The following is a 57,671-nucleotide window of genomic DNA, read 5'->3' on the forward strand; positions in this document are numbered from 1 at the left end:
ATCAAGATACCCGCTCGGCGCGGGCACCCTGGCGAGCGCGATCAGATGGACCGCGATTCCGGCCAGGGGACCGCACAGCAGGGCCACCACGGTGCGGGTTTCCAGCGGCCACGGCGCCAGCAGCAGCAGGGTCGACGCCAGCGTCGCACTGATCCAGCCGACGGCATACGCCCTGTGCAGCGCCGCGGCGACCGTCGCGGCGCCGGTGAGCGTCAGCACCGCGATCATCACCGCCGCCGCGGTGAACCAGGCCAGCAGCGCGCCGCCCAACTGATAGTCGGGACCGAACGCCGTGCGCAGCAGCCACGGGCCGAGGAGCCCTGCGACCAGGACGGCCGCACCGCCGAGCACCGCCAACGCCGCGACCGGCACCACCAATGACCGCAGGCGCCGGTCGCGCTGGTCGACGAAGTGCGCGATCAGGTTTCCCTGCATCGCGGTCAGGGGCACCAGTAGCGGGGCGCGGGTCAGGGTCACCGCGAGGATGACGACGCCGCCCGCCGCGCCGAGGTCCGCCGACGTGGCCTTCAGCAGCACGGGGAAGCCCATGATGAGGATCGCGCTGGCGCCTGCCGCCGCGATGGAGTGCGACGCACCGCGCAGGAACACCGCCGTCGTGCCTGGGGTGGCGAGCCGGGCCGCGGCCCGGGACGACGGCGAGGCCAGCAGGAGCAGGAGCCACGCGATTGCGCCGGCGACGGTGGCCCACAGGTATCCGACGAGGCCCCAGCCGACGAGGAACGTCGTCGTCGCCACGGTCACCCGCATGGCGGCGTCGCCGACGATGAGCGTCCCGTACTGCGACCAGCGGTCCACCCCGGCCAGCATGCCGAGCAGGGTCGCGTGAATGCAGAACCCTGCCACCCCCGCCGCCAGCAGCGCGACACTCAGCGCCTGCGCCTCGGTGAACACGTGCCAGGACCACAGCGGTGACGTGCCCGCGATCGCCATTGCCGACAGCACGCCGACGACCGCCGCGACGCGCATCGGGCTCGAGCGCGGCTCGGGCACCCGCGCCAGCGTCCTGGCTTGCCGAACCTCGCGGGTGGATTCCTGAAGCAGACCGTTGGCGGCGCCCGCGAAGAGTCCGAACGCCCCCCAGAACACGGCGAACACCGAGAAGCCGGCCGGTTCCAGGTCGCGGGCTGCGAGGTAGAGCACCGCGTACCCGCAGATGGCGCTGACGACGGTGGCCGCGCCGACCCGGACGACGCTGCTTCGGGTGACGGGCCCCTGGGTCGGGACGGCCGCGCCGTCGGTCACAGGTCGGGGACGTCCGTCGAGTAGAGCCACGCCTGCCACAGGGGACGCAGCGATTCGTCGGCGTAGTTGGCGGTCAAACCGGTGAAGTCGTCGGTGACGGCGGTGCTGTGCCGGTGCCGAGTCGTCCAGTCCTGCAACAGCTTGAAGAAGTTCTCGTCACCGATCGTGCCCCGCAGCGCGTGCAGGGTGAGGGCGCCGCGCTTGTAGACCCGGTCGTCGAACATGTCGCGCGGACCGGGGTCGGAGAGCAACAGATCCTGGGGCGAGTGGCGCAGCCGGTGGTGATAGTGGTGCGCGTGCTCGGCGGCGGTGCGTCCGCCGGAGTCCTCGGACCACAGCCACTCGGCGTAGCAGGCGAAGCCCTCGTGCAGCCAGATGTCGCGCCAGCGCCGTGCGGTGACGGAGTTGCCGAACCACTGGTGGGCCAACTCGTGGGCGATCAGCCGCTCCGCACCGCGATCGCCGGCGCAGTGGTTGGCGCCGAAGATCGAAATGCCTTGTGCTTCAAGCGGAATCTCGAGATCGTCGTCGGTGACGACGACGGTGTACCCGTTCGACAACGGGTAGGGCCCGAACAGCTTGACGAAGAGCTTCATCATGTGGGGCTGGCGGCCGAAGTCGTGTTCGAAGTGCTTGCGCAACCGTTGCGGCAGAACGGCATTCATCGGCACCGGATGCTTGGCGATGCGGTGCTGTTCGTACTGGCCGATCTGCAGCGTGACGAGGTAGGTCGAGGTGGGCTCGGGCTGCTCGTAGGTCCACGTCGTCATCGCGGCCCTGGTGCGGCGGGACTCCAACTTGCCGTTGGCCAACGCGTAGTACGGGTTCTCGCACGTGATCGCGATGCGGTAGCTCGCCTTGCTGCTGGGATGGTCGTCGCACGGGAACCAGGACGCCGCCCCGTTGGGCTGGCCCGCGACGAGGGCGCCGCTGGTGAGCTCCTCGAATCCGACGTCGCCCCACAGGGATCGGATGGGTTTGGGGGTGCCGGAGTAGCGCACGGTGATCGACAGCGCCGCCCCGGCGGGCAGGGGCGTGGCCAACGTGACGTTGAGCTTGCCGCGGGTGCGACCGAAGTTCGCGGGCCGGTGGCCGTTGATCGACACCTTCGACACGGCAAGGGCGTCGGACAAGTCGAGGCTGAACGTTCGCAGCGAGGCAAGCGTCACCGCGGTGATCGTGGCGGTCCCTGCGAGCCGGTTGATGTTGACCTTGTACTCGACGTCGAGTTCGTAGCGCGAGACCCGGTAGCCAAAGTTGCCGTTGGTGGGCAGGTAGGGGTCGATGACCGGAGGGGTGCCCTTCTGCGCCTTCTTGAAACCTCGCGTCACGCTGCACTCTTCGCGGACTTGGCGGACGAACCGCCCCGCTTCTTGCGCTTCGGACCCCACGGTGCGATCGGGTTGCCCTGCCACCGCGTCGACGGAGGTACCTCGTCGCCGCGCATCACCAGCGAGGCGGGGCCGACGGTGGCGCCCGCACCGATCTTCGCGGCGGGCAGTGCCACGCAATGCGGCCCGAGCGTCGCGCCCGCCTCGAGGGTGACGGTGTCCAAGCGCATGATCCGGTCGTGGAAGAGGTGGGTCTGCACGACGCAGCCGCGGCTCACCGTCGCACCGTCGCCGACGGTGACGAGGTCGGCCTCCGGCAGCCAGTAGGTCTCACACCAGACGCCGCGACCGATCTTGGCGCCCAAGGCCCGCAGCCACAGGTTCATCACCGGGGTCCCGCTCGCCGCCCTGGCGAACCACGGTGCGGCGACGGTCTCGACGAACGTGTCGGACACCTCGTTGCGCCACACGAACGAGGACCACAGCGGATGTTCCTTGGCCTCGATCCGTCCCACCCACAGCCACTTGGCCAGCACGGCGATGCCGCCGGCCACCGCACCGGTGACGATGAGGACCAGCCCGCAGGCGAGCGACGCCAGCACCCAGCCGAACTCGGTCGCCAGCGCTTGCAGCGCGGCCAGCATGGCGACGCCGATCGCGAACGTGACGACCATCGGCAACAACCGGCAGGTTTCGACCATGCCGCGCATCATCTTCAGCTTGCGGGACGGCTCGAACGTGCGAAGGGCGTCGGCCGCGGTCGGTTGTCTGCGCAGCCGGACCGGGGGACTTCCGAGCCACGACGAGCCGGCCTTGGCCTTGTGCGGTGTCGCGCTGAGGACGGCGACGAGGCCGTCGTCGGGCACGCGCCTGCCCGGTTGGGTGATGCCGGAGTTGCCGAGGAACGCGCGCTTGCCGATGGTCGCGGTGGCGACGTGAATCCACCCGCCGCCGAGTTCGTAGGACGCGACCATGGTGTCGTCGGCCAGGAAGGCGCCATCTTCGACGACGGTGAACTTCGGCGTCATCAGCGTGGTCGAGATCTCGGTGCCCTGGCCAATCTTCGCGCCCAACAAGCGCATCCAGCCCGGCGTCAGCAGGCTCGCATAGATGGGGAAGAGGTAGTTGCGCGCGGCGTCCATGAGCCGTTCGGTGGTCCACAGTTGCCAGCCCACCCTGCTGCGCACGGGGTGATATCCCTCGCGCAGGCCGAGCGACATCAACCGGACGCCAAGCACCGTCAGCACGGCATAGAGGAACACCGCGACGGCGGTCGCGACGGGCGTCCACGCCAGCGCGGGCCAGATCGCGTCGCCCAACGAGGCGGTGTCGCGGATCGCCCACCCCACCACCGCGAGACCCGCGCCGAGCGCGAGCAGCGGGACCGCGCCGAGCAGGATCGACGTCACGCCGAACATCGCCACCCAGAGCGGTGCGCGTGGGGGCCGCTCGTCGGGCCAGGGATGGCGCGCCTTGCCGGACTTCATGGCAGGCGATCCCTTCCAGTACTGGCCGGCCTTGACCTTGCCGACCACCCCGGATCCCGGTGCGACGTCGGCGTTCTTGCCGACCACGGCGCCGGGCAGCAGCGTGGTCCGCGCGCCAACGGTGGCGTCGTTGCCGACGGTGATCTCGCCGACGTGAAAGAGGTCGCCGTCGATCCAGTGCCCGGTGAGATCCACCTCCGGCTCGATGGAGCACCGGTGGCCGAGGGTCAGCATGCCGGTGACGGGCGGGGCCGAGTGCAGGTCGACGCCCTTGCCGACCCTGTTGCCGAGCGCACGGGCGTAGTACACCAACCACGGTGCGCCCGCGAGGTTTTCGGCACCGCTCGCTTCACCGAGTCGTTCGGCGAGCCACACTCTCAGATGCACCGAACCGCCGCGGCGGTAGGTGCCCGGCGCCAGGCTGCCGATCAGGATGCGTGCGCCGATCACCGCGATGGCCATCCGGCCAATCGGGGTGACGAAGAGGATGAAACCCGCCAGCAGCAGCCACCAGTCGACCGGCACCGCCCACGACGACAACTGCCATCTGGCCGCAATGTCGTTCAGCAGCGCCAGCCACACCACCCACTGCATGCCGGCCAGCGTGGACAGCGGCACCGACGCCGCGATCTGTGCCAACTCCGTCGCCCTGGAAACCGGTTTCACGACGCGGGTTTCGACGGCGACCGAGGGGTCGAGCTCGTCGAGGTAGCCTGCCAGCGAGCCGAGTCGGGGATGGTCGTAGAGGTCGGCGACCGTCACCTCCGGGTACCGCGCGCGCAGCGCGGCCACCAGTTGCGCCGCCGACAGCGAACCGCCGCCGAGGGCGAAGAAGTCCTCCTCCGGCCCGGCCACCGGGGCCGCGAGCACCTCGCGCCACAGGCCCGCCACCCAGCCGGTGGTGCCGGCGAGATCGGGGTTGACGGCGTCGTCGGCGGAGTCGTCGAGGGGCCAGGGGAGGGCGTTGCGGTCGACCTTGCCCGACGTCCTCGTCGGAAGTTCTTCGAGCAGAACGAGTCTGGGCACCAGCGCCGCCGGCAGCGACTCGGCCAGCGCGACGCGGGCCGCCGCCAGGTCGAAGTTGGGGTCGGCGCTGGCGACGTAACCGACCAACAGCGGGGTACCGCTCGCGGTCTTCCGCACTGCCGCCGCACCGCCGCTGACGCCGGGCAGGTTCATCAGCGCCGAGTCGACCTCTCCGAGCTCGATGCGCCGCCCGCCGACCTTCACCTGGTCGTCGGCGCGGCCCTGGAAGTACAGCCCGTCGGACTCCAGCCGCACCAGGTCACCGCTGCGATAGGCCCGCGACCACCCGAGGGTCGGCATCGGCGCGTACTTCTCGGCGTCCTTGTCGGGATCGAGGTAGCGGGCCAGCCCGACGCCACCGATCACCAGCTCGCCGATCTCGCCGAGGGGGACGGGGTTGCCGCCGGAGTCGACGACGGCCAGATCCCAGCCCACCAGGGGAAGTCCGATGCTGACGGGGCCCGTGCCCTCGAGCTTCGCCAGGCACGCCACGACGGTCGCCTCGGTGGGGCCGTAGGTGTTCCACACCTCGCGGCCTTCGACGGCCAGTCGGTCGGCGAGTTCGGGAGGGCAGGCCTCGCCGCCGAAGATCAGCAGCCGCACCGCTTCGAGGGCCTCGGCGGGCCACAGCGCTGCCAGCGTCGGCACCGTGGAGACGACGGTGATGTCGCGCGACACCAGCCACGGACCAAGATCCATTCCGCTTCGGACCAGGGACCGGGGGGCGGGCACCAGGCACGCGCCGTATCGCCACGCCAGCCACATCTCCTCGCAGGAGGCGTCGAACGCGACGGACAGCCCCGCGAGGACACGGTCGCCGGGGCCGATCGGGTTGTCCTGAACGAAGGCCTCCGCCTCGGCGTCGACGAACGCGGCGGCGTTGCGGTGGGTCACCGCGACGCCCTTGGGGGTACCGGTGGAACCGGAGGTGAAGATGATCCACGCGTCGTCGCGGGGCATGGGGTGTCCGGCGCGCCACCCGCGCGACGAGCCGGGGCCGCGAACCAGCCCGAGGTCGGTGATGATGGCGACGACGCCGGCCTCGCCGAACACCAGGTCGGCCCGCTCCTGCGGATCGTCGGCGTCGACCGGTACGTAGGCCGCGCCGGTGGCCAGGGCCGACAGGATGGCGACGTAGAGCGCGTAGCTGCCCGACGGCATCCGGATGCCGATGCGGTCGCCGCGACCGATACCCCGCGCGGCCAGCCACGCCACGCTCTCCTCGACGTCGGCGATCAGCTCGGCGTACGTCAGCTGCACCTCGCCGTCGTCCAGTGCGGGTGCGTCGGGATGGCGGGCGGCGGTCGCTTGCAAGACGTCGATCAGCGTCCGCGGTTCCGGTGCCCGCTCCGACAACAGGTATTGCGCGGGGATGTCCGGCCGAGCGTCCGTTGTCACGGGTACAAACTACTAAGCCCGACCCCGTCTTCCACGCCGCGCCACGTCATCGCACTCGATACCGATGGATTCCGCGTGATTGCAACCATCGCCCGTCGTCGACGGCACGTCTAACCTCGCGGAGGTGCGGCTATTCGTGGTAGACGGGGCTGAAGACAACTGGAGTGAATTGACGGCCGGTGGTGACCCCACCGTGCGGTTGGCGGCTTCCGACCTGCAGCGGGCCCAACGTGGCCGCGCGCGGATCCGGTCCGACCGCGGCGAGGTGGAGGTGATCCTCGACGTCACGGTCGCCGTGGCACCCGACTTCCGCTCCGTGCGTGAGCTGGCGATAGTCGACGACGGAACCCTGCGCTACGCGGGCACCGTCGACGGGTTGGCCGGTTTGATCCACGACATCGAGGTGGCAGGCGTCGCCGACGGCGTCACCCTCATCGCGGCATCGCCGCGCGTCGACCTGCGGGAGTTGGGTCGTGACGTGTTGCAGCGGCTGGCCGTCTGGGGCCGTAAGTCGGCCTGACGCCCCGCTACCGCTAATGCAATACCAGCATTAGTCGGTGCGACATCGGTCTTGGACATGAATCGATCCTGGACCTAGCGTTGGAGGCGTGACACACACGGCTGAGCACACCCTCCAGGGACAGATGATCATCGCCGGCGAACTCGTCGCAGGCGGCGGCACCGAAATCCGCGCCTTCGACCCCAACGCCGGTAGCGAGATCGAACCCGCCTATCACTACGGCAACGACAGCCACGTCGAGCGGGCTTGCGCGGCCGCCGCCGCCGCCTTCGGCGAATACCGCGCCACCACCTCCGCGCGCCGCGCCGCCTTCCTCGAGCGGATCGCCGAGAACATCGAAGCGCTGCGCGACGCGTTGGTCGCCAGGGCGACCGCCGAGACCGGCCTGCCGACGGCGCGCCTCACCGGCGAGGTTGGCCGCACCACCGGTCAGCTCCGGCTGTTCGCCGAAGTGTTGCGCGAGGGCAGCTGGAACGGCGCCCGCATCGATCCCGCCCTGCCTGATCGTGCCCCGCTGCCGCGCCCCGACATCCGCCAGCGCGCAATACCGCTCGGCCCCGTCGCCGTGTTCGGTGCCAGCAACTTCCCGCTCGCCTTCTCGGTCGCCGGCGGCGACACCGCGTCGGCGCTGGCGGCGGGTTGCCCCGTCGTCGTCAAGGCGCACGACGCCCATCCCGGCACCTCCGAACTGGTCGGCCGCGCCATCGCCGACGCCGTCGCGGACTCCGGTCTGCCCGCAGGCACCTTCTCGATGCTGTTCGGGTCCGGCCCCGGACTCGGCACTGCGCTCGTCACCGATCCGAGGATCAAGGCGGTCGGTTTCACCGGATCCCGTTTCGCGGGAATGGCTCTCGTCGCCGCAGCGGCCGGACGCCAAGAGCCCATCCCGGTCTACGCAGAGATGAGCTCGATCAACCCGGTCTTCCTTCTCGACGGCGCCTTGGCCAATCGCGCAGCCGAGCTCGGCGGTGCATTCGTCGCCTCGCTGACGATGGGATCGGGCCAGTTCTGCACGAACCCCGGTCTGGTCATCGCAGTCGACGGACCCGATCTCGACACCTTCGTCGCGGCCGCCAAGGACGCGGTGGGACAAGCGCAGGCGACGCCGATGCTGACGCCGAACATCGCCGCCAACTACGCGAAGGGCGTCGCCGCCCTCGACGCCGACGCCGACCTCGTCGTGCGCGGAGCTGCCGGCGACGATCGCACGACCTGCCAGGCCGCGCTGTTCAGCACCGACGCCACCACCTTCCGAGACTCCGAAGCGCTCCAAGCCGAGGTGTTCGGTGCCTCCAGCGTCGTCGTGCGGTGCGCCGACGTCGCCGAAATGGCTTCCGTCATCAACGGTCTCGAGGGTCAGCTGACGGCGACGCTGCACGTCGACGACTCCGACCACGACCAGGCCGCCGAGCTAATCCCGCTGCTGGAACTCAAGGTCGGACGCATCCTGTTCAACGGCTGGCCGACGGGTGTCGAGGTCTGCCACGCCATGGTCCACGGTGGACCGTCACCTGCCACCTCCGACTCCCGCACCACCTCCGTCGGAGGCCGCGCAATCGAGCGGTTCCTGCGACCGGTGTGCTACCAGAACGTCCCGAAGGCTTTGCTGCCCAGTGCCATTGCCGACGGAAACCCCGACGGACTGTGGCGCCGCATCGACGGCCAACTCACCCAAGACTGACCGAATCACCCTGCGACCAAGGAGTCACGACATGCTGGACGGCGTTCTGTTCTTTCCCGTCACCCCCTTCGACGACAACGGCGAGGTCGACCTGACGCGGCTCGCCGAGCACGTCGCCAAGGGCGTCGACGCCGGTCCCGGTGGAGTCTTCATCGCTTGTGGCACAGGCGAATTCCACGCACTCGAAGCCGTCGAGTTCGCCGGCATCGTGCGCACCGCGGTCGAGGCGACCGGTGGGCGGGTGCCGGTCTATGCGGGCGCCGGCGGCTCGGTGGCCCAGGCCAAGATCTTCGCGAAGGCGGCCGCCGAGGCGGGCGCCGACGGCCTGCTGTTGCTGCCGCCGTACCTGGTCACCATGCCCCAGCGCGGGCTGGTCGACTACACCCGCGAGGTCGCGGGCGCCACCGTCCTTCCGGTGATCGTCTACAACCGCGGCAACGCGCGCTACTCGGAGGCATCGGCCATCGAGGTCGCCCACTTCCCGAACGTGGTCGGTTTCAAGGACGGAACGGGTGACGTCGACATGGTCGCCCGCATCGTGCGCGCCGTCACCGACGCACTCGAACCCACCGGCAAGCCGTTCCAGTTCTTCAACGGTCTGCCCACCGCGGAGGTGTCACAGCAGGCCTACCGCGCGATCGGTGTCACGCTGTACTCGTCGGCCACCTTTGCGTTCGCACCGGAACTCGCGCTGGCGTTCTACGAGGCGCTCGAGCGCGACGACGAGGCGCTGATCGCGGCGCTGCTGCGCGACTTCTTCCATCCCCTCGTTCGGTTGCGCGACACCGTGCCCGGCTACGCGGTGTCGCTGATCAAGGCGGGCGTGAGCATGGAAGGCGTTGCGGCAGGACCGGTTCGGCCGCCACTGATCATGCCGTCGCCCGAGGATCGTGACACGCTGGCCGACATCATCGCGGCCGGGCGCGCAGTGATCGCCGGCGAACTCGCGGTCGTCAGCTGATGGCCCTGATCACCGGCGCCCGCATTACGCCGGTGGCCTTCGCCGACCCGCCGCTGCTCAACACCGTCGGCGTCCACCAGCCGTTTGCGCTGCGCGCGATCATCCAGCTGGACACCGATGCCGGCCTCGTCGGCCTGGGGGAGACCTACGCCGACACCAGGCACCTGGCCCGCCTCGAGGCCGCGGCCGAGGCCATCGTCGGTCTGGACGTGTTCGCGCTCAACGTCATTCGTGCCACCATTGCGCGGCGGTTGGCCGGCGACGACGCCGCGGTCGGCACGGCGGGCATGATCACCTCGGCGAGCGCCGTCGACCAGGTGTTCTCGCCGTTCGAGGTGGCCTGCCTGGACGTTCAGGGCCACCTCACCGGCAGGCCGGTCTCGGATTTGCTCGGCGGCAAGATCCGTGACGAGGTTCCGTTCAGCGCCTACCTCTTCTACAAGTGGGCGGCCCATCCTGGCGGGGAACCCGACGCCTGGGGCGAGGCCATCGACCCGGCCGGAATCGTCGCCCAGGCCACCCGCATGATCGACGAATACGGCTTCACCGCAATCAAACTCAAGGGTGGCGTGTTTCCTCCCGACGAGGAGATGAAGGCCGTCGAGGCGCTCCGCGAGGCATTCCCCGACCACCCGCTGCGGCTCGACCCCAATGCCGCGTGGACGCCCCAGACGTCGGTCAAGGTGGCTGCGGGCCTGGCCGGCGTCCTCGAGTATCTCGAGGATCCGACGCCAGGCCTTGACGGGATGGCAGAGGTCGCGGCGCAGTCGCCGATGCCGTTGGCCACCAACATGTGCGTGGTCGCGTTCGACCAACTCGCACCGTCGGTCGCGAAGGACTCCGTGAAGGTGGTGCTGTCCGACCACCACTACTGGGGCGGGCTGCACCGATCGCGACTATTGGCCGGCATTTGCGACACCTTCGGGCTCGGTCTGTCGATGCACTCCAATTCTCATCTGGGCATCAGCTTGGCGGCGATGGTGCACCTCGCCGGCGCCACCCCGAATCTGAGCTACGCCTGCGACACCCACTGGCCGTGGAAGACCGAGGAGGTCGTGAAGGCCGGTGTGCTCGAGTTCCGAGACGGTGCGGTGGCAGTGCCGACCACCCCGGGCCTCGGCGTGGAGATCGACGACGACGCCCTCGGTGCGCTGCACGAGCAGTACCTGCGGTGCGGGATCCGGGACCGCGACGACACCGGCTACATGCGGAGCATCCACCCCGAATTCGAGAACACCAAGCCGCGCTGGTAGCTACACTCATACCCGAATCGGCGTGCATTCGCCGCGGGTAATACTGAGAGTGCATCGGAGTTCACCCTGTTCTCACTGGCGAGACTGTCCTGCTTCATCGCCGTCGCCGAGGAGCTTCACTTCGGTCGCGCTGCCGAGCGCCTGCACATGACGCAGCCGCCGCTGAGCAGACAGATTCAGCAGCTCGAATCCGAGCTCGGCGTGCAACTCGTCGACCGCACCACCCGGTCGGTGACCCTGACCCCGGCAGGGATCGCGTTCCTTCCCGACGCCCGCCGGATCCTGCAACTGGCCGAGGGCGCCGCGATGACCGTGAAGCGCGTCCCGGCCGGGGACCTCGGCACGGTGGTCGTCGGATTCACCGCCGCCTCGGCGCACGCGGTCCTCCCGCGGCTGCTCGAACGTGCCCGTGACGAACTTCCCGACGTGAAACTCGATCTGCGCGAGATGGTTTCGGCCGTTCAGCTCGAGGCTCTGATGGCCGGCGAGATCGACCTGGGCATGGTCCGGCCACCGGTGAAGCGCCCCGGGATCGTGTCACGGCCGCTGCTCCACGAGCAGCTCGTCGCGGCTCTCCCAGCGCAACACCCGCTGGCCAACCTGCCCCGGCAGCTGACGCTCAACGACCTCGACGGCCAAGACGTCATCATGTACTCACCGGTGCAGGCGCGGTACTTCAACGACCTTCTGATCAGTACGTTCACCATCGCCGGTGCCACGCCGCGCTACGTCCAGTACGTCACGCAGGTCCACACGATGCTGGTGCTGGTCCGCTCGGGCATCGGGATCGCGCTGGTGCCTGCGTCGGCGGCGACGCTGCATCCCGTCGGGGTGGCGTTCCGGTCGATTGGTGCCTTCCGGGAGCGGCCGGTCGAACTCGACGCTGCGTGGCGCGGCGACAGCACCAACCCCGCGCTGCTGCGCCTGCTGCGCGACGTGCTGCCGCAACGGGAGTGGACCACCGACGACCTGGTGGACGAGTTCGCGCACTGAATCGTCGCGCCGCTACGACTTGGGGCGTGACTCGAAGAGCCGGTACTCGAACCAGCCAGCCCGTAGGGCTGCGTCCAGTTGGTCCAAGCGGTAAGCCGGACTACCGGTGAAGACGGCGGGAAGAGTCGAAAGTCGTTTGCGCACCTCGTCTTCGGTGAGCATGCGTCCGACCCGGTACACGCGGTCGTTCCGGTAGTACACGTCGACGACGCGTTCGCCGACGCCGAGCATCGCGCGTACCGTCTCGTCGAGATTCGCGACCGCGAGGACCGCCACGTCGTACGCCTCGAACTGGAACCCGCGGTCATACAGGGACGGATCACGCTCGAGGGAACTACCTGCCAGCACCTGCAGAGCGCGTCCGGTGTCGGCGTTGACGATGACGCCGGCAACGGCCACGGACTGCTTGGCGATGACCGGGAAGTACCAGCCCTGGTCCAGAGTGTGTGACGGGCCCAGCACGGTGGCGCCGACGTCCTCGGCGAGCGCAGCCGTTCCCAGCGCGCGCGCCTCAGCCTCGTCGACCATGCTGCGCAACGATATGGCCAGAGGGGGCCGTCGTCACGGAGACGGCCCGAAATCCCCGGCACGGACCCCGCATCCAGACCGGGTGGGCCCTCGCTCCTGGGATCAGTCGGTGCCTAGACGGACACCGCAGGTTCGACGACGGGCGTCACCAGCCGACCACTACGCAGGAACTCGTCCAGGTTGTCGAGGGTGAGCTGCTCCATCGCGGCCCGGGTTTCGACGGTGCCGCTACCGACGTGCGGCAGCAGGACGACGTTGTCCAACGTCAGCAGTTCGTCGGGGACGTTCGGCTCGTCGGTGAACACGTCGAGGCCCGCGCCCGCGAGGCGGCCGTTGGTCAGGGCGTCGACGAGCGCGGCCTCGTCGACGACGCTGCCGCGGGCGATGTTGACCAGGTAGCCCGACGACCCGAGCGCGTCGATGACCTCGGCGTCGACCAACCGCCGGGTCCCGTCGCCTCCCGCGGCCGCGACGACCAGGACGTCGACGCCGCGCGCGAGTGCGACCGGGGAGTCGACGTAGGCGTACGGAGAGTCGGCCTTCGGGCTCCGGTTGTGGTAGGAGATCGTGCAGCCGAAGGCGTTGAGCCGCTTGGCAATTGCCGATCCGATGCGACCAAGTCCGATGATGCCGACGCGTCGGTTGCTGACCTGGTGGGTCAGCGGGTAATTGCCGTCGGCGGGCCACCGTCCGGCGCGCACGTATCGGTCGGCGGCCGAGAACTGCCGCATCACGTCGATCATCAGCCCGACCGCGGTGTCGGCGACGCAGTCGGTGAGAACGTCGGGGGTGTTGCTCACGCCGACACCCCGTTCGGCGGCCGCGTCGACGTCGGTGGTGTCGTATCCGACGCCGAAGTTCACGACGGCGCCGAGGTGGGGAAGTGCTCGCATCAGGTCCGCGTCGACTCCGGAGCGGCCCGAGGTCACCACCGCGGTCACCTCGCCGCCGTGCGTCGACAGGAACTCTCCTCGTGCGGAGGCTTCGTCGGGCAGCACCAGCGCGCCGTAGTTCTCCGAGAGGGTGCGTTCAAGCGACGGTTTCAGGGAGCCGACCTGCAGCACCGTGTGATTCGGGGGCGTGCGGAGTGATGTGGTCATGATGAATCCACGGTACGACCACCTGCGGATACCCGTCCAACCCCGAAATAGCATGGACTTATGCGGAACCCGCATGGGCAGCGCTTTCGCGGCGCTCGTAGGGTATCGGCCAGTCGCTGCCGCCATCATCAGGCCAGGTCATGGGCACTTTGCGCGTAAGCGGGCGGTGTCCGATCGGCCGTGTCCAACGCCCATTTCGGGCCATTCGGCTGGGTTGACGCTGGAGAAACGACATCCCTACGTTGTGTCTGCGATCACATGTCGCATTCACATACGTGGACGTCACACCAGCAGCCCCTGGAGGACACATGAGTCCCGCTTCACCCATGCCGCGGTCGTCGCGGTCGCGGGCCGCGCTGGCCATCGGCGTCGCGGCGCTGACCGTGGCCGCTACCGGCTGCACCGTCGCCAATTCCGGCCGCGGCGGTTACGACCCCAACACCCTGCGCATCGTCCTGTCCCAGGAGCCACCGACGCTGGAGCCATGCGAAAGCTCGCTGACGTCGACGGGAATCGTGGTGCGCTCCAACATCACCGAGCCACTCATCGAGCGCGACCCGAACTCCGGAGACCTTCAGCCGCTGCTGTCCACGGGGTGGCGCCAGACGTCCCCCACCGAATGGACCTTCGACATCCGCACCGGCGTCACGTTCTCCAACGGTGCCCCCTTCACCGCCGCCGACGCCGCATTCGCCGTCGACCGTGCCGTGAACTCGGACCTGCAGTGCAACGTCGACGGCTACGTCTTCGGTGACGAGAAGCTCAAGCTGGCGACACCCAACGACACCACCCTGACGGTCACCACCGAGAAGCCGGATCCAATTCTGCCGCTGCGCATCTCGTTCGTCGAGATCGTGCCGCGGTCGACGAGCATGACCGAGAAGGTCCGTGAGCCGATCGGCACCGGACCGTATGCCATCGAGAACTGGGACTTCGGGCAGAAGCTCACCCTCGCCCGCAACCCCCGCTACTGGGGTACGGCGCCGGCCTTCGCCCGTGCCGAATACCAATGGCGCAGCGAGGGCAGCGTCCGGGCGGCGATGATCACCAACGACGAAACCGACATCGCCACGTCGCTCGGACCAGAGGACGGGGCAGGCGATCTCGGCGTCCCCTTCCAGAACAACGAGACCACCGCCCTGCGCATCCAGGCCACCGAGGCGCCGCTGAACGACATGCGGGTTCGGCAGGCGATCAACTACGCCATCAACCGGACCGGAATCGTGAAGGCGTTGTTCCGTGGGCTCGGGGACCCGGCCTCACAGCTGATTCCCTCGGGCGTCGTCGGTTACAACGATCAGCTGGCGCTGTGGCCGCACGACTCCGACAAGGCGAAGGCACTCGTCGCCGACGCCAAGGCCGACGGGGTTCCGGTCGACACCCAGATCCGGCTCATCGGTCGCACGGCCCAGTTTCCCAAGATCGCCGAGACCATCGAGGTCATCCAAAGTGAGCTGGCCGAGATCGGCCTCAACGTCAAGATCGAGATGATGGACACGGCGTCCCAGCTGCAGTACCAGCTGCGCCCGTTCCCGGCCGACGCCGGGCCGTACCTGTTGATGATTCAGCACGGAAACCAAGCCGGCGACGCGGCCTTCACCATGGACCAGTACATGTTGAGCGACGGTCCCCAAGCCGATTACGGCACAAAGCAATTCGACGACAAGATTCGTGCCGCGGAAGCCCTCACCGGCCAGGCCCGCCAAGACGCGTTCGCGCGACTGTTCGCCGAGGAACCGCAGGAGATCATGCAGATGGCCTACCTCGCCCACATGAAGGGCATCCTCGGAAAGTCCGCCCGCGTTGACTACACCCCGAATTCCGCGACCGGCGACGAGATGCGGCTGTCAGAGATGACGATGGCCGGGTCCGACCGTACCGACGCCCAGTAGTCAGGAAGGCCACCAGAGTGTTCTCCTTCGTTCGGCGCCGGATGTACACCAGCGCATTGCCTTTGATCATCGTCCTGCTCGGCGTGTTCCTCCTCGCCCGGCTCACCGGCGACCCCACCAGCCTTTACCTCCCCGAGTCGGCGACCGAGGCGCAGCGCGAAGCCTTCGCCCAGAAGAACGGCTTCGACCGGCCGCTCCTGACCCAGCTCGGCGACTACTTCACCGGCGTGCTGCACCTCGACTTCGGAACGTCCCTGCGCACCGGGGAATCCGCGTCGGAGATGGCATTTCGGGCCTTCCCCGCCACCCTCCAGCTGGCGGCGACCACGATGCTGCTGGCCGTCGTCGGCGCCGTCGTGATCGGATGCTGGGCTGCCTATCGACCCAACTCCCTGGCCGACCGGTTCTCCAGCCTGCTGTCGATGACCGGGGCCAGCATCCCGGACTTCTGGTTCGCCATCACCGGCGTCTGGCTCTTCGCGGTCCTGCTCGGGGTCCTGCCGACCTCGGGCACCGACGGACCACTCGCGTGGATCCTCCCGATCGCCACGCTGATGATCAGACCGCTCGGCGTGCTGACCCAAGTGGTCCGCGGTGCAATGGTTTCCGCGCTGTCCGCCCCCTACGTGCGACTGGCCCGCAGCAAGGGCGCTGGGGATCTGAGGGTGGTCACCCACCACGCCCTTCGCAACGCGGCCGCCCCGGCGCTGACGGTGGCGGGCGACCTCGCGGTCGGCCTGATCAACGGCGCCGTCGTCGTCGAGGCGATCTTCGGATGGCCAGGCATCGGCAAGCTCATGATCGACGCGATTCTGCAACGCGACTTCGCGGTGCTGCAGGCGGCGGTACTACTCACCGCGGTCAGCATCTTCGTCCTCAACATCGCCATCGACGCCTGTTACGCGCTGCTCGACGCACGCGTGCGGGAACCGGCCCGAGTGTAAGGGAGGCAGGCACATGAGTAATCAACTCGATCTCGTCCCCGTCAAGCCGACGACGGCGATCGTCGGCGAGGCCAGCCCGCGAAAGTCCGGCCGCGCCGTCTGGTTTCGGCTTCTGGCCAACGACCGGGTCGCCGCCTGCGCCGCGGCCGTCTTGGCGCTGGTCCTGCTCACCGCACTGTTCGGCCCGATGCTCATCGGCAACGTCGCCACCAGCATCGACCTGGACAACTCCAATCAGGCGCCGTTCACGCTGGCGCACGGCTGGGCCAACGTTCTCGGCACCGACCCGCTTGGCCGCAGCATGCTGGCGCGGCTGATCGTCGCGAGCAGGACCACCTTGTCGGTTGCCATTCCCGCGGTGGTGATCTCGGCGGTGATCGGCTCCCTGATCGGCATGTGGGCCGGTTTCTACCGGGGTTGGCGGGAGACGGTCGCCATGCGCGTCGCCGACGTCATCATGAGCTTCCCGTCCCTGCTACTCGCGGTCGTCGTGCTCTACGTGTTCTCCCCGAGCGCCGCCAACATCGTTGCCGTGCTTGCCCTTACCCGCATCCCGGTGTACCTGCGCACGGCACGCGCCGAGTCCGCAGAGCTGCAGAGCCGGCTGTTCGTCGACGCGGCTCGAACCTTCGGCGCCAGCGCACCGTCGATCATCACGCGGCACGTGCTGCCGATCGTCCTTCCCACGCTGTTGACCGTCGCGACGCTGGACTTTTGCTACGTGATGCTGGCGGAGAGCTCACTGAGCTTCCTCGGCATCGGAATCCAGCCCCCCGACGTGAGCTGGGGTCTGATGGTCGCCCAGGGTCGCACCTACCTCAACTCGGCGTGGTGGCTGTCGTTCTTCCCCGGCCTTGCCATCGTGATCACCACGGTGTCGGCCACGATCCTCGCGGCGTGGGCTCGAATCGCCACGGATCCAGGCCAGCGGTGGCGGCTCACCGTTCCGCAGAAACGACTGTCCCGCTTCACCAAGACCGGGAAGGCACTTTGATGACCGCTGTCGCAGAACACTCCGCCGCCGACGTCGTCGACGCCGATCCTGCCCTGCAGGTCGAGGGGCTGACCGTCGACATCCGAACCATCTCCGGCACGGTTCGGGCCGTCAACGAGGTGACCTTCGAGGCCCGCCGCGGCGAGACGTTGGCGCTGCTCGGCGAGTCCGGGTGCGGCAAGTCGATGACGGCGACGGCGCTGGTCGGCCTTCTCGAACCGGTCGCCGAGGTCACCGCGGGATCGGCCATGCTCACCGGGCGCGACGGCGTCGCCGACCTCTTGGCGGTCGACCGCAAGACTCGGCGCCGGCTGGCTGGCACCGAATTGGCCATCGTCTTCCAAGACGCGCTGACCGCGCTCAACCCGCTGTACACGGTGGGAACCCAACTCGCCGAACCGTTTCAGATCCACCACGGAATGAAGTCGAAGGAAGCCAAGGCCAAGGCCGTCGAACTGATGGCGCGCGTGGGCATTCCGCAGCCCGAGACGCGGTTGAACTCCTACCCGCACCAGTTCTCCGGAGGCATGCGGCAGCGCCTGTTGATCGCGATGGCGGTGGCGCTGAACCCCCGGGTGCTGATCGCCGACGAGCCGACCACGGCACTCGACGTGACGGTGCAGGCACAGATCATGGAACTGCTGCGCGGCTTGCGAAGCGAGTACGACATGGCGGTCGTGCTGATCACCCACGACCTGGCGCTGGTGGCGGAGGAAGCCGACCGCGTCGCCGTCATGTACGCGGGCAACATCGTCGAAACCGGTGTGGTGTCAGAGGTTTTCGCCAACCCCCGACACCCGTACACCAAGGGCCTGCTCGACTCGGTGCCCGTCAACGCCGTGCGCGGCGAGGAGCTCAAGTCGATCGGTGGCGCCCCGCCGGACCTGCACTCCATCCCACAGGGCTGCGCCTACCAGGCCCGCTGTCCCTTGGCGCAGGACGTCTGCCGGACCACGAGGCCCACCCTGAACCCCGTTGGCTCGCGACACCAGTCCGCCTGCCACTTCCCCCAGGAGGTCGTCAATGTCTGATCAACTGCTTCGGGTTCGAGACCTCCGCAAGACGTTCCGGGTGCCGGGAAGCAAGACGGGGCTGACGGCCCTCGACGGCATCACCTTGGACGTCGGCCGCGGCGAGACTCTCGGCCTGGTCGGCGAATCCGGTTGTGGCAAGTCGACGTTGGCTCGGACGCTGATGATGCTCGAGCGTCCGGACTCGGGCAGCGTCACGTTCGACGGCATCGATCCGTTCTCGCTGCGAGGCAAGGACCTGCTGAAGTTCCGGCGCCGCGTGCAGATGGTGTTCCAAGATCCCTACGCGTCGCTGAATTCGCGGATGAGCGCGGGCGACCTGATCTCCGAGCCGTGGCGGACTCACAAGACGTTGTACGCCAGCCGATCCGAGCGTGAGACCAGGGTGCGGGAACTGCTCGACCTCGTCGGCCTCGGCGCCAAGGCCGACGACAAGTATCCGCAAGAATTCTCCGGCGGCCAGCGTCAGCGCATCGGCATCGCCCGCGCGCTGGCCCTCAACCCCGACGTCGTCATCTGCGACGAGCCGGTCTCGGCGCTCGACCTCTCGGTTCAGGCGCAGGTGCTCAACCTCCTCAACGATCTGCAGAAGGAGCTCGGCATCGCCTACGTGTTCATCTCCCACGACCTCTCGGTGGTCCGCCACGTGGCCGACCGCGTGGCAGTGATGTACCTCGGGCGCATCATCGAGTCCGGACCAACCGAAGCGGTGTTCCAGTCGCCGAGCCACCCGTACACCGCCGCCCTGATGTCGGCGGCACCCAAGCTCGACGCCGCACACCGCGGCGAGCGAATCCTGTTGAAGGGCGAGGTGCCGTCGCCGCTCAACCCGCCGTCGGGATGTCGATTCCGGACCCGGTGCTGGAAGGCGACCGACATCTGTGCCGCCGAACGGCCGCCGCTGGCCGTCGACCCGCACTCGGCCACCCACGGCGCGGAGTGCCACCACCCCTTGGTGGGTGAGCCCGCGCTGTCGGCCAGCGCGTGAGTGGTGCCGGCTTCGCCGTCGTGGCCGTCGCGATCCTGTTCGCGTCGTGTCTGCAGGCGTCGATCGGATTCGGCATGGGGATGCTGGCCGCGCCGATCGTCGCCATCGTCGACCCAAGCCTGATTCCGGGCACGCTGATCATGCTCGCCGCCGCGCTCACGCTGGTCGTGACCGTGCGGGAGCGCGCCGCGATCGACTTCTCCGGAACCGGGTGGGCTCTGATCGGCAGAGTGCCAGGCACCATCCTCGGCGGTCTGCTTCTTCTCGCGATTCCCGAACGCGCACTGGCGATCCTGATCGGCTGCGTGGTGTTGTTCGGAGTCGCGCTGACCAGCTTCGGGTGGGTGCCGCTGCCTCGGCGGCGCAATCTCATCCTGGCCGGTGCGACGTCGGGGGTGCTCGGGACGGCGACGGCGATCGGAGGTCCACCGATGGCGCTGGTGTGGCAGGGCAATTCGGGTCCAAGCCTGCGCGGCACCATGAGTGGGTTCTTCCTCGTCGGGTCGACGATGTCGATCGGCGTGCTCGCCGCGACCGGAGCCGTCCATGCCGACACGTTCGTGACGTTCGCGGCGCTGATCCCCGCGGTCGTCGGCGGCTACCTGCTGTCCCGTTACGTGAACGGCTGGCTGAACCCCGCGCGGCAGAGGTGGACGGCGATCGTGATGTCGCTCGCCGGCGCCACCGCGTTGATCGCCCATGAGGTGGGAGTCTTGTGACGCAGCGAGATTCGGAGGTCAGCGTGCGCAAGGTCAAGTCGGCCGTCCGCACGGTGGAGCTGCTGGAGTACCTCGCCACTAGGCGGGATCAACCCGCCCGCATCCGGGACGTCAGCGAGGCGCTCGACATGCCCCGCAGCAGCGCGCACGCCCTGTTGCGGACGCTGATGTCACAGGGGTGGGTGCGGTCCGACGAGTCCGGCTCGTTGTACGGCGTCGGCATCCGTGCGTTGCTCGTCGGCACCAGCTATCTGGACGGTGATCCCTACCTGCCGATGATCACGCCATTCCTCGACGACTTGCGTCAGCAGCTCGACGAGACGTTTCATCTCGGCCGGCTGGACGGCCTCGACGTCGTCTATCTCGCCACCAGGCAGTCCGGGCAGTATCGCCGGACGGCGAGCCGGGTGGGGCGACGGCTGCCGGCCCATGCCACCGCGTTGGGAAAGGCGTTGCTGGCGGACCGATTTGGCGCCGAGCGCGATCGACACGTGCCCGAGCGGCTGGAGGCGATCACCTCCCACACCACCACCGATCGCGTGCTCCTCGAGGAGCAGTTGGAGACGACCAGAATCCGTGGTTACGCCACCGACGACCAGGAGAACACCACCGGAGTGCGGTGTTTCGCGGTGGCGCTGGGCTACACGCGGCCCGCGCAGGACGCGATCAGCGCGTCGGTGCCACTGGACCGGTTGACGCCGGAGTGGGAGCGCGCGATCGTCGAGGCGTTGCGCACGGTCGGCGACAAGGTGACGCGGGTGCTGCGGCCCGTCGCGAACGGAGACAAGTGGTTCGCCCAGTAGCCGATGCCGCATTCACTCCGAGCATGAATTCATGCCATAAGAGTGTTGGACGGGCATCAAATGGCATTTGTAGGCTGACGGCATGAGGCCGTCGTCACACCGGACCCCCGTCGTCACTTCCATGCGGGTTGTTCCCATCGCCGGCCGCGACGACATGCTCCTGAACCTGAGCGGGGCGCACGGGCCGTTCTTCACCCGAAACCTGTTGATTTTGACCGACTCCGACGGGAACGTCGGGGTGGGCGAGGTGCCCGGTGGTGAACCCATCCGCCGTACGCTCGACGACGCCAGGCAGATCGTGGAAGGCCGCAGCATCGGCGACCATCACGCGGTCCTCGCCGACATTCGCCGGACGTTCGCCGACCGCGATGCCGCCGGACGCGGCAAGCAGACCTTCGATCTACGCGTCACCGTGCATGCGGTGACGGCGGTCGAGTCGGCGCTCCTCGACCTCCTCGGCCAGCACCTCGAGGTGCCCGTCGCCGCGCTCCTCGGGGAGGGTCAGCAGCGTCAGCGCGTGCAGGCGCTCGGCTACCTCTTCTTCGTCGGCGATCGCACCAAGACGGACCTGGCCTACCGATCCGCCGCCGACGAACCCGCCGACGCCGACGAGTGGCAGCGCATCCGCCACGACGAGGCGATGACACCCGACGCGATCGTCCGACTGGCCGAGGCCGCGCGGGACCGGTACGGGTTCCGCGACTTCAAGCTCAAGGGCGGCGTTCTGCCGGCGCCGGACGAAGCCAAGGCGGTCATCGCGTTGGCCGACCGATTCCCGGACGCGCGAATCACGTTGGATCCCAACGGTGGATGGCTGCTCGCGGACGCCGTGCGGACGTGTCGGGAACTCGACGGCGTGCTGGCCTACGCCGAGGACCCGGTCGGACCCGAGGGCGCGTTCTCCGGCCGTGAGGTGATGGCCGAGTTCAAGCGTGCGACGGGCTTGCGCACCGCCACCAACATGATCGCGACCGACTGGCGCGAGCTCGGTCACGCGATTCGGGCCGGCGCCGTCGACATCCCACTGGCCGACCCGCACTTTTGGACGATGGCCGGCTCGGTCCGCGTCGCGCAGCTCTGTGATGCCTGGGGTCTCACGTGGGGATCGCACTCCAACAACCACTTCGACGTGTCACTGGCGATGTTCACCCACGTCGCCGCCGCCGCGCCAGGTGACGTGACGGCCATCGACACCCACTGGATCTGGCAAGACGGCCAGCGAATCACCAAGCGCCCGTACGAGATCGTCGACGGATACCTCGACGTTCCGGATGCGCCTGGGCTCGGCGTCGAGCTCGACGAGGATGCCGTCGCCGCCGCCCACCAGCTGTATCTCACCGAGGGGCTCGGCGCACGGGACGACGCGGTGGCCATGCAGTACCTGATTCCCGGCTGGGCGTTCGACCCCAAACGGCCCGCGCTGCATCGGAGCTGACGGATGAAGATCCTGGTCGCCGACGCCAACCTTGCCCCGCATCGGGATCGGTTCGACGCCGCATTGCCCGCGGGTGTCGAGGTGGTGTGGCGCGCCGGACAGGACCCGCAGACGTTGGGTGAGGAACTGCGCGACGTCGAGGTCTACGTCGGCAGCAGGTTCACCGCGGCGATGGTGGGCGAGGCGGAGAAGTTGCGCCTCATTCACGTCGCGGGCGCAGGCACCGACAAGGTCGACTTCGCGGCCCTGCCGCCGGACGTGCTGGTGGCCAACGCGTTTCACCACGAAGGTTCGATCGCGGAGTACGTCCTCTCAGCGGCGATCATGTTGCGTCGCAACTTCTTGGCCCAGGACCGCGCGCTTCGCCGCGGTGTGTGGGCGACGCCGGTGTACGACGATGCCATCGGTCAACTGCCCACGCTGCGGGGTGCGCGCGTCGGATTCGTCGGATTCGGCCACATCGGCCAGCGTGCGTGGGAGCTGTTTAGCGCACTCGGATCCCAGGGCGCGGCCGTGACGGGATCCGGTCGCGTCGGCGATTCCGCGCACGGCTTGTCCTGGGTCGGTGACACCTCGAGACTCGACGCCCTACTCTCCGAATCCGACGTCGTGGTGCTCTCCGCGCCCCTGACTCCGGCCACCGAGGGCATGCTCGGGAGTCGCGAGTTGCGGCTGATCGGTCCCGACGGCGTGCTCGTCAACGTCGGCCGCGGCCCCCTGGTCGACGAGAGGGCCCTGTACGAGTCGCTGCGGGAGGGTCATCTGCGCGCAGCCGCGATCGACGTCTGGTATCGCTACCCGTCGCGAGGCGGCGAGTCGGCGCCAAGCGAAATGCCCTTTCACGAGTTGACCAACGTGCTGATGACGCCGCACTCCTCGGGCGTCACCGCGGACACGTTCCAGGGTCGCGTGGCCGACGTCGCCGCCAACGTCGGGAGGCTGGTGCGCGGCGAGCCGTTGGCCAACGTCGTGAACCGTTAGTCCAGCAAACTCTTCGCCTGGGCGTGCGAGGGCCAGTACGGGGCAGCAATTCGTTTGCCGTGCGTAATCCGACGTCGAATGCAGTAGCGGAGTTCGCAAGCTATCCTTTCCGGGTCGAACAACTGGCGAGTCTCGGCAGCCAAGGGCCGAGCGGTAAGGGTGTGAAGATCAGATGTCGCAGGACATGACCAGCGCGACCCCGACTTCAGGCACCCCAGAGCCAGCTCCGGCGCGACCCCTGCGAGCGCGCATCATCGGGCTCGACGGCGTCCGCGGGGTGCTGTGCCTGATGGTCGCCGTCACACACGTCACCGGGCATTACTCGCCGAAGACCGCGGGCACCTGGCACACCAACGTGTTCGGTTTTTCGCTGGTCTACTTCTTCGTGTTGAGCGGATTCCTGATCTCGCTGCCGTTCATTCGCAACCTCGTCAAGGATCGCGCCGCGGCCACCCTGCCGAACGTCACCGACTACACGGTGCACCGACTCGCCAGGATCCTGCCCGCGTACTTGCTGATCTTTCTGTTCGTCAACTTCGTGCTGCAGGCCTCGTACGTCGAGAATCCCGCTCTGCAGCCGATCGGCACCGACGACGGCACCGGGATGATCACCGATCCCGGAATGTTGATCGCGAACCTGACCCTGACGCAGTCCTACTTCCCGGCCTACATTCAGACCGGAATCAACCCGTCGTGGTCGCTGACGCTGGAATACGCGTTCTACGTCTCACTGCCGCTGCTGTTCCTGGTGGCGTTCAGGCTGCGCAAGCGGCTTTCCGTCAATCCCCTGATACTGGCCGCCGCGGTGCCCGTGGTCCTCCTCGTCGTCGGCCTGGTCGGGCGGGCGTTCATGCCGTTGGTCTTCGAGCACGCAGGCACCACCGACTTCTTGCTGCTGAACTGGGGTCCGAATTGGGCCGCGGTGTACACCAAGAGCTACCTCACCAATGCCGACAACTTCGCCCTCGGCATGTTCGCGGCGGTTCTGTTCATCGCTATGGAGCAAGGCGAGCTGCCAGAGCGGTTGAGTCGCCGGATCCGGGCCCTGAGCGCCGTCGCCATCCTGCCGGCGGTCGTGGTCTGCGGAGCGCTGCTGGTGTTCGCCAACCAGTTCGTGACGACCGGCGTGGCCGTCGTGGCCGCGCTGATGATCCTCGTCATCGTGGCGCCGCTGGCCCGTCACAAGAAGTCCCGGCTGGCAACGGCGTTGGACTTTCGGCCGATCCGCTTCGTCGGCGAGATCTCGCTCTCGGCCTATCTGTGGCACTTCCCGATATTGCTGGTGCTGGGCCGAATCGGGTGGATGGCCGGTGACACACTGCCGGGAATGCTGCTCAACATCGTGCTCGTACTGTTCGTGATGATCGCCCTCGGCTCCCTCACCTACTACCTGATCGAGAAGCCCGGGATGAACTACGCCAAGCGCATTCGGGCGAAGAAGAAGCCCGTCCTGGCCTGACGAGACGTCGAGTACGGTTCGGCAATGGCTCGTTTCACGTACTGCGTCATCGGCGGGGGCATCGTCGGTCTTTCGACGGCGCACCACCTCCTCGAGGCCGAGCCCGACGCCACCGTCGTCGTGCTCGAGGCGGCGCCGTCGGTCGCGGCACATCAGACCGGGCACAACAGCGGAGTCATCCACTCGGGCATCTACTACGAGCCCGGCAGCCTGAAGGCGCGATTCTGCAAGGCCGGTGAGCGGGCGACCAAGGAGTTCTGCGCCGACCACGGAATCCCGTTCGACGAATGCGGCAAGCTGATCGTCGCGACCACCGCCGAAGAACTCGCGCGCATGTCGGCGCTGGAGGACAGGGCCGAGGTCAACGGCATCGCCTGCCGACGGGTCGGCGGCGACGAGCTGACCGAAATGGAGCCCAACGTCGTAGGTCTCGGCGCCCTCCATCTCCCGAAGACCGGCATCGTCGACTACACGCTGGTGTCCGAGGCCCTAGCCGACCTGGTCCGCGGTGCCGGTGGCACGGTGCTCACCGGGCAGCGAGTGGTCGCCATCGCCGAAGATGCTCGCGGAGTGTCGGTTTCGACCCGGGCGACTACCGTGACGTGTGACCGGCTGGTGGTGTGCGGGGGTCTGCAAGCGGACCGGCTCGCCGAGATGGCCGGGGTGCCGGTGGACGTGCAGATCATTCCCTTCCGCGGGGAGTACTTTCGATTGCCGTCGGCGCGAGCGGGTTTCGTGCAGCGACTGATCTACCCCGTTCCCGATCCGGACCTGCCGTTCCTTGGCGTGCATCTCAGCCCGACGATCGGCGGCGCCATCACCGTCGGGCCGAGCGCGGTCCTCGGGCTGGCCAGGGAGGGCTATCCCAAGTTCTCGGTCAACCCGCGGGACGTGGCCAGGATGGCGGCGTTCCCCGGCCTGTGGCGAGTGGCGAGGGCCAACCTGCGACTCGGCGTCACCGAGGTGGGCAACTCGTTGTTCAAGCGTCGCTATCTACGTGAATGTCGGAAGTACGCACCGGGATTGGCGGCGGGCGACCTCCTGCCGCACGAGGCAGGCATCCGCGCCCAGGCCGTGCGACGCAACGGCGCGCTGGTCCACGACTTCGTCGTCGAGCGGACCGACCGGATGATCCACGTGCTGAATTCACCGTCGCCTGCTGCGACAGCCGCGCTACCGATCGGGCGGCATCTCGCGGGGATGGCCTCCGGTACGAGTCAAGAAACCGCGTCGTAGATCAACCTCGTGTAGCGGGCGGTGCGCTCAGAACCCTCGACGCCGGGACCCATCTTGTTCATGACGTATGCCGTCGTCATCCGGCGATCGGGATTCATCGTCTCCCACGAGCCACCCCAGCCGCCCCAGAAGCAGACCTTCTCGTCGGGGATGTACGGAATGGTCTCCAGCTGTGGCAGGCCGAACCCCAGGCCCCACCGGATCGGATGCCGGGCGAGAACCAGATCGGGCCCGTCGCAGTGCACGTCGAAGATCCGCTCGACGGTCTCGGGGCGCAACAGCTCGACACCGTTCACGGTGCCGCCCAACGAGATCGCCGAGAGGATGCGGGTGAGTGCTCGGGCGTTGGTGTGGCCGTTCGCCGCGCCGATGTCGGCAGCCCGCCAGGCGGACGTGTTGGCCACCGTAGGGTCGGGCGCCGGCCCGGTGAAGGTCTTCACCATCGGCTCGGGCCACTCGTCGAACGGCGGAAGGCCCTCCATCGGATTGGGGGCAGGCACGATCTCGGCGATGCGGTCCAAATCGCTCACCGCAGCGCCGATTTGGAAGTCTGCGCCCAGTGGTCCGGCGATCTCCTCGGCGACGAACTGCTTGAGGGTCGTGCCCGTGACGCGACGCAGCACCTCGCCGATCAAGTGCCCGTGCGTCAGCGCGTGATAGCCGGACGCGGTGCCCGGCTCCCACCACGGCGCCTGCGCCGCGAGCATGGCGGTCGACTTGTCCCAGTCGTAGAGATCCTCGGTCGTGACCGGCTGGTCCCACCCGGACACCCCTGACGAATGGGTGAGGAAGTGACGAAACTCGACGTGCGCCTTGCCATTCGAGCCGAACTCCGGCCACACCTCGGCGACCCTCGTGGTGGGTTCGATCAGGCCACGGTCGACCAGCATCAGGCCGGCAAGTGCGGTCACCGTCTTGGTCGAGGACCACACGTTGACGATGGTGTCGCCAGTCCACGGCCGAGTTCTCGCCGCATCGGCGTGACCACCCCACACGTCGACGACGGTTTCACCGTCGACGTCTATCGCGATGGCGGCGCCGAGTTCCTCCCCGTCGGCGATCGCTTGGTCGAGCGCGTCGGCGACCCGGTGAAAACGCGGATCACAGTGGCCGTGAATGGTGCTCATCGCACCATCATGCGGCGGTCAGGCGCTGCGCGATCGTGAAATGCGCGACGCGAAACGCGAGCCAGGCGTCGGGGGATTCACGATCGGGCGGCTGGTGGGCGCCGAAGCTGCCTACCAGTTCTGGTAGCCGCCTTCCGGCCCGAGCATGCGCTCCAGCCGCGACCGGTTGATCTTCGCCAGCTCGTTGCGGACGACCTTGCGCTCGGTTTCGACGTCGTTGTGCAGTCGGTCCGTCAACGTGGTCAACACCGCGAGGGCGTCGAGTCCACCGACGTACATCACGAAACCGAATGCGAACTGCGTGGCGTACCCGTGCGCCGACTCCGCCAGCTCGGTCATCACCGCGGCGTCGTCGTGCCACAACGCGCACTGTTCGGCCTGGCTCTTCTCGCTGCGCGGCCGACGACCCAGCTCGGGGCACGCGTCGAGAATCTGGTCGACAGCCGACTCCGGAAGGGCGAACAGCAGGGCGTCGGCCCGGCGGAACAGCGCGTCGTGGTCGGGGTAGCTGCGGCCGTACGCCAGGTGCCTGGCCATCGTCATGCTGTTGCAACACTCGTACAGCGCGTGCACGGCCTTGCGCTCCGGCAACGCGTTGAATGCGTCGAGGCCTATTCCCTGGTGTAAGAGCACGTCCCCAGGATGAGAGCCCGAAGCCACGTACGCGTTACCGAGTGTTACGTCTGCGCTAATTCGTGCCGAGTGTGGACTTTGGCCACGCATTCCCGAGTATGGCGTGACAGAACTCCACGCTCGGCGGCAACTAGTGGGGCTTGAACCGCTCCACCGAACGCTGCAACTCCGCCTCGGCCTCTTCGCGGCCCGCCCAGTCGGCGGCCTTGACGAACTTGCCCGGCTCGAGGTCCTTGTAGTGCACGAAGAAGTGCTTGATCGCCTCGAGTTCGAACGGCGGCACGTCGGCCAAGTCCTGAATGTGGTCCCAGCGCGGGTCCCCGGCGGGCACGCACAGCAGCTTGTCGTCGCCGCCTGCCTCGTCGGTCATCTTGAACATCGCCACCGGCCGCGCCTCGACGACGCACCCGGGGAAGACGGACTCGGGCAGCAGCACCAGCGCGTCCAGCGGATCGCCGTCCTCGCCGAGGGTGTTCTCGAAGAACCCGTAGTCGGCGGGGTAGCCGAACGCCGTGTAGAGGTAACGGTCGAGCTTGACCCGGCCGGTCTCGTGGTCCACCTCGTACTTGTTGCGCGACCCCTTGGGGATCTCGATGACGACGTCGAACTGCACCGCCGGCTCCTTCTCGTCTGCAAAGCGTCAAGAGGTCGTCAGGTGACGACGCGGGTCAACCATAGACGAGCGATACCCTGCACTTGCGGGGTCTGCGCGGCAGCCCCACCGATCAGGAGAGCGATCATCGGACTCATGGCGCCCACGCGGTGGCGACGATCCACCCACGTATGGGTCGGCGTGCTGGTGCTGTTTCTGGTCGCCGCGGTCGTCGTCGCCGCCGCGTTCGTCACCTCAAGCGCCCGCTCACCCGCAGCGCCGAAGGTCGCCGTCGCACCGCAACCCGCGCTGGTGACCGCCGCGCCCGCCGTCACGCCCCTTGCCGACTCGGCACCCGTGCCGACGCCCGCGGGCCTTGCCGCCGTGCTGGGGCCCGTCGTCGCCAACCCCGACCTCGGCGCGTTCACCGGCCGCGTCACCGACGCGATGACCGGCCGGGAACTGTGGGCTCGCGGTGCGTCGGTGCCGATGCAACCGGCGTCCACCAACAAGGTGCTGACCACGGCTGCGGCCCTGCTGACCCTCGACAGGGACGCCCGCTTGACGACGACGGTCGTCGCCCCCGACCAGACCGCGTCGCCGGGGCTCGTCGTGCTCAAGGGCGGTGGCGACCCGACGCTGTCGGCCGCCCCGAAGAACGTCGACACCTGGTATCGCGGCGCGGCGCGCATCTCCGACCTCGCAGACCAGGTCCGCAGCTCCGGCGTCGTGCCGAAGGTCGTCCAGGTCGACGCCAGCGCCTACAGCGGGCCGACGCTGGCGCGGGGTTGGGACCCGCTCGACATCGACGGCGGCGACATCGCCCCGATGGAGGCGGTCATGCTCGACGGCGGCCGCACCCAGCCGGTCAGCGTCGACTCGGCCCGGTCGACCACCCCCGCGCTCGACGCGGGCCGGGCGCTCGCCGTCGCGCTCGGACTGAACCCGGCGGCCGTCACGGTGCGACCGACACCGGTGACGGGCAAGGACGTCGCGTCCGTGCAGTCGCCGCCGCTGATCGAACGGTTGCGCCAGATGATGAGCGAGTCCGACAACGTGATGGCCGAGTCGACGGGTCGGGAAGTCGCCGCCGCAATCGGGAAGCCGCAGAGCTTCGACGGTGGCGTCGCGGCGGTGCTCGGCCAGCTCGGGAAGGCGGGCGTCGACACCGACGGCGCGACGCTGATGGACTCGAGCGGGCTGTCGGTCGACGACCGGCTGACGGCCGAGACGCTTGACGAGGTGGTCAACGCGGCGGCAGGCAACGCGACACTCGACGACCACGACCTGCGCCCGCTGGTCGACCTGCTGCCCATCGCGGGCGGGAGCGGCACGCTCTCCAACCGCTTCCTCGACACCGACGCGGGCCGTGACGCGGTGGGTCTGCTCAGAGCCAAGACGGGATCCCTCACCGGCACGAATGCGCTGGCGGGCTTCGTCACCGACGACAGTGGCAGGGTGTTGACGTTCTCGATGATCTCCAACAATGCGGGCCCGACGGGCCGCACCGCCATCGACGCGGTGGCCGCCGCGCTGCGCACGTGCGGGTGCGGCCGATGAGCGCGGCGTCCCCGGTCACCGTCGGCCACACCGTCGACTGGGACTTCGCCGCCACCGTCGGGTCCAAACTCGTCAGGCCGGCACCGCCGGTCACGGAGTACACCAGGCGGCAGGCGGTCGACCAGCTCGCGACGTCCGCACGCGAGGCGGAAGGCCCGGTGCGCGACGTGACGGGTCTCAACGAGGGCGCCGCAGTCACCGAGGCGCGCATCATCGACAGGGCCGAATGGGTCCGTGCGGCAACCGAATCCATGCGCGTCATGACCGGCGGCGGCCAGGGCGAACCGTCCGGAAGCATCATCACGCGCAGGGTGACCGGCGCGCAGACCGGTGGCGTCCTCGCGTTCGTGTCGTCCGGAATCCTCGGGCAGTACGACCCCTTTGCGGCGAACGGCGGCGAGCTCCTGCTCGTCTACCCCAACGTGATCGCCGTCGAACGACAACTCCGGGTGTCGCCGACGGACTTCCGGCTGTGGGTCTGTCTGCACGAGGTCACCCACCGCGTTCAGTTCCGGGCCAATCCGTGGTTGGCCGACCACATGTCGGCGGCGCTGGCCGTCGTGACCGACGACAAGGGTCAGGAGCTGACCCAGGTGGTCGGCCGGCTCGGCGAGTTCGTCCGCAGCAAGCGCGCGAACGACGCTCAGGCGCAACCGCATTCGGAGGGCATCGTCGGCTTCCTTCGGGCCATCCAGTCGGAGCCGCAGCGCAAGGCGCTCGACCAGCTGCTGGTTCTCGGCACCCTGCTCGAGGGTCACGCCGACCACGTGATGGACGCCGTCGGGCCCAAGGTGGTGCCGTCGGTCGCGGTCATCCGGCGGCGCTTCAACGAACGGCGACAGCGCAAACAGCCACCGCTGCAACGCATTCTGCGCGCGGTGATGGGCGTCGATGCGAAGATGGCCCAGTACACCCGTGGCAAGGCGTTCGTCGACCACGTGGTCGGCGAGGTCGGCATGGCCGCGTTCAACACCGTCTGGACGAGCCCCGAGACACTGCCGTTGCCGGCGGAGGTCGACGACCCACGGCGATGGATCGCCAGAGTCCTGTAGTGATGGATCACCTGTAGCCATGGATCGCCCTGGTCCCATGGCGACGGTTCGCAGGGCGGTCGACGAGTTCGCCCGCCGCTTCTGTGCGACCGACGAGCAATGGTGCGTTGCGCTGTCCGGCGGTGCCGATTCGCTGGCCCTGACCGCTGCCGCCGCCCTGGTGCGCCCGACGGTCGCGCTGATCGTCGACCACGGTCTGCAGGCCGGCTCGGATTCGGTGGCCGCTACGGCCCGAGATCACGCCGTGGCATTGGGATGCGTTGCGGCCCAGGTGATTCGAGTCGACGTCGGCAGTCGGGGCGGGCCGGAGGCGGCGGCCCGCGTCGCCCGCTACGCGGCGCTCGAGGGGGCCCGTGGCGGCGCGCCCGTGCTGATCGCACACACGTTGGACGACCAGGCCGAGACCGTGCTGCTGGGACTGGGCAGGGGTTCGGGCGCACGGTCGATCGCGGGCATGCTGCCGCACGACCCGCCGTGGGGCAGGCCGCTTCTCGGGGTGCGCCGGGTCGTAACCCTGGGTGCGTGCGAGGAACTGGGGCTCACCCCGTGGCACGACCCCCACAACGTCGACCCGAGATTCACCAGGGTGCGCCTGCGCAACGAGGTGCTTCCGCTGCTGGAGAACGTCCTCGGCGGCGGGGTGGCCGAGGCGCTGGCGCGGACCGCCACCGGCCTCCGCGAGGACACCGAGGCCCTGGACGCCATTGCCGCCGACGCGCTCGCCGAGATCCGCTCCGGAAAGGGAGTCCACTCCCGACTCGAGGTCGCGCCGCTGTCGGGGTTGCCCGCCGCGCTGCGACGCCGCGTCATCCGGTCGTGGTTGCTCGGCGGTGGCGGCAGCGACCTGACCGACGGGCAGATCCGTGGGGTCGACCGCCTCGTCGTCGACTGGCGCGGACGCGGTGGCGTCGCGGTGGGTTCGGCACTGCGCAACCAGCGGCTGTTCGCCGAGCGGACGGGCGGCGCGTTGGTCCTTCGCGTCGAGTGCGTGTGACGCCACGGGTCGACGGACTAGTTGGTCGTGGATGCTCTGACGTGGCACGCTGTTGCCGTGCCCGAGCCAACTGCCGCGGACCCGTATCCCGGCGACATCGAATCGGTTTTGCTCTCCGAGCCCGAAGTGCAGAAGCGGGTGTCAGAGCTGGGCGCGATCGTCGGTGCGCACTACCGCGAATCGGTCGCCGAAAACGGGCAAGACCTTCTGCTGGTGACCGTGCTCAAGGGCGCGGTCATGTTCGTCACCGACCTGGCTCGCGCGATCCCGCTGCCCACGCAGCTCGAGTTCATGGCGGTCAGCTCGTACGGCTCGTCGACGTCGTCCTCGGGCGTGGTGCGCATCCTCAAGGACCTCGACCGCGACATCAACGACCGTGACGTGCTCATCGTCGAGGACATCGTCGACTCCGGGCTCACACTCAAGTGGCTGCTACGCAATCTCGCCACCCGACATCCGCGGTCGCTGAAGGTCTGCACGCTGCTGCGCAAACCCGATGCCGTCCGGGTCGACCTGGACATCGACTGGTGCGGCTTCGACATCCCCAACGAGTTCGTCGTCGGCTACGGCCTGGACTATGCGGAGCGATACCGCGACCTGCCGTACATCGGCCTTCTGGATCCGAAGGTCTACGAGACGCCCTAGCGTTCGCGGCGCACAATGCAGGAATGGTCGACACCCGCACCGCGCTGAGGATCTGCCCGTTCTGCGAAGCCACCTGCGGGCTCACCCTGGAGGTCGACGACACCGCGCTTCGGGTGGTCGCCGCCCGCGGTGACCGCGAGGACGTTTTCAGCGCGGGTTTCATCTGCCCCAAGGGGGCGAGTTTCGGCGAACTCGACGGCGATCCGGATCGGTTGACCCGTCCGCTGATTCGCCGGGACGGCGAACTGGTCGAGGTCGGCTGGGACGAGGCCTTCGCGGCGGCCGCGGCGGGACTGGGCGCCGTGCTCGCCGAGCATGGCGGGTCGTCGGTCGCGGTGTACGCAGGCAATCCGAACGCCCACACCATCGCCGGATCGCTGTACGTCCCGCTGATCATCCGAGGTCTCGGCACCCGGCAGGTGTACTCGGCCAGCACCCTCGACCAGATGCCCAAGCACGTCGCGCTCGGGCTGATGTTCGGCAACCCGATGGCGTTCACGGTGCCCGACCTCGACCGCGCCGAGCACCTCGTCGTCATCGGCGCCAACCCGCTGGTGTCCAACGGGAGCCTGGCGACCGCCGCCGACTTCGGCGGCAAGCTCAAGGCCCTGAAGAAGCGTGGCGGCCGGCTGACGGTGATCGACCCGGCGCGGACCCGCACCGCCGAGTTGGCCGACCGGCACGTCGCGCCCCGGCCCGGAACGGACGCGGCGCTGCTGTTCGCCATGGTGCACACCCTGTTCGACGAGGATCTCGTCGACCTCGGGCATCTCGCGGATCTCGTCGACGGCGTCGACGAATTGCAGGCGCTGGCACGGGAATTCGCACCCGAGCACGTCGCCGACCACTGCGGTGTCGCCGCCGAGGAGATTCGGGCGGTCGCCAGGGAGATCGCCGCCGCCCCCGTCGCCGCCGTGTACGGCCGGATGGGCACCTCGACCGTCGAGTTCGGCACCGTCGGAAGCTGGTTGGTCGACGTGCTCAACGTCTTGACGGGCAACCTGGACCGGCCCGGCGGGGTGATGTTCCCCCAGTCACCCGTTGGCGCGGCGCCCCGACCGCCGCGCCCCGGCCGCGGATTTCTGGTGGGACGGTGGCACAGCCGGGTCTCCGGGTTCCCCGAGGTGCTCTCCGAGCTGCCGGTGACGGCGCTGTCGGAGGAGCTGGAGACACCGGGGGAGGGCCAGGTCAAGGCCGTCATCACGGTCGCGGGCAACCCGGTGCTGTCCGCCCCCGACGGAGCCCGGTTGAGCCGCGCGCTCACCGGCGTGGACTTCATGCTCAGCGTCGACCCGTACCTCAACGAGACGACGCGCCACGCCGACGTGATCTTGCCCCCGCCGCCGCCGTCGCGCAGCGCCCACTACGACATCGCCCTCGCCAACGCGGCGGTGCGCAACAACGCCCGCTACTCGCCGCCGGTGCTGCCACTCGCCGACGGCCAACCCGGCGAGCCGGAGATCCTGTCCCGGCTGGCGCTGACGATCGCCGGCCTCGGGCCCGACGCCGACCCGGCGCTGGTCGACGAGCAGGTGATCGCGGCGACGCTCGGCAAGGAGGTCGCCGACCCCACCTCGCCGGTGGCGGGACGCTCGGTCGACGAGCTGACGGCGATGCTGCCGCCGGGACCGGGTTACGAGCGTCGGCTCGACATGATGTTGCGGCTCGGCCCCTACGGCGACGGCTTCGGAGCCAACCCCGACGGTCTGACCCTGCAGGCGCTCAAGGACGCCCCGCACGGCGTCGACCTCGGGCCGCTGCGTCCGCGCCTGGCCGAAGTGCTGCGCACCCCGACGGGCAAGGTCGACCTGGCGCCCGCCCTGCTCGTCGCCGACGCCGGACGGCTCCGTGCGTCGGTGTCGTCGGACCGCGTCGACGGCTACGTGCTGATCGGCCGGCGGCACCTGCGGTCGAACAACAGCTGGATGCACAACCTGCCCGCGTTGGCAGGCGGGACGAACCGCTGCACGCTGCAGATTCATCCCGACGACGCCGACGAGCTCGGCCTCGCCGACCAGGCAAGGGTGAAGGGCTCGGGTGGCGAACTGGTCGTCGCGGTGGAGCTCACCGACCGCATCCGGCGCGGGGTGGTGTCACTTCCGCACGGCTGGGGTCACGACCTCGGCGGCACCGTCCAATCAGTGGCGACCGGGCAACCAGGGGTGAACGTCAACCAGCTCAACGACGGGCTGACCGTCGATCCGCTGTCGGGCACCGCGGTGCTGAACGGCATCCCGGTGCAGATCGCGGCGGTGGTCTGAAGAAGCGGCTCAGCCCAGTTCCCAGACGACCGTGACGGCGAAGCCGACGGTCTGCTGGCCAGGCGACATCGGCGCGGCCTCGGCGGCCACGTCGTAGCGAATGGGCGACGGCGGCGGCGGGGTCACGCCACCGGTCTCCGAGATCGACAGCACCTTTTCGAGGGCGAGGCCGGAGAGTTCCGCGTACTGCTGAGCCCGGCTCTTGGCGTCGTCGAAGGCCCGGCTGCGCGCGTCCTTGACCAACTGCGAGTCGTCCTCGATCGAGTACGTCACCGAGTTGATCCGGGTGGCGTCCCCGCCGGTGGTGGTGACCGAGGCCAGGACCTGGGGTCCGGTGTCGATCTTGCGGACCTTGACGTCTATCGAGTTGCTCGACTGGTAGCCGACGATGGAGGTGCCGTTGGAGCCGTACTGCGGCTGCAACGTCACCGTCGTCGTGCTGATGTCCTTGCGGTCGACGCCTTGCCCGACGAGTGCGTCGGTCACCGCGTTGGCCCTGCTGCTCGTCTGATTGGACGCGCCGATCGCGTCGGGCGCCGTCGCGGCTATCGAGAGGCTGATCGTCAGCGTGTCCGGCGTGCCGTCGACCTTGCCCTCGCCGATCACGGTGACCTGGCGTGGTGCGGCCGTCCCCGGCACCGCCGCCGGAGCCGCGGTGGCGTCGCAGCCGACGACTGCGACGGCGGTCAGCGCCGCTCCGGCGAGCAGGAGGAGTCGAGTCAGAGGCTTCGGCATGGCACGCACCCTACCGTCCACTCAGACGGTGCCCAGGAACTCCAACAGCGCGGCGTTGACCTCGGCCGGGCGTTCCTGTTGCAGCCAGTGACCTGCCCCGTCGACGAGCACCTCCCGGTACGGTCCCGACACCACGTCGCGGACGCGGTCGCGCGGCGTCATCTCCAGGGCCGGATCCGCGGTGCCGCCGATGAACAGGGTGGGCACGGCGATCGTCGGCGACGGGGTGGTCTCCGTCAGCTCCCAGTTCCTGTCGAAGTTGCGGTACCAGTTCAGCGGTCCGGTGAATCCCGTCCTGGTGAATTCGGCGACGTAGTGGTCGACCTCGTCGGCGGTGATCCAGTCGGGGCGCCCGTCCGGTTCCGGCAACCGCTCGACGAAGCCCGCCGGACCAGGCGTCGCCATCTCCAGGAAGACGTTCGTGCTGTCGGAGGACCGCATGCCGCCCATCAGCCTGCGCATCGTGCGGGCGGGGTCGGCGGACAGTTCGGCGTCGGCTGGCCCCTGCTCCTGGAAGTAGAGGATGTAGAAGAAGTTGTCGCCGAACGCCCTGCACCAGGCCTCCGTCGGCCGCACCGCGGGACGGGGGATCGGGGGCACGCTGATGGTCACGCACGCCGACACGCGATCCGGGTGCAGCAACGGAAAGTTGGTGGCCACCACCGAACCCCAGTCGTGGCCCACAACCACCGCCGTCTCCGCACCCACGTCGTCGAGCAGTCCCACGACGTCGCCGGTCAACTTCACGACGTCGTAGTCCTCGATCTCCGACGGCGCCGACGAACCGCCGTAGCCGCGCTGATCGGGGGCCAGCACGTGATACCCGGCCGCGGCCAGCGCCGGGATCTGATGACGCCACGAAAACGCGAGTTCCGGGAAGCCGTGCGCGAGCACGACGACGGGCGCCCCGCGGTCACCGGCCTCGGTCACGCGCAACGTCACGCCGTTGGTCTCCACTAGCCGCTGAGTAGGGGTGATCACCAGCTGAGCCAAGCACGAGACGTCGGGAACCGTCGATCGTTGGTCAAGCGGTAGCCTTGATTCACCCAACCTGCGCTTATCGGAAGGACGTGGCCGGACTCGACTCAGCTCGAGAGCCCTCTGGCCTAAGACAACGAATGAACCGTAAGAACGTCATCCGCACCCTGACCGCGATTGCGGTCGTCCTGTTGCTGGGTTGGTCCTTCTACTACTTCAGTGACGACACCCGTGGTTACACGCCGGTCGACACCTCGGTGGCGATCAGCCAGATCAACGGCGACAACGTCAACTCCGCCCAGATCGACGATCGCGAACAGCAGGTTCGCCTCGATCTGAAGAGCGCGAACGGCGACACCGAAGGCAAGGACAAGGTCATCACCAAGTACCCGACGGGGTACGGGGTCGAACTGTTCAACGCGTTGAACGCCAAGAACGTCAAGACCAACACGATGGTCAACCAGGGCAGCGTCCTCGGATCCCTGCTGATCTACCTGTTGCCGCTGCTGCTGCTCGTCGGTCTGTTCGTGATGTTCTCCCGCATGCAGGGTGGCGGCGGCCGGATGGGCTTCGGCATGGGTAAGTCCAAAGCCAAGCAGTTGGGCAAGGACATGCCCAAGACGACGTTCGCCGACGTCGCGGGCGTCGACGAAGCCGTCGAAGAGCTCTACGAAATCAAGGACTTCCTGCAGAACCCGACGCGCTACCAGGCGCTCGGCGCGAAGATCCCGAAGGGCGTTCTGCTCTACGGTCCGCCCGGCACGGGCAAGACCCTGCTGGCCCGCGCCGTCGCCGGTGAGGCCGGGGTGCCGTTCTTCACGATCTCCGGCTCGGACTTCGTCGAGATGTTCGTCGGCGTCGGCGCCTCCCGGGTGCGGGACATGTTCGAGCAGGCCAAGCAGAACAGCCCCTGCATCATCTTCGTCGACGAGATCGACGCCGTCGGTCGCCAGCGCGGCGCAGGCATGGGCGGCGGCCACGACGAACGCGAACAGACGCTCAACCAGTTGCTGGTGGAGATGGACGGCTTCGGCGAGCGCCAAGGCGTCATCCTCATCGCGGCGACCAACCGTCCCGACATCCTCGACCCGGCGCTGCTGCGCCCCGGTCGCTTCGACCGGCAGATCCCGGTGTCCAGCCCCGACCTGGCAGGCCGCCGCGCGGTGCTGAAGGTGCACTCGCAGGGCAAGCCGATCGCCGAGGACGCCGATCTCGACGGCCTCGCCAAGCGCACGGTCGGCATGTCCGGCGCCGACCTCGCCAACGTCATCAACGAGTCCGCCCTGCTGACGGCCCGCGAGAACGGCACCATCATCACCGGTGCCGCGCTGGAGGAGGCCGTCGACCGCGTCGTCGGCGGACCGCGCCGCAAGGGCCGCATCATCAGCGAGCACGAGAAGAAGATCACCGCGTATCACGAAGGTGGACACACCCTCGCGGCGTGGGCGATGCCCGACATCGAGCCGATCTACAAGGTGACGATCCTGGCCCGCGGCCGTACCGGCGGGCACGCGATGTCGGTGCCCGAGGACGACAAGGGCCTGATGACGCGCTCGGAGATGATCGCGCGCCTGGTGTTCGCGATGGGTGGCCGCGCAGCCGAGGAGCTGATCTTCCGCGAGCCCACCACGGGCGCCTCGTCGGACATCGACCAGGCCACCAAGATCGCCCGCGCGATGGTCACCGAGTACGGCATGAGCGCCAAGCTGGGCGCCGTCCGCTACGGCACCGAGCACGGGGACCCGTTCCTCGGTCGTTCGATGGGCACGCAGGCCGACTACAGCCACGAGGTCGCCCAGATCATCGACGACGAGGTGCGCAAGCTGATCGAGGCCGCGCACACCGAGGCGTGGGAGATCCTGACCGAGTATCGCGACGTGCTCGACATCCTTGCCGGTGAGCTGCTGGAGAAGGAGACGCTGCACCGGGTCGAGCTGGCGGCGATCTTCTCCGACGTGAAGAAGCGCCCGCGGCTGACCATGTTCGACGACTTCGGTGGCCGCGTGCCGTCGGAGAAGCCGCCGATCAAGACGCCTGGCGAGTTGGCGATCGAACGCGGTGAGCCGTGGCCGCCGCCCGTGGAGGAGCCTGCCTTCAAGGCGGCGATCGCCGCCGCGAGCAGAGCTGCCGAGGCGCAGAACGGCGCCAACGGCCACAACAACGGTGCCAACGGCAACGGGTACGGCGGCCAGAACGGCTCGCCCGGCCGACCCGGCAACGGCGCACCCGGCGGTCCGACTCAGCCCAACTACGGCGCACCCGCCAACTGGCACGCGCCGGGCTGGCCTCCTCAGGGCCCGCCGCAGGGGCAGGGACAGGGGCAGTACCCGCCGCCTCCGCCGTCGGGATGGGGACCGCCGCCGCCGCAGTACCAGGGTGGCTACCAGCAGCCGTACCCGCAGCCCTATCCTCCTTACCAGCCGTATCCCCAGCCAGGCGCGCCCGCGCCGCGCGGTGGCGGCCCCGCGCCGCACCAGCAGGACGACGTCGACGACAGCAGTGACGACGGACCCGCAAAGCACTCGGCCGGCTGAACCGAACGGAGCTCCGTTGACGAAGCCCGCTAGTACCAACTCGCATGCCTTCGTGGCGGCGACGTTCGACCAGGAGCGTGCCGAGAACGCCGTCCGCGAACTGCTGTACGCGGTCGGCGAGGATCCCGAGCGGCACGGTCTGCTCGACACGCCGGCCCGGGTCGCACGTGCCTACCGGGAGATGTTCGCCGGGCTGTACTCCAACCCGGACGACGTGCTCAACACCACGTTCGACGAGCAACACGACGAGCTGGTGCTGGTCAAGGACATCCCGATGTACTCGACGTGCGAACACCACCTGGTGTCGTTTCACGGCGTCGCGCACGTCGGCTACATCCCCGGCGTCGACGGCCGGGTGACGGGGCTGTCCAAGCTGGCCAGAGTGGTGGACATGTACGCGAAGCGGCCGCAGGTCCAGGAGCGGCTGACCGGGCAGGTCGCCGACGCGCTCATGCGCAAGCTCGACCCGCGCGGCGTGATCGTCGTGATCGAAGCCCAGCACCTCTGCATGGCGATGCGCGGAATCCGCAAGCCGGGGGCCAGCACCACGACCTCGGCGGTTCGGGGTCAGTTCAAGACCGACAGCGCGTCGCGGTCCGAGGCGCTGGATCTCATCCTCCGCAAGTGACGTCGACACGCGTGAAGGTGATGGGCGTCGTCAACGTCACCGACGATTCGTTCTCAGACGGCGGCCTCTACCTCGACCGTGACCGCGCCGTCGAACACGGCATGGCGTTGGCGGCCGCGGGCGCGGCGATCGTCGACGTCGGCGGTGAGTCGACGCGTCCCGGCGCCACCAGAGTCGACTCCGCCGCCGAGATCAACAGGGTGGCTCCCGTGGTCAAGGCGCTCAGCGAGCAGGGGGTGACGGTCAGCATCGACACGATGCACGCGGCCGTCGCTCGAGTGGCGCTGGAGAACGGCGCCACCATCGTCAACGACGTCTCCGGTGGGCGAGCCGATCCCGACATGGCGCCGCTGTTGGCCGAGGCCGGTGTGCCGTGGATCCTGATGCACTGGCGAGCAGTTGCCGCCGACCGCCCGCACGACGTACCGCCCTACGGCGACGTGGTGGCCGAGGTGCGCGACGAGTTGGCTGCCGCGGTGGACGCCGCGATTGCCGCGGGGGTCGACTCCGGAAAGCTGATCATCGATCCGGGTCTTGGCTTCGCCAAGTCGGCCCAGCACAACTGGACGTTGCTGGCGGCGTTGCCGGACATCGTCGACCTCGGCCTGCCGGTGCTCGTCGGCGCCTCGAGAAAGCGCTTTCTCGGTGCACTGCTGGCCGACGACGACGGCGAACTGCGGCCGCCGGCAGGCAGGGAGACCGCGACGGCGGTCATCTCGGCGCTGGCGATGATGCACGGCGCCTGGGGGGTGCGCGTCCACGACGTGGCCGCGACAGTCGACGCGCTGAAGGTCGTCGAGGCGTGGGAAGCGGCACCCACCTGGGAGGGTGAGGCAGGCCGTGGCTGATCGAATCGAATTGCGCGGCTTGGCCGTTCGTGGAAATCACGGCGTCTTCGACCACGAGCGCCGCGACGGTCAGGACTTCGTCGTCGACGTCACCGTGTGGATCGACCTCGTCGCCGCGGCGGCCAGCGACGACCTTGCCGACACCGTCGACTACGGGGCGCTGGCCCAGCTGGCGGCGGACATCGTCGCCGGCCCGCCCCGCAACCTGATCGAGACGGTCGCCGCCGAGATCGCCGACGCCGTCATGGCCGACGAGCGGCTGCACGCCGTCGAGGTCGTCGTGCACAAGCCCGACGCGCCGATTCCGCTGACGTTCTCCGACGTGGCGGTGGTGGCGCGGCGATCGCGACGCGGCGGGCGCGCCGGCACGCCGTCGTGACCCGCGTCGTCGTGTCGATCGGTTCCAACGTCGGCGACCGCCTTTCCTACCTGCAGTCGGTGGTCGACGGGTTCGGGTCGGCCGTCCGCGCCGTGTCGCCGGTGTACGAGACGGCCGCGTGGGGTGGCGTCGAGCAGGGCCCGTTCCTGAACGCCGTCGTGATCGCCGAGGATGCCGCGCTGGACTGTCGCGCGTGGCTGCGCCGCGGTCAGGAACTGGAACGGTCGGCGGACCGTACGCGCGACGTCCACTGGGGGCCAAGAACTCTCGACGTCGACCTGATCACCTGCCACGAGGGCGACGACGAGGTGACCAGTGCCGACGAGGTGCTGACGCTTCCGCATCCGTTCGCCCACCAGCGGGCCTTCGTGCTCGTCCCGTGGCTCGCCGCCGACCCGGAGGCCACGCTGACGGTGAACGGAGCGTCGCAACCGGTCCGACGGCTGCTCGCCGGCCTGGACGCGGGCGAGCTCGACGGTGTCCGTCCCGTCGCCGACGTGCTGGTCCACTGAATGGTCCCGACCCGCAAACGGGACCTGACGATCGCGACCGTCGTCGTGGCGATCGTCGGCTACGTCGTCACGTGGCGGCTGTTCGGGTCGTTCCCCCCGATCAGGGTGCTGACCGGAGTGTCGCTGCTCGGCGTGGCCGTCGCCGTGGCGGCCTGGGGGTTCTACCTCAGGTCCAAGATCGGCGACGGCAAGATCGGCGTCGGCCCCGGCCGGGTGCACCCGCTGGCCGTGGCACGCGCGGTGATGATCGCGAAGGCGTCCGCGTGGGTCGGAGCGTTGGCCCTGGGTTGGTGGCTGGGGGTGAGCGCATTCTTCGTGCCGAACCGGAGCGTCCTTCGGGTCGCCGAAGAAGGCACGGTGGGTGCGGTGCTGGCCGCCCTGAGTGCGCTGGCCCTGGTGCTCGCCGCCCTCTGGCTCGAGCATTGCTGCAAGTCACCGGACGAGCCGTCCGACGACGCCGACGGCGTGCTCGGTTAGCTCGCCTGAGCAGCTGACCAGGAGAATCGCCGACGCGGTCGGTACGCGATGAGGACTGTCACAGGTACAGTCGGCCCATGACCGAACCGACTCGTGGGGCCCGCGCGCGGCGCGGAAACCGCAGGCCGGGCTCGTTGCTGCTGACGGCTTTGCTGGTTCTTGCCATCGTGTCCAGTTCGGCCCTGGTGTTCACCGACGAGGTGGCCCTTTTGAAGCTTGCCGTGGTCGTCGCGCTGTGGGCGGCGGTGGTCGGTGCCTTCGTGTCGTTCATCTACCGACGGCAGGCCGACCTGGACCAGGCGAAGTCCCGGGACCTGAAATTGGTGTACGACCTCCAGCTCGATCGGGAGATTTCGGCGCGGCGCGAGTACGAGTTGTCCATCGAGACGCACCTGCGCCGCGAACTCGCCTCGGAGCTGCGGGCCCAGACGTCCGACGAGGTGGCCAGCCTCCGCGCCGAACTGGCGGCGCTGCGCGCGAATCTGGAGATCATCTTCGACACCGACCTGCAGAGCAGGCCGGCCATCGAGACCGAACGAACCACCGTGCACAGGTTCGGGGACTGGGACGCCGTCCCGCAGGCGACTCAGGAACGCGACGACGACCGGAGCTTCGGCCCCGGCCGGGTGATCAGCAGCCGCATCGACACCCAGGACGCGCCGGCCGCCGACGCCTTCGTGCCCGACGACAGCGATCCCAACACCGAGGAAAGCCCGATCATCGACGTGCCCGCGGAGCCGCAGCCCGAGGGTGACGAGTGGGCTCCGTTCCTGCCGGGCGGTGCGCACCGGCGCGCGTCGGAGCAGGAACGCGCCGCCGCCGCATGGCGCCCGCCCGCCGCCGAGGAACCCCGGCCGGAGGGCAGGCGACGCGCCCCGGAGCGTGCCCCCGACCCGGTCCCGCCGCCGGAGCCGAGGACGCCGTGGATGCCCGTCGAACCGCCGCCGCCCAGCACACCCGTTCGGGAGCCGGTCGGCAGGCACGAGCCCGCGGAATCGGATTGGCGGCCCGCTCCCGCCCAGGGGCAGTTCATCCCCGCCGGAGCGCCGGGGAGCAACTGGACGTCCCCCGTCGTGGAGCCCGACACCGCCGACGCCGTCGACGAGGTCCCACCGCCACCTCCGCCCGTGACGCCACCGCCGGTGACCCCACCACCGGTGATGACGTCGCCGCCGACGGACACGCCCCGGCCGGGGCGTCACTACACGGGCGACTACACAGTGGAGACCGCCGCGGAATCCGCCAGACGCGCCCGCCACGCGGCCGCCGCGGAGGACGCCGAGGCCGCTCGCCGCACACCGCCGACGCTGGACACTCCGGCTCCTCCTCAGCCCGAGGCTCCCGAAGTGCCCCCCGCGCGCCATCGCGGCGCCGACGAGCCGGAGGAACCGGCGGGCCAGCACATCGGCGGTCAGCCGGTCTCCGAGCTGATGGCTCGTCTGCAGGCCAATGCCACCGGAGGCGGCCGTCGTCGGCGTCGCGACGAGTGAGTTAGTCTCGACGCTCACAACCACTAGCCTGCGAGGTCGTCTGCGATGGTGCAGCCCGACGGACTGCGTCCGGCCCGGCTCGCGGTTGGCATCATCTCCGCAGGCCGGGTGGGGACGGCACTCGGCGTCGCCCTCGAGCGGGCCGAGCACGTCGTCGTCGCCTGTAGCGCGATATCGCGGGCGTCGCGCCAGCGGGCCGAGCGCAGACTCCCCGACACCCGGGTGCTGCCCGTTCAGGACGTCGCCGCGAATGCCGAGTTGCTGATCCTGGCGATCCCCGACGTCGAACTCGCGGGAGTCGTCGCGGGACTGGCCGCCACGGGTTCGGTCCGGCCGGGCACCATCGTCGTGCACACCTCTGGAGCGAACGGCATCGCGGTGCTCGCCCCGCTGGCCGAACTCGGGTGCATCCCCTTGGCGATCCACCCCGCGATGACGTTCACCGGCTCCGACGAGGACCTGACCAGGCTCTCCGGCGCGTGCTTCGGCATCACCGCGGCCGACGACGTGGGGCACGCGGTGGCCCAGTCGTTGGTGCTGGAGATCGGCGGCGAGCCGTTCGGCGTGCCGGAGGACGCCCGGCCGCTCTATCACGCGGCCCTCGCCCACGGGGGCAACCACGTCGTCACCGTCGTGCTCGACGCGGTCGAGGCGTTGCGCGCCGCACTCCGCGGGCAGGAACTCCTCGGCCAGGAAGCCGTCGGCGACGCTCCAGGCGGCATCGCCGAGCGCGTCCTCGCACCGCTGGCACGGGCCTCGCTGGAGAACGCGCTGCAACGCGGTCAGTCCGCACTGACCGGACCCGTGGCCCGCGGTGACTCCGCCGCCGTCACCCGTCACCTCCACGCCCTCGAGGACGTGGATTCCGCACTCGCACAGGCATACCGGACCAATTCGCTGAGGACGGCACAGCGGGCACACGCCCCGGCCGACGTGTTCGACGCGCTGGCAGACCAGCCGAATGAAGGGGGTCGCCCGTGAGCGTCCACAAACCACCGAAGTTCGCCGCGGGTGAGCTCAACGTCTACGCCAAGGTCCGGGACGTCGCCGACGTGTCCCGCGCGCTTCGCACCACCGGGCGACGCGTCGTCCTCGTCCCGACGATGGGCGCGCTGCACGAAGGCCACCTGGCCCTGGTGCGGACGGCCAAGCGAGTGCCTGGTGCGGTCGTCGTCGTGTCGATCTTCGTCAATCCGTTGCAGTTCGGCGCTGGCGAGGATCTCGACGCCTATCCCCGGACGCTCGACGACGACGTGGCGCTGCTTCGGGGCGAGGGCGTCGAGATCGTGTTCGCGCCCACCGCAGCCGACATGTATCCCCACGGTCAACGGACGACGGTTCAGCCCGGCCCGCTCGGCGCCGAGCTCGAAGGTGCTTCCCGCCCAACGCACTTCGCGGGGATGCTCACCGTCGTGCTGAAGCTGCTGCAGATCGTCCGACCCGATCAGGCGTTCTTCGGTGAGAAGGACTACCAGCAGTTGGTGCTGATTCGGCAGATGTCCGACGACCTCGATCTCGACGTCAAGATCGTCGGAGTGCCGATCGTGCGGGAAGCCGACGGCCTCGCCATGTCCTCCCGCAATCGGTATCTGGACTCCGACCAACGCGAGCAGGCGGGAGCCCTTTCGGCGGCGCTGCTCGCGGGCATGTACGCGGCCTCGCACGGGGCGGCCGAGGCGCTGGACGCCGCCCGCGCCGTGCTCGTCGAAGTCCCCGCGCTCGAGGTCGAGTACCTGAAGATCAGGGACCCGTGGCTGGGTCCGACGCCCGCGGAGGGGGCCGCCAGGATGGTCGTCGCCGCCAAGCTCGGCACCACCAGGTTGCTGGACAACATCGCGGTCGACGTCGGCGCGGCAGCGGGAATCGACGGCCACTCGCGCGTCGAATCGGGTCAGAGCCGCGAACTCCCGTGGAGGAATTAGGGCCGTGCTGCTCGCGATCGACGTTCGCAACACCCACACCGTCGTCGGGCTGATCTCCGGTTCGGGCGACCACGCAAAAGTGTTGCACCACTGGCGCATTCGCACCGAGGCCGAGGTCACCGCCGACGAGTTGGCCCTGACGATCGACGGTTTGATCGGCGACGACGCCGAACGGCTGACGGGCGCGACGGGGTTGTCCACCGTGCCGTCGGTGCTCCACGAGATCCGGGTGATGCTCGACCAGTACTGGTCCTCGGTGCCGCACGTGCTGATCGAACCGGGCGTGCGGACGGGCATCCCGTTGCTCGTCGACAACCCCAAGGAAGTCGGCGCCGACCGGATCGTCAACTGCCTTGCGGCGTACCAGAAGTACAACAGCGCGGCGATCGTCGTCGACTTCGGGTCGTCGATCTGCGTCGACGTGGTGTCGGCCAAGGGTGAGTTCCTCGGCGGAGCCATCGCGCCTGGTATCCAGGTGTCCTCGGACGCGGCGGCCGCCCGCTCGGCGGCCCTGCGTCGGGTCGAGTTGACCCGCCCACGTTCGGTGATCGGCAAGAACACCGTGGAGTGCATGCAGGCCGGCGCTGTGTTCGGCTTCGCAGGCCTGGTCGACGGTCTGGTCAGCCGGATCCGCCACGACGTCGACGGCTTTGCGGGCGACGACGTCGCGATCGTGGCGACCGGACACACCGCGCCGCTGTTGCTGCCCGATCTGAACACCGTCGCGCACTACGACCAGCACCTCACCCTCGAGGGTCTTCGCCTGGTGTTCGAGCGCAACCAGAACGACGGCCGGGGCAAGCTAAGACCGGCTCGTTAGAACCGTTCTCCCAGTTTCGGACTCTCCGCTTCTTCCTGTTGACGTGTGACGTCCGCGGGAGAATCATGTGTTGCGCATCGCGTAAGCGTTGCGCTCCATGCAACAGTCGGAGGATTCCTTGGCAGCCCCCAAGGTCGTCGTCATCGGTGCGGGAATCGTCGGAAGCTCATTGGCCGACGAACTCACCACCCGAGGCTGGACCGACGTCACCGTGGTCGACCGCGGTCCGCTGTTCGCCACGGGCGGGTCGACGTCGCACGCCCCCGGTCTGGTGTTCCAGACCAATCCGTCGAAGTCGATGTCGGAGTTCGCGAAGTACACCGTCGAGAAGTTCAGCGCACTCGAGCACGAGGGTGGGTGGGCCTTCAATCCGACCGGCGGACTCGAGGTGGCGTCGACCCCGGAGCGCTGGGCCGACCTGCACCGCAAGGCGGGCTGGGCCCAATCCTGGGGAATTGCAGGAGAACTGCTGACGGCAGGGCAGTGCGCGGAGATGCACCCCCTGCTGGACGCCGACCGCATCCTCGGCGGGTTCCACACTCCCACCGACGGTTTGGTCAAGGCAATCAGGGCCGTGGAGGCCCAGGCTCGCTCGGCGACCGCTCGCGGCGCGACGTTCCGCCCCCACACCGAGGTGCTCGGCATCGTCGCCGACGGCAGGAAGGTGACGGGGGTTCGGACCACCGACGGCGTCATCCCCGCCGACGTCGTCGTGTGTTGCGCCGGTTTCTGGGGCGCCCAGCTGGCCAAGCAGGTCGGCCTCGTCGTGCCACTGGTCCCGATGGCGCACCAGTATGCGACGACCGGACGGATCGAACCTCTCGTCGGCCGCAACACGGAGCTGACCGAGGCCAGGCTGCCCATCCTGCGTCATCAGGATCAGGACCTGTACTTCCGGGAGCACGTCGACCGGATCGGGATCGGGTACTACGGGCATGATCCGATGCCCGTGGACATGTCATCCCTGGCCGCCGACACGGCAGGCGAGCAGATGCCGTCGATGCTTCCGTTCACCGAGGAAGACTTCGTTCCGGCCTGGCAAGAGTCCACGAAACTTCTTCCCGTGCTGAGTGATTCGAAGGTCGAGCAGGGCTTCAACGGTATCTTCTCGTTCACCCCCGACGGCTTCTCGATCATGGGTGAGCACCGCGAGCTCAGCGGCTTCTGGGTCGCCGAGGCGGTCTGGGTGACGCACTCGGCTGGCATCGCCAAGGCCACCGCGGAGTGGATCGTCGACGGGACCCCGTCGGTCGACGTCCACGAGTGCGACCTCTACCGCTTCGAGGACGTCGCCAAGACCGACGACTTCATCCTGACGACCAGTTCGCAGGCCTTCGTCGAGGTGTACGACATCATCCATCCGCATCAGTTTCGCGACGCGCTTCGCGGGCTGCGGACCAGTCCGTTCTTCGCCCGCCAGCACGAGCTCGGCGCCTTCTTCTTCGAAGGAGGGGGCTGGGAACGGCCGGCCTGGTACGAGGCGAACGCCGAACTGGCGCAACGGCTCCGCAACGAGGGGCTGGCCTTCCCCGAGCGCGACGAATGGTCGGCGAAGTTCTGGTCGCCGATCTCGATCGCAGAGGCGCACTGGACCCGCCACCATGTCGCGATGTACGACATGACACCGCTGACCCGCTACGAGGTCGCGGGCCGTGGCGCGGTCGAGCTGCTGCAGCGGCTCACCACCAACAACGTCGACAAGAGCGTCGGGTCGGTCACCTACACGTTGATGCTCGACGAAACGGGCGGAGTCCGAAGCGATCTCACCGTCGCCCGGCTCGCCCCCGACCGTTTCCAGGTCGGCGCCAACGGGCCGACGGACTTCGACTGGCTCACCCGCCACCTTCCCGAGGACGGCAGCGTGACGGTTCGCGACGTCACCGGCGGCACGTGCTGCGTCGGCGTGTGGGGGCCCGCGGCCAGGGACCTGGTTCAGCCGCTGTGTCATGACGACCTCTCCCACGAGGGCTTCAAGTACTTCCGCGCCCTGTCGACTCACCTCGGGGCCATCCCGGTGACCATGATGCGGGTGTCCTACGTCGGCGAACTCGGTTGGGAGATCTACGCCGACGCGGCATACGGGGCCGCGCTTTGGGACCTGCTGTGGAACGCCGGGCAGGACCACGGTGTCATCGCCGCAGGCCGGATCGCGTTCAACAGCCTGCGCATCGAGAAGGCATATCGCTCGTGGGGGACCGACGTGACGGCCGAGCACCTTCCCGCGGCTGCCGGGCTGGACTTCGCCGTCCGGATGACCAAGGACGACTTCGTCGGCAAGACCGCCCTCGAGGCGGCAGCACCGCCGGAGAAGGCGTTGCGCAGCATCGTCTTCCACGATCCGACGGCCGTGGTGCTCGGCAAGGAGCCGGTATACCTCGACGGCTCGCCGGACTGCGCCGGCTACGTGACCAGTGCCGCCTACTCGGCCACGGTCGGGCGTTGCATCGCCTACGCGTGGCTCCCCGCGGCCACCGCGCCGGGTGAGGTGGTCGCCGTCGACTACCGAGGTAGCCGCTACGGCGCGACGGTGCACGCGGAGCCGGTGGTGGATCCCGAGATGGCCCTGATCAGGCGATGAGCGCTTGTGCGATGACCAGAGGAACGCGATGACCACGACCGAGAACCCGCCGGCGCTGCTGGCCACCCTGGCCGGTGACTTCTACACCAGCGCAACGATTTTCGCTGCCGAGCAGGACGAGATCTTCGAGAAACTCTGGTTCTGCGCCGCCCGCTCCAGTGACCTGGCGAACCCCGGCCAGTTCAAGAACGTGCAGATTGGCCGCGAGAGCGTACTGGTGGTCCGCGGCAAGGACGGTGCCCTGAGGGCGTTCCTGAACGTCTGCCGCCACCGCGGCGCCGCGCTGTGCACCGAGTCCGAAGGACAGGTCAAGCGAAGCCTGCAGTGCCCGTATCACGCCTGGACCTACGCGCTCGACGGCAAGCTGATCGCCGCGCCGAACCTGGCGTCGCTGAAGGAGGCCACCGGTGAGGGCATCGACCGCTACAAGTACGGACTGATTCCGGTCGCGCTGACGGAGTGGCTCGGCTACGCGTGGGTCTGCCTGGCCGACGAGCCGCCGTCGTTCGAAGACGACGTGATCGGCGAGGTCACCCGACGCCTCGGCGATCCAGGCGCCGTCGACCACTACGACATCGCAAGCTTGAGCGTCGGCCGCCGGGTGGTCTACGACGTGGCGGCCAACTGGAAGCTCATCGTCGAGAACTTCATGGAGTGCTACCACTGCGCCACGATCCACCCCGAGCTCACCGAGGTGCTCCCCGAGTTTGCCCAGGGTCTCGCCGCGCAGTACTACGTGGGCCACGGCGCCGAATTCGGTTCCGACATCTCCGGTTTCACCATCGACGGCAGCGCCGGATTCGACACCCTTCCCGGCGTCACCGAGGACCAGGATCGGCGCTACTACGCGATCACCATCAAGCCGACGGTGTTCGTGAACCTGGTGCCCGACCACATCATCTTCCACCGGATGTACCCGCTCGCCCCGGACCGGACCATCGTCGAATGCGACTGGCTCTACACCGCGGACGTGGTGGAGCAGGGTCGCGACGTCTCCCGCTCGGTCGAGCTGTTCCACCGGGTCAACGAGCAGGACTTCGACGCCTGCGAGCGCACGCAACCCGCGATGTCGTCGCGCGCCTATCGCAACGGCGGCGTACTCGTTCCTTCCGAACATCACATCGCGGAGTTCCACGAGTGGGTAGTGTCCCGAATCGGTGCGGACTCGCCGCCCGTGACGCGAGGTGACATGTGAACGGTGAGCCCGATCTCTACGTGGGAGGGCAGTGGCGGCACGCGTCCGACGCCGGGACCCGCGAGATCGTCAACCCGGCGGACGGAAGCATCGCCGCCGTGGTCGACGAGGCAACCGACGCCGACGCCAGGGATGCCGTCCAGGCGGCCAGGGCGGTGTTCGACGACGGGGCCTGGCCCTCGACGCCCGTCGCCGAACGGGCGGCGCTGCTGATGCGGATAGCCGATTTGCTGCAGCGCGACAGGGAAGACCTGTCGCTGCTTGAGACCCGCGACACCGGAAAGACCCTGGCGGAGAGCCGAATCGACATCGACGACGTGACTTCGGTGTTCCGTTACTACGCGAAGCTGGTTGGCGTGCAGGCCGACCGGGTGATCGACGTCGGTGATCCCGACGTCATCAGCCGTGTCGTCCGCGAGCCCATCGGGGTGTGCGTCCTCATCGCGCCGTGGAACTATCCGCTGTTGCAGATGTCGTGGAAGATCGCCCCCGCGCTTGGCGCTGGCTGCACGATGGTCGCCAAGCCCAGCGAGGTCACGCCCTTGTCGACCATCGCCTTCGTGCACCTGCTCGAAGAGGCAGGCGTGCCCGGAGGAGTCGTCAACCTGGTGCAGGGCAGTGGGGCGGTCCTCGGCGCCGCGCTGACCGACAACGGCGACGTCGACTTCATCTCGTTCACCGGCGGGCTCGCCACCGGACGGACCATCTCCAAGGTCGCCGCCGAGCACGTCACCAAGGTGGCCGTGGAACTCGGTGGCAAGAACCCGCACATCGTATTCGCCGACATCGGGACCGGAGACGCGTGGGACGCCGCCGTCGACCAGGTGCTGACAGGGGTGTTCCTGCACTCCGGTCAGGTCTGCTCGGCGGGTACCCGGCTGATCGTCGAGGAGTCGATCGCCGACGACTTCGTCACCGCTCTCGTGGCCCGTGCCGAGAAGATTCGGATGGGCGACGGCATGGATCCGGCCAGCGAGACCGGACCACTGGTGTCAGAGCAGCACCGGGCCAAGGTGGAAGCCCATGTGGCGTCGGCGATCTCGGAGGGGGCGACGCTCGTCACCGGCGGATCGCGGCCCACGGATCCGGCGCTGGCGGCAGGCAGTTTCTATCTGCCGACGATCTTCGACCGGTGCGACCGTTCCATGGCCATCGTCCAGGAGGAGACCTTCGGTCCGATTCTGACGGTGGAGCGGTTCACCGAAGAAGCCGAGGCGATCCGCCTCGGGAACGACACGGAATACGGTCTCGCGGCGGGCGTTCGGACGTCTGATCCGGCGCGGGGCGAACGTGTGGTGCGCGCGTTGCGACACGGCACGGTCTGGTTGAACGACTTCGGCTACTACACCGCGGCAGCGGAGTGGGGCGGATACGGGAAGTCGGGCAACGGTCGCGAACTTGGCCCCACCGGGCTCGCGGAATATCAAGAGCTCAAACACATCTGGCACAACGTCGCGCCGAAGCCCGCAGGCTGGTTCAAGGGTGTATAGCCGAACCTTTCGAGAGGACGTTTAATGGCGGTTGACCCGAACGCGCTGAGCAGCACCGACAGTGGTGGCTTGGACGACTTTGGCTACAAGGAATCCCTCGACCGAAGCATCGGCAAATTCGCCAGCTTCGCCGCCGGGGTCAGCTACATCTCCATCCTCACCGGCACCTTCCAACTGTTCTACTTCGGCTTCGGCACGGCAGGACCGGCCTACCTGTGGTCGTGGCCGATCGTCTTCGTCGGCCAGATGGCCGTGGCGCTGTGCTTCATGGAGCTGGCCGCCAAGTACCCGATTGCGGGAGCGGTCTACAACTGGTCGAAGATGCTCGCGAGCCGGATCGTCGGATGGATGTCGGGCTGGCTGATGCTGACGGCGTCGATCGTGACGATCTCGGCGGTCGCCCTGGCCTATCAGCTCAACCTTCCACGGTTGTGGAGCGGCTTCCAGATCATCGGCGACGGCACGGGTGAGTACGACGGTCCCGCCAACGCCGTCCTGCTCGGCACGGTGCTGATCGCGTTCACGACACTGATCAACGCCCTCGGGGTCAAGCTCATGGCCCGAATCAACAGCGCGGGCGTCTTCATCGAACTCATCGCCGCCGTGTTGATCGTCGTGCTCCTCGGATTCAACATCAAGCGCAGTCCCGACATCTTCTTCTCGACCAACGGCTACGGGGCGGGGGAGAGCACCGGCTTCCTCGGCGCCTTCCTGATCGCCTCGCTGGCATCGGGTTACGTCATGTACGGCTTCGACACGGCCAGCTCACTGGGCGAAGAGACCGTGGAGCCTCGGCGCACCGCACCGAAGGCCATCTTCCGGGCGATCCTGGCGTCCTTCGTGATTGGCGGCGGCATCCTGGTGTTCGCGGTGATGGCCGCGCCCAACCTCGAGGACCCGGCGCTCGGCGAGAGCACCGGCGGTCTGCAGTACATCGTCGAGCAGGTCATGTGGGGCCCGCTTGGCACGATCTTCCTGATCTGCATCGTCATCGCGGTGACGGTCTGCACGCTCGCGGTCCACACCGCCGCCATCCGGCTCACCTTCGCCATGGCACGCGACAACGCACTTCCCTTCGGAGAGAAGCTGGCTCGCGTTCACCCCAAGACGCAGACACCGATCGTGCCCGCGGTCATCATCGGCGTGCTGGCGATCCTCATCCTGGTGATCAACGTCGGCCAGGCCAAGATCTTCACGGTCCTGACCTCGATCGCCATCATCATGATCTACCTCGCCTACCTGATGGTGACCGGACCGCTTCTCAAGAAGCGATTCCAGGGGCAGTGGCCGCCAAAGGATCTCAAGGAAGGCGGCTACTTCACGATGGGCAAGTGGGGCATGCCGGTGAACATCGTCGCCGTGGTCTGGGGCGTGGCGATGGCACTGAACCTGGCCTGGCCGCGGGTCGCGGTGTACGGCGAGGGCTGGTACTACCAGTGGGGTGCCTTCATCTACATCGGCGTCATCCTCGGCGCTGGTCTGCTGTGGTACGCCGTGAAGGGCCGCCACCACATCGGCACGCTGGAATCGCATGCCGCCGTTGCGAAGGTCCCCGGCATCGATGTCTGACGACGAATTCTCCACCCACGTCTTCGACTACGTCATCGCCGGCGGCGGGACGGCCGGCTGTGTGCTGGCCGCCCGCCTGTCCGAGGACCCCGACGTGACGGTGTGTCTGGTCGAGGCAGGCCCGACCGACGTCGGCAACGACGACATCCTGCCGCTGACGAAGTGGATGCACCTGCTCGACTCCGGGTACGACTGGGACTACCCCGTCGAACCGCAGGAGAAGGGCAACAGCTTCATGCGGCACGCCCGCGCGAAGGTGCTCGGTGGGTGCTCGTCGCACAACTCGTGCATCGCGTTCCACCCGCCCGCCGAATCCCTGGACGAGTGGGTCGAGATGGGTGCCACCGGTTGGGGATCGGCCGAAATCCTGCCGCTGGTCCGGCGTTTGGAGACCAACGACGCGCCGGGGGACCACGGCCACGACGGCCCGGTCCGTCTTCAGGACGTGCCTCCCGCCGACCCTTGCGGCATCGCGGTGCTCGAGGCGGCAGCACTGGCCGGGCTGCCGACGGTGGCCTTCAACCGCGGCGAGACGGTGCGCAACGGCGCGGGCTGGTTCCAGATCAACGTGGGCGCCGACGGAAACCGCATGTCCACCTCGCACGCGTACCTGCACCCAATCTTGGACTCCCGCAAGAACCTCGAGGTCCGCACCGGCTGCTGGGTCTCGGAGATCCTGTTCGACGACGCCAATGCCGCCACGGGCGTGCGGTATCAACGCCCCGATCTCACCGGCTACGACGTGGTGTCGGCCCGCCGCGAGGTGATCGTCACCGCCGGATCCATCGACACCCCGAAGTTGTTGATGCTCTCCGGAATTGGTCCCGCCGAGCACCTCAGGGAGATGGGCATAACGGTTAGGGTCGACTCCCCGGGTGTTGGGTCCAACCTCGACGACCACGTCGAGGGGCTGGTGTTCTGGGAGGCCGCCAAGCCGATGGTGACCACCTCGACCCAGTGGTGGGAAATCGGTCTCTTCACGTGCGTCGACGAGGGTCTGTCCCAGCCCGACCTGATGATGCACTACGGCAGCGTGCCGTTCGACATGAACACGTTGCGACGCGGTTATCCGACGACGGACAACGGATTCTGCCTCACGCCCAACGTGACTCAGGGCCACTCGCGCGGAACAGTCCGGCTGCGCAGCCTCGACTACCGCGACCGGCCCCGCGTCGACCCTCGGTACTTCACCGATCCCGACGGCTACGACGAGCGGATCATGCTCGCCGGAATTCGGTTGGCGCGCAAGATCGCCGACCAAACGCCGCTGAAGGAGTGGATCGCGCGCGAACTCGCGCCGGGGCCCGACGCGACCACCGATGACGAGCTACTCGACTACGTGCACAAGACGCACAACACCGTCTACCACCCGGCGGCCACCGCCAGGATGGGAGCGGTCACCGACCCGATGGCCGTGCTCGATCCGCAGTTGCGGGTCAAGGGTGTGTCCCGGCTCCGGGTCGTCGATGCTTCGGCCATGCCGAAGCTGCCGTCGGTGAACCCCAACATCACCGTGATGACCATGGCCGAGAAGTGTGCGGACTTGATCCGGGGGAGCTGAGCGAGTTCCTCGGCGGGCACACGCCGTTCCAGTCGGCGTCCGCCGACGAACTCGCCGATCTGGCAGCCGGGTCGACGGTGGTCACGTTCGCCACCGGCGCGGTGATCGCCGACTACTCGGCGCAGGTGCCCGGCGACGTGTGGATGGTTCGCACGGGCCACGTGACGCTGCAGGCCGCCGACGGTTCGGCGGTCGACGTCGTCGAGCCCGGCGGGATCTTCGGCTACACCCCGTTGCTCACCGGCGGCGGAATGGAGTTCGTGGCTAGGGCCACCGAGCCGAGCACCCTGATCCGATTGCCGGGCCAGCAGGTGCGCACCCAGTTCGCGACGCCGGCCGGTTTGGCGTTCCTCGCCTCGTCGGCGTGGAGCGTCACCGCGGGTACCCGCCCCGCCCTGGTTCCCGTCGCCGACAGCAGACCGGTTGGCGAATTGGTGCACGGGGACGTCCTTCTCGTGACGCCAGACGTGTCGGTGCGCGACGCCGTCATCCGGATGACCGAACAGCACGTGTCCTACGCGCTGATCTCGTTGCCGGACGGCGAGTACGGCATCTTCACCGATCGCGATCTTCGGACCCGAGTGGTGGCGGCCGGATTGTCGGTGGACGTGCCGATCACCCGCGCGATGAGCGCACCGGCGCGGCGGGTCACCGCCGACCTGACCGCCGAGACCGTGCTGATGTCGATGCTGGAGAGCGGACTTCGGCACATGCCGGTGACCACGGCACGCGGCGAGGTCATCGGCGTCCTCGAAGACGCCGACCTCCTGGCCGCCTCGGCGAGGCAGAGCTTCATGCTGCGGCGCTCCATCGGTCTGGCCGCCGACGCCGACGAACTGCAGGCCGCTGCACAACACGTCACCCACACCGCCAGCGCGCTGTTCCGAAGCGGCACGAAGGCATCCGCAACGAGCGGCATCCTGTCGATCGTGATCGACAGCGTGGTCCGGCGGGCGTTGGAGTTGGCCCTCGCCGAGGCGCCGTCGGACGCGGGCACCCCGACGTCGGGCTTCGCGTGGCTGACCCTCGGCAGCATCGCACGACGTGAGGCCATGCCCTCCTCGGACGTCGACAGCGCGCTGTCCTGGCGCGACGACCTGTCACCCGCAGGCGACCAGCTCAGGGCGATCGCCAGGCGCACCCACGCCATCCTCGACGGCTGCGGGCTGCCGTCGGACAGCAACGGAGCCGTCGCCTCGAGTCCCAATTTCTCTCGCTCACAGGGTGATTGGGCCCGTGCTGCCCGTGGCTGGCTGGAGGATCCGCTCGTCGGGAAGGGGTTGATCCTGTCCTCGCTGCTGCTCGACGGCCGGGTGGTCTGGGGCGAGACCGCGCTGCACACGATCCCGGCCGTCTACCGCAGGATGCGCGTCGAACATCCGAACGCGTTGCGGCTGCAGCTGCTCGACGCGTTGTCCGGTCGGGTGCGCGCCCGGTCCCTGCGCGACGTGCTGTCGCGTCGCGGCGGCACGTTCGACCTGAAGAGTCACGCCGTGACCCCGATCGTGAACCTGGCGCGGTGGGGCGGCCTGGTCGGTGACGTCGCGTCGGCGTCGACCCCGGCCCGGCTCGAGGCGGCCGCCGCCTGCGGTGCGCTGAGTGAGCGTGATGCGGCGACCCTCGGCGAGGTGTTCGTGATGCTGCAGCGGCTGCGGATGACCCATCAGGTCGAGCAACTCATCGTCGGGCACAGTCCCGGTGACGTGATCACCATGTCCGAGCTGTCCCCGCTGAACCGGAGCCTGCTCAACGACGGACTCCGCGAGATCGCCGCCGTCCAGAGACGTGTCGGCAACTTCGGCATCCCGGCCGTATAGGGTCGGACCCGATGCCGAGGCCGGAAAGCAGAACGACCCCAGAAGACGGCGGACGGTCTGCGTCCGTCCAGTCCGTGGACCGTGCGCTGCTGGTCATGGAGATCCTGGCGACCAACGGACAGGCCGGCGTCACCGAGATCGCCGCCGAGCTCGGCGTGCACAAATCGACTGTGTCCCGGATCATCTCGGTGCTGGAAGGACGCGGCTACGTCGAGCAGCTCGCCGACCGCGGCAAGTACCGGCTGGGCTTCGCGATCGCCAGGCTGGCGCGCGCCACCAGCGGCCAACTCGACCTGGTGAAGCAGAGCCAGGCCGCGTGCGACGCGCTTGCCCTCGAGTCCGGTGAGACCACGAATCTTGCCGTCCTCGACGGCGACCGGATCGTCAACGTCGCCGAAGCCATCGGCCCGGCCGGCATCGCCCTGCGCACCTGGGTGGGGCAGAGCTGCCCGGCGCACACCACCTCCAGCGGCAAGGTGCTGCTCGCGGCGCTCGACGACGCTGCTCTTCGCGAAGCCCTCGGCAACCGGCTCGAGTCGTTCACCGAGGCGACCGTCACGACGCGGAGCGCCCTACAAGCCGAACTGGTCGTGGTCCGCGAACAGGGGTGGGCATGCGTCCGGGAGGAGCTGGAGGTTGGGCTCAACGCCGTCGCCGCACCGGTGTACGACGCCTCCGGCCGGGTCGTGGCAGCGCTCAGCGTGTCGGGGCCGTCCTATCGGCTCGGCGAGAACGAGTTCGAGGCGACCGCCAAGCGCGCCGTCGCCGCGGCCGAGACCATCAGCCGTCGGCTCGGCTGGATCGACGTCTCCGGCAGGCCCTAGAAGAACGTGCGGACCAGGTCGACGACCAGGCCGTCGTCGTCGAGCACCGGGATCAGCTGCCACTTGTCGAACACCGTGCAGGGATGGGAAATCCCGAACTCGAGCCACGTCCCCACCTCGACGCGATCGCGGTCGGCGGGTCCCAGCCGTAGGTAGGCGTGCTGGTCGTTGAGCTTCAGCACGGCGCTGTCCGTCAACCCGTAGGCCACCGGAAGGTCCTGGTCGAAGGACACGTCGCGGCGACCCATCGTCACCAAGGCCAGCTCGGTTTCGGGCCGTGACGTCACCTGCGCCCAGACTGACAGCGCGGGCCGGAACGCTGCCGTCAGCGGCGAGGTCCGACCGTAGAGGCCGTCGTCGTGAGTGAGGTAGCACCCGCTGCGCAGCACCGTTCGGACTGGCCCGACTCCCGTCCAGCCGGTGAGTT

Annotated in this window: 50 protein-coding genes (2 of these 50 cut by a window edge); 39 read left to right on the forward strand and 11 right to left on the reverse strand. The window is 68.6% G+C overall.

All coding sequences use genetic code 11. The features are described from left to right. The 3 genes in view from ASD37_RS16325 to ASD37_RS16335 are tightly spaced (each overlapping or abutting the next) and all read right to left on the reverse strand, a layout consistent with a single transcriptional unit that may run on beyond the window. Positions 1-1,263, reverse strand: the 5' portion of a protein-coding gene (locus ASD37_RS16325; RefSeq protein WP_056552821.1) for a hypothetical protein. 9 nt of this gene lie to the left of the window's left edge; only the first 1,263 of its 1,272 coding nucleotides appear in the window; the start codon lies at positions 1,261-1,263; its stop codon lies beyond the left edge, outside the window. Then, positions 1,260-2,594 carry a M1 family metallopeptidase gene (locus ASD37_RS16330; protein ID WP_056552825.1) on the reverse strand — a complete coding sequence of 445 codons (1,335 nt, stop codon included), beginning with the start codon at positions 2,592-2,594 and terminating at the stop codon, positions 1,260-1,262. Before ASD37_RS16330 ends, ASD37_RS16325 begins: the two co-directional genes overlap by 4 nt. Continuing rightward, a complete protein-coding gene (locus tag ASD37_RS16335) occupies positions 2,591-6,505 on the reverse strand; it encodes a Pls/PosA family non-ribosomal peptide synthetase (RefSeq protein ID WP_056552828.1) in 3,915 nt (1,304 codons plus the stop codon). Before ASD37_RS16335 ends, ASD37_RS16330 begins: the two co-directional genes overlap by 4 nt. 136 nt (positions 6,506-6,641) lie before the next feature. Here ASD37_RS16335 and ASD37_RS16340 point away from each other — a divergent pair, with 136 nt between their 5' ends. From ASD37_RS16340 to ASD37_RS16360, 5 genes are all read left to right on the forward strand, one after another. Beyond that, a complete protein-coding gene (locus ASD37_RS16340) occupies positions 6,642-7,025 on the forward strand; it encodes a hypothetical protein (RefSeq protein ID WP_056553504.1) in 384 nt (127 codons plus the stop codon). Between the two features lie 124 nt (positions 7,026-7,149). Continuing rightward, complete coding sequence (locus ASD37_RS16345) at positions 7,150-8,706, forward strand: aldehyde dehydrogenase (NADP(+)) (protein ID WP_156720934.1); 1,557 nt, start codon at positions 7,150-7,152, stop codon at positions 8,704-8,706. A 31-nt stretch (positions 8,707-8,737) separates the two neighbouring features. Continuing rightward, positions 8,738-9,667, forward strand: coding sequence for a 5-dehydro-4-deoxyglucarate dehydratase (locus ASD37_RS16350; RefSeq protein ID WP_056552834.1), 930 nt, complete (start codon positions 8,738-8,740; stop codon positions 9,665-9,667). Further along, positions 9,667-10,920, forward strand: coding sequence for a glucarate dehydratase family protein (locus ASD37_RS16355; RefSeq protein ID WP_056552837.1), 1,254 nt, complete (start codon positions 9,667-9,669; stop codon positions 10,918-10,920). The genes ASD37_RS16350 and ASD37_RS16355 overlap by 1 nt, the downstream gene beginning before the upstream one ends. A 66-nt stretch (positions 10,921-10,986) precedes the next feature. Beyond that, positions 10,987-11,913 (forward strand): LysR substrate-binding domain-containing protein, encoded by a 927-nt coding sequence (locus ASD37_RS16360; protein WP_056552840.1) that lies wholly within the window; start codon positions 10,987-10,989, stop codon positions 11,911-11,913. Between the two features lie 12 nt (positions 11,914-11,925). On the opposite strand, the gene ASD37_RS16365 is transcribed toward ASD37_RS16360, so the two are convergent. Together ASD37_RS16365 and ASD37_RS16370 are read right to left on the reverse strand one after the other, a co-directional pair. Further along, the gene (locus tag ASD37_RS16365) at positions 11,926-12,441 is read right to left on the reverse strand and encodes a hypothetical protein (RefSeq protein WP_056552843.1); all 516 of its coding nucleotides are present in this window, start codon (positions 12,439-12,441) and stop codon (positions 11,926-11,928) included. 113 nt (positions 12,442-12,554) lie between these two features. Next, positions 12,555-13,541 (reverse strand): 2-hydroxyacid dehydrogenase, encoded by a 987-nt coding sequence (locus ASD37_RS16370; RefSeq protein WP_056552845.1) that lies wholly within the window; start codon positions 13,539-13,541, stop codon positions 12,555-12,557. 308 nt (positions 13,542-13,849) lie between these two features. Here ASD37_RS16370 and ASD37_RS16375 point away from each other — a divergent pair, with 308 nt between their 5' ends. The 11 genes from ASD37_RS16375 to lhgO all read left to right on the forward strand — a co-directional run bounded on the left by ASD37_RS16375 (position 13,850) and on the right by lhgO (position 26,023). Further along, complete coding sequence (locus tag ASD37_RS16375; protein ID WP_056552848.1) at positions 13,850-15,433, forward strand: ABC transporter substrate-binding protein; 1,584 nt, start codon at positions 13,850-13,852, stop codon at positions 15,431-15,433. Between the two features lie 17 nt (positions 15,434-15,450). Continuing rightward, on the forward strand, positions 15,451-16,377 hold the full coding sequence (locus tag ASD37_RS16380; protein WP_056552851.1) for an ABC transporter permease: 927 nt from the start codon (positions 15,451-15,453) through the stop codon (positions 16,375-16,377). A gap of 13 nt (positions 16,378-16,390) precedes the next feature. Next, positions 16,391-17,371 (forward strand): ABC transporter permease, encoded by a 981-nt coding sequence (locus ASD37_RS16385; protein ID WP_056552853.1) that lies wholly within the window; start codon positions 16,391-16,393, stop codon positions 17,369-17,371. Continuing rightward, a complete protein-coding gene (locus tag ASD37_RS16390; protein WP_056552856.1) occupies positions 17,371-18,402 on the forward strand; it encodes an ABC transporter ATP-binding protein in 1,032 nt (343 codons plus the stop codon). The genes ASD37_RS16385 and ASD37_RS16390 overlap by 1 nt, the downstream gene beginning before the upstream one ends. Further along, positions 18,395-19,390 (forward strand): ABC transporter ATP-binding protein, encoded by a 996-nt coding sequence (locus ASD37_RS16395; RefSeq protein WP_056552860.1) that lies wholly within the window; start codon positions 18,395-18,397, stop codon positions 19,388-19,390. Before ASD37_RS16390 ends, ASD37_RS16395 begins: the two co-directional genes overlap by 8 nt. Further along, positions 19,387-20,109, forward strand: coding sequence for a sulfite exporter TauE/SafE family protein (locus ASD37_RS16400; protein ID WP_056552864.1), 723 nt, complete (start codon positions 19,387-19,389; stop codon positions 20,107-20,109). The genes ASD37_RS16395 and ASD37_RS16400 overlap by 4 nt, the downstream gene beginning before the upstream one ends. Next, on the forward strand, positions 20,106-20,912 hold the full coding sequence (locus ASD37_RS16405) for an IclR family transcriptional regulator (RefSeq protein WP_056552868.1): 807 nt from the start codon (positions 20,106-20,108) through the stop codon (positions 20,910-20,912). Before ASD37_RS16400 ends, ASD37_RS16405 begins: the two co-directional genes overlap by 4 nt. An 82-nt stretch (positions 20,913-20,994) precedes the next feature. After that, positions 20,995-22,347, forward strand: a complete 1,353-nt coding sequence (locus tag ASD37_RS16410) for an enolase C-terminal domain-like protein (protein WP_056552871.1) — start codon at positions 20,995-20,997, stop codon at positions 22,345-22,347. A 3-nt stretch (positions 22,348-22,350) separates the two neighbouring features. Then, positions 22,351-23,328: a 2-hydroxyacid dehydrogenase gene (locus ASD37_RS16415; RefSeq protein ID WP_056552874.1), complete on the forward strand. Its 978-nt coding sequence runs from the start codon at positions 22,351-22,353 to the stop codon at positions 23,326-23,328. A 172-nt stretch (positions 23,329-23,500) separates the two neighbouring features. Continuing rightward, positions 23,501-24,787: an acyltransferase gene (locus ASD37_RS16420; protein ID WP_056552876.1), complete on the forward strand. Its 1,287-nt coding sequence runs from the start codon at positions 23,501-23,503 to the stop codon at positions 24,785-24,787. A 24-nt stretch (positions 24,788-24,811) separates the two neighbouring features. Further along, on the forward strand, positions 24,812-26,023 hold the full coding sequence (gene lhgO, locus ASD37_RS16425) for an L-2-hydroxyglutarate oxidase (protein ID WP_056552879.1): 1,212 nt from the start codon (positions 24,812-24,814) through the stop codon (positions 26,021-26,023). On the opposite strand, the gene ASD37_RS16430 is transcribed toward lhgO, so the two are convergent. Beyond that, positions 26,005-27,150 (reverse strand): serine hydrolase, encoded by a 1,146-nt coding sequence (locus ASD37_RS16430; protein WP_056552882.1) that lies wholly within the window; start codon positions 27,148-27,150, stop codon positions 26,005-26,007. The two genes, lhgO and ASD37_RS16430, sit on opposite strands and share 19 nt — an antisense overlap. On the opposite strand from ASD37_RS16430, the gene ASD37_RS31515 reads away from it, so the two are divergent. Further along, positions 27,140-27,277 (forward strand): hypothetical protein, encoded by a 138-nt coding sequence (locus tag ASD37_RS31515; RefSeq protein WP_156720900.1) that lies wholly within the window; start codon positions 27,140-27,142, stop codon positions 27,275-27,277. The genes ASD37_RS16430 and ASD37_RS31515 overlap by 11 nt on opposite strands. Here the strand turns inward: ASD37_RS31515 and ASD37_RS16435 are convergent. Both ASD37_RS16435 and ASD37_RS16440 read right to left on the reverse strand, forming a co-directional pair. Beyond that, positions 27,262-27,783 (reverse strand): 2-oxo-4-hydroxy-4-carboxy-5-ureidoimidazoline decarboxylase, encoded by a 522-nt coding sequence (locus ASD37_RS16435; protein ID WP_056552885.1) that lies wholly within the window; start codon positions 27,781-27,783, stop codon positions 27,262-27,264. The genes ASD37_RS31515 and ASD37_RS16435 overlap by 16 nt on opposite strands. 130 nt (positions 27,784-27,913) lie before the next feature. Next, positions 27,914-28,396 carry an inorganic diphosphatase gene (locus tag ASD37_RS16440; protein ID WP_056552888.1) on the reverse strand — a complete coding sequence of 161 codons (483 nt, stop codon included), beginning with the start codon at positions 28,394-28,396 and terminating at the stop codon, positions 27,914-27,916. A 135-nt stretch (positions 28,397-28,531) separates the two neighbouring features. Here ASD37_RS16440 and dacB point away from each other — a divergent pair, with 135 nt between their 5' ends. From dacB to ASD37_RS16465, 5 genes are read left to right on the forward strand one after another with little or no spacing between them, the layout of a single operon-like run. Next, positions 28,532-29,935, forward strand: coding sequence for a D-alanyl-D-alanine carboxypeptidase/D-alanyl-D-alanine-endopeptidase (dacB, locus tag ASD37_RS16445; RefSeq protein ID WP_056552891.1), 1,404 nt, complete (start codon positions 28,532-28,534; stop codon positions 29,933-29,935). Continuing rightward, positions 29,932-30,987 carry a zinc-dependent metalloprotease gene (locus ASD37_RS16450; RefSeq protein WP_056553507.1) on the forward strand — a complete coding sequence of 352 codons (1,056 nt, stop codon included), beginning with the start codon at positions 29,932-29,934 and terminating at the stop codon, positions 30,985-30,987. Before dacB ends, ASD37_RS16450 begins: the two co-directional genes overlap by 4 nt. A gap of 19 nt (positions 30,988-31,006) precedes the next feature. Then, positions 31,007-31,981, forward strand: a complete 975-nt coding sequence (gene tilS, locus ASD37_RS16455) for a tRNA lysidine(34) synthetase TilS (RefSeq protein WP_056552894.1) — start codon at positions 31,007-31,009, stop codon at positions 31,979-31,981. A gap of 57 nt (positions 31,982-32,038) precedes the next feature. Further along, entirely contained in the window at positions 32,039-32,626 is a 588-nt protein-coding gene (gene hpt / locus ASD37_RS16460) for a hypoxanthine phosphoribosyltransferase (RefSeq protein WP_156720901.1), read from the forward strand. Positions 32,627-32,649: 23 nt separating this feature from the next. Then, the gene (locus ASD37_RS16465) at positions 32,650-34,887 is read left to right on the forward strand and encodes a molybdopterin-dependent oxidoreductase (RefSeq protein WP_056552900.1); all 2,238 of its coding nucleotides are present in this window, start codon (positions 32,650-32,652) and stop codon (positions 34,885-34,887) included. A 9-nt stretch (positions 34,888-34,896) separates the two neighbouring features. On the opposite strand, the gene ASD37_RS16470 is transcribed toward ASD37_RS16465, so the two are convergent. Beyond that, entirely contained in the window at positions 34,897-35,622 is a 726-nt protein-coding gene (locus ASD37_RS16470; RefSeq protein ID WP_056553510.1) for an SIMPL domain-containing protein, read from the reverse strand. Between the two features lie 21 nt (positions 35,623-35,643). After that, positions 35,644-36,603, reverse strand: a complete 960-nt coding sequence (locus ASD37_RS16475) for an alpha/beta fold hydrolase (protein WP_156720902.1) — start codon at positions 36,601-36,603, stop codon at positions 35,644-35,646. 137 nt (positions 36,604-36,740) lie between these two features. Between ASD37_RS16475 and ftsH the strand changes: the two genes are divergently transcribed. The 17 genes from ftsH (at position 36,741) to ASD37_RS16560 (ending at position 57,244) form a co-directional block, all read left to right on the forward strand. After that, positions 36,741-39,134: an ATP-dependent zinc metalloprotease FtsH gene (gene ftsH / locus ASD37_RS16480; RefSeq protein ID WP_056552903.1), complete on the forward strand. Its 2,394-nt coding sequence runs from the start codon at positions 36,741-36,743 to the stop codon at positions 39,132-39,134. A gap of 52 nt (positions 39,135-39,186) precedes the next feature. Beyond that, positions 39,187-39,762: a GTP cyclohydrolase I FolE gene (gene folE, locus ASD37_RS16485; RefSeq protein WP_056552906.1), complete on the forward strand. Its 576-nt coding sequence runs from the start codon at positions 39,187-39,189 to the stop codon at positions 39,760-39,762. A 20-nt stretch (positions 39,763-39,782) separates the two neighbouring features. Beyond that, positions 39,783-40,610 carry a dihydropteroate synthase gene (gene folP / locus ASD37_RS16490; protein WP_056553515.1) on the forward strand — a complete coding sequence of 276 codons (828 nt, stop codon included), beginning with the start codon at positions 39,783-39,785 and terminating at the stop codon, positions 40,608-40,610. Next, entirely contained in the window at positions 40,603-40,989 is a 387-nt protein-coding gene (folB, locus tag ASD37_RS16495; RefSeq protein WP_056553518.1) for a dihydroneopterin aldolase, read from the forward strand. The genes folP and folB overlap by 8 nt, the downstream gene beginning before the upstream one ends. Next, positions 40,986-41,501, forward strand: a complete 516-nt coding sequence (gene folK, locus ASD37_RS16500; RefSeq protein WP_056552909.1) for a 2-amino-4-hydroxy-6-hydroxymethyldihydropteridine diphosphokinase — start codon at positions 40,986-40,988, stop codon at positions 41,499-41,501. The genes folB and folK overlap by 4 nt, the downstream gene beginning before the upstream one ends. Next, entirely contained in the window at positions 41,502-41,978 is a 477-nt protein-coding gene (locus ASD37_RS16505; RefSeq protein WP_056552912.1) for a DUF3180 domain-containing protein, read from the forward strand. It begins immediately after the preceding gene. A 77-nt stretch (positions 41,979-42,055) separates the two neighbouring features. Next, entirely contained in the window at positions 42,056-43,468 is a 1,413-nt protein-coding gene (locus ASD37_RS16510) for a DUF6779 domain-containing protein (protein WP_056552916.1), read from the forward strand. Between the two features lie 45 nt (positions 43,469-43,513). Next, positions 43,514-44,449, forward strand: coding sequence for a Rossmann-like and DUF2520 domain-containing protein (locus tag ASD37_RS16515; protein ID WP_056552919.1), 936 nt, complete (start codon positions 43,514-43,516; stop codon positions 44,447-44,449). After that, complete coding sequence (panC, locus tag ASD37_RS16520) at positions 44,446-45,390, forward strand: pantoate--beta-alanine ligase (protein ID WP_056552922.1); 945 nt, start codon at positions 44,446-44,448, stop codon at positions 45,388-45,390. Before ASD37_RS16515 ends, panC begins: the two co-directional genes overlap by 4 nt. 4 nt (positions 45,391-45,394) lie before the next feature. Then, the gene (locus ASD37_RS16525) at positions 45,395-46,210 is read left to right on the forward strand and encodes a type III pantothenate kinase (RefSeq protein ID WP_056552927.1); all 816 of its coding nucleotides are present in this window, start codon (positions 45,395-45,397) and stop codon (positions 46,208-46,210) included. Positions 46,211-46,307: 97 nt separating this feature from the next. Beyond that, positions 46,308-48,788: an FAD-dependent oxidoreductase gene (locus ASD37_RS16530; RefSeq protein WP_056552931.1), complete on the forward strand. Its 2,481-nt coding sequence runs from the start codon at positions 46,308-46,310 to the stop codon at positions 48,786-48,788. 28 nt (positions 48,789-48,816) lie between these two features. Further along, a complete protein-coding gene (locus ASD37_RS16535) occupies positions 48,817-49,983 on the forward strand; it encodes an aromatic ring-hydroxylating dioxygenase subunit alpha (RefSeq protein WP_056552934.1) in 1,167 nt (388 codons plus the stop codon). Continuing rightward, positions 49,980-51,473: an aldehyde dehydrogenase family protein gene (locus ASD37_RS16540; protein ID WP_056552937.1), complete on the forward strand. Its 1,494-nt coding sequence runs from the start codon at positions 49,980-49,982 to the stop codon at positions 51,471-51,473. Before ASD37_RS16535 ends, ASD37_RS16540 begins: the two co-directional genes overlap by 4 nt. A 24-nt stretch (positions 51,474-51,497) precedes the next feature. Next, positions 51,498-53,042 carry an APC family permease gene (locus tag ASD37_RS16545; RefSeq protein ID WP_056552940.1) on the forward strand — a complete coding sequence of 515 codons (1,545 nt, stop codon included), beginning with the start codon at positions 51,498-51,500 and terminating at the stop codon, positions 53,040-53,042. Next, positions 53,035-54,603, forward strand: coding sequence for a GMC family oxidoreductase (locus tag ASD37_RS16550; protein ID WP_056552943.1), 1,569 nt, complete (start codon positions 53,035-53,037; stop codon positions 54,601-54,603). Before ASD37_RS16545 ends, ASD37_RS16550 begins: the two co-directional genes overlap by 8 nt. Further along, positions 54,576-56,420 carry a putative nucleotidyltransferase substrate binding domain-containing protein gene (locus tag ASD37_RS16555; protein ID WP_056552947.1) on the forward strand — a complete coding sequence of 615 codons (1,845 nt, stop codon included), beginning with the start codon at positions 54,576-54,578 and terminating at the stop codon, positions 56,418-56,420. The genes ASD37_RS16550 and ASD37_RS16555 overlap by 28 nt, the downstream gene beginning before the upstream one ends. 11 nt (positions 56,421-56,431) lie before the next feature. Continuing rightward, positions 56,432-57,244 carry an IclR family transcriptional regulator gene (locus ASD37_RS16560; RefSeq protein WP_056552950.1) on the forward strand — a complete coding sequence of 271 codons (813 nt, stop codon included), beginning with the start codon at positions 56,432-56,434 and terminating at the stop codon, positions 57,242-57,244. On the opposite strand, the gene ASD37_RS16565 is transcribed toward ASD37_RS16560, so the two are convergent. Next, on the reverse strand, positions 57,241-57,671 hold the end of the coding sequence (locus tag ASD37_RS16565; protein ID WP_056552953.1) for an alanine racemase. The gene runs 814 nt beyond the window's last position; the window shows 431 of its 1,245 coding nt (coding positions 815-1,245); the start codon falls outside the window, past its right edge — the gene reads right to left on this strand; its stop codon occupies positions 57,241-57,243. The two genes, ASD37_RS16560 and ASD37_RS16565, sit on opposite strands and share 4 nt — an antisense overlap.

The organism is Mycobacterium sp. Root135 (genome assembly GCF_001426545.1).
Lineage (GTDB): Bacteria > Actinomycetota > Actinomycetes > Mycobacteriales > Mycobacteriaceae > Mycobacterium.

Coding starts and splice junctions, on each gene's coding strand:
- ASD37_RS16345 (WP_156720934.1), top strand. CDS start 7,150: ATGATCATCGCCGGCGAACTCGTCGCAGGCGGCGGCACCGAAATCCGC.
- ASD37_RS16350 (WP_056552834.1), top strand. CDS start 8,738: ATGCTGGACGGCGTTCTGTTCTTTCCCGTCACCCCCTTCGACGACAAC.
- ASD37_RS16355 (WP_056552837.1), top strand. CDS start 9,667: ATGGCCCTGATCACCGGCGCCCGCATTACGCCGGTGGCCTTCGCCGAC.
- ASD37_RS16365 (WP_056552843.1), bottom strand. CDS start 12,441: ATGGTCGACGAGGCTGAGGCGCGCGCGCTGGGAACGGCTGCGCTCGCC.
- ASD37_RS16370 (WP_056552845.1), bottom strand. CDS start 13,541: ATGACCACATCACTCCGCACGCCCCCGAATCACACGGTGCTGCAGGTC.
- ASD37_RS16375 (WP_056552848.1), top strand. CDS start 13,850: ATGAGTCCCGCTTCACCCATGCCGCGGTCGTCGCGGTCGCGGGCCGCG.
- ASD37_RS16385 (WP_056552853.1), top strand. CDS start 16,391: ATGAGTAATCAACTCGATCTCGTCCCCGTCAAGCCGACGACGGCGATC.
- ASD37_RS16390 (WP_056552856.1), top strand. CDS start 17,371: ATGACCGCTGTCGCAGAACACTCCGCCGCCGACGTCGTCGACGCCGAT.
- ASD37_RS16395 (WP_056552860.1), top strand. CDS start 18,395: ATGTCTGATCAACTGCTTCGGGTTCGAGACCTCCGCAAGACGTTCCGG.
- ASD37_RS16410 (WP_056552871.1), top strand. CDS start 20,995: ATGAGGCCGTCGTCACACCGGACCCCCGTCGTCACTTCCATGCGGGTT.
- ASD37_RS16415 (WP_056552874.1), top strand. CDS start 22,351: ATGAAGATCCTGGTCGCCGACGCCAACCTTGCCCCGCATCGGGATCGG.
- ASD37_RS16420 (WP_056552876.1), top strand. CDS start 23,501: ATGTCGCAGGACATGACCAGCGCGACCCCGACTTCAGGCACCCCAGAG.
- lhgO (WP_056552879.1), top strand. CDS start 24,812: ATGGCTCGTTTCACGTACTGCGTCATCGGCGGGGGCATCGTCGGTCTT.
- ASD37_RS31515 (WP_156720900.1), top strand. CDS start 27,140: ATGGTGCTCATCGCACCATCATGCGGCGGTCAGGCGCTGCGCGATCGT.
- ASD37_RS16430 (WP_056552882.1), bottom strand. CDS start 27,150: ATGAGCACCATTCACGGCCACTGTGATCCGCGTTTTCACCGGGTCGCC.
- dacB (WP_056552891.1), top strand. CDS start 28,532: ATGGCGCCCACGCGGTGGCGACGATCCACCCACGTATGGGTCGGCGTG.
- ASD37_RS16450 (WP_056553507.1), top strand. CDS start 29,932: ATGAGCGCGGCGTCCCCGGTCACCGTCGGCCACACCGTCGACTGGGAC.
- tilS (WP_056552894.1), top strand. CDS start 31,007: ATGGATCGCCCTGGTCCCATGGCGACGGTTCGCAGGGCGGTCGACGAG.
- ASD37_RS16465 (WP_056552900.1), top strand. CDS start 32,650: ATGGTCGACACCCGCACCGCGCTGAGGATCTGCCCGTTCTGCGAAGCC.
- ASD37_RS16470 (WP_056553510.1), bottom strand. CDS start 35,622: ATGCCGAAGCCTCTGACTCGACTCCTCCTGCTCGCCGGAGCGGCGCTG.
- ftsH (WP_056552903.1), top strand. CDS start 36,741: ATGAACCGTAAGAACGTCATCCGCACCCTGACCGCGATTGCGGTCGTC.
- folP (WP_056553515.1), top strand. CDS start 39,783: ATGGGCGTCGTCAACGTCACCGACGATTCGTTCTCAGACGGCGGCCTC.
- ASD37_RS16505 (WP_056552912.1), top strand. CDS start 41,502: ATGGTCCCGACCCGCAAACGGGACCTGACGATCGCGACCGTCGTCGTG.
- ASD37_RS16510 (WP_056552916.1), top strand. CDS start 42,056: ATGACCGAACCGACTCGTGGGGCCCGCGCGCGGCGCGGAAACCGCAGG.
- ASD37_RS16515 (WP_056552919.1), top strand. CDS start 43,514: ATGGTGCAGCCCGACGGACTGCGTCCGGCCCGGCTCGCGGTTGGCATC.
- ASD37_RS16530 (WP_056552931.1), top strand. CDS start 46,308: ATGCAACAGTCGGAGGATTCCTTGGCAGCCCCCAAGGTCGTCGTCATC.
- ASD37_RS16535 (WP_056552934.1), top strand. CDS start 48,817: ATGACCACGACCGAGAACCCGCCGGCGCTGCTGGCCACCCTGGCCGGT.
- ASD37_RS16545 (WP_056552940.1), top strand. CDS start 51,498: ATGGCGGTTGACCCGAACGCGCTGAGCAGCACCGACAGTGGTGGCTTG.
- ASD37_RS16550 (WP_056552943.1), top strand. CDS start 53,035: ATGTCTGACGACGAATTCTCCACCCACGTCTTCGACTACGTCATCGCC.
- ASD37_RS16560 (WP_056552950.1), top strand. CDS start 56,432: ATGCCGAGGCCGGAAAGCAGAACGACCCCAGAAGACGGCGGACGGTCT.